The sequence below is a fragment of the Planctomyces sp. SH-PL14 genome (assembly GCF_001610835.1).
In the GTDB taxonomy this organism is placed as follows: Bacteria; Planctomycetota; Planctomycetia; order Planctomycetales; family Planctomycetaceae; genus Planctomyces_A.
The window spans coordinates 5,620,951-5,677,097 of sequence record NZ_CP011270.1; the positions used below are offsets into that span (position 1 = coordinate 5,620,951).

At 66.9% G+C, this 56,147-nt stretch carries 58 protein-coding genes (1 of these 58 running past the window's edge); 25 read left to right on the plus strand and 33 right to left on the minus strand.

Annotated elements, in window-relative coordinates:
* The 7 genes from VT03_RS21420 to VT03_RS21450 form a co-directional block, all read left to right on the plus strand.
* Window positions 1-1,559, plus strand: the 3' portion of a protein-coding gene (locus VT03_RS21420; RefSeq protein ID WP_075094880.1) for a vWA domain-containing protein. 592 nt of this gene lie to the left of the window's left edge; the window shows 1,559 of its 2,151 coding nt (coding positions 593-2,151); its start codon lies off the left edge, out of view; it ends in the stop codon at window positions 1,557-1,559.
* Between the two features lie 458 nt (window positions 1,560-2,017).
* The gene (locus VT03_RS21425; RefSeq protein WP_075094881.1) at window positions 2,018-4,372 is read left to right on the plus strand and encodes a vWA domain-containing protein; all 2,355 of its coding nucleotides are present in this window, start codon (window positions 2,018-2,020) and stop codon (window positions 4,370-4,372) included.
* A 269-nt stretch (window positions 4,373-4,641) separates the two neighbouring features.
* Window positions 4,642-7,503, plus strand: a complete 2,862-nt coding sequence (locus VT03_RS21430) for a DUF4175 family protein (RefSeq protein ID WP_075094882.1) — start codon at window positions 4,642-4,644, stop codon at window positions 7,501-7,503.
* A gap of 165 nt (window positions 7,504-7,668) precedes the next feature.
* A complete protein-coding gene (locus tag VT03_RS21435) occupies window positions 7,669-8,406 on the plus strand; it encodes a DUF4159 domain-containing protein (protein WP_075094883.1) in 738 nt (245 codons plus the stop codon).
* Between the two features lie 234 nt (window positions 8,407-8,640).
* The gene (locus tag VT03_RS21440; protein WP_075094884.1) at window positions 8,641-9,897 is read left to right on the plus strand and encodes a multiheme c-type cytochrome; all 1,257 of its coding nucleotides are present in this window, start codon (window positions 8,641-8,643) and stop codon (window positions 9,895-9,897) included.
* 1 nt (window position 9,898) lies between these two features.
* On the plus strand, window positions 9,899-13,435 hold the full coding sequence (locus VT03_RS21445; protein WP_075094885.1) for a HEAT repeat domain-containing protein: 3,537 nt from the start codon (window positions 9,899-9,901) through the stop codon (window positions 13,433-13,435).
* Window positions 13,436-13,499: 64 nt separating this feature from the next.
* Window positions 13,500-14,432 (plus strand): SIMPL domain-containing protein, encoded by a 933-nt coding sequence (locus tag VT03_RS21450; protein ID WP_075094886.1) that lies wholly within the window; start codon window positions 13,500-13,502, stop codon window positions 14,430-14,432.
* Between the two features lie 326 nt (window positions 14,433-14,758).
* Here the strand turns inward: VT03_RS21450 and VT03_RS21455 are convergent, their stop codons facing one another.
* Window positions 14,759-15,076 (minus strand): hypothetical protein, encoded by a 318-nt coding sequence (locus VT03_RS21455; protein WP_156514675.1) that lies wholly within the window; start codon window positions 15,074-15,076, stop codon window positions 14,759-14,761.
* 342 nt (window positions 15,077-15,418) lie between these two features.
* Window positions 15,419-15,544, minus strand: a complete 126-nt coding sequence (locus VT03_RS35000; RefSeq protein WP_255378407.1) for a hypothetical protein — start codon at window positions 15,542-15,544, stop codon at window positions 15,419-15,421.
* A gap of 480 nt (window positions 15,545-16,024) precedes the next feature.
* Here VT03_RS35000 and VT03_RS21460 point away from each other — a divergent pair, with 480 nt between their 5' ends.
* The 9 genes from VT03_RS21460 (at window position 16,025) to VT03_RS21500 (ending at window position 20,953) form a co-directional block, all read left to right on the plus strand.
* A complete protein-coding gene (locus VT03_RS21460; protein ID WP_075094888.1) occupies window positions 16,025-16,780 on the plus strand; it encodes a class I SAM-dependent methyltransferase in 756 nt (251 codons plus the stop codon).
* A gap of 248 nt (window positions 16,781-17,028) precedes the next feature.
* Window positions 17,029-17,352 (plus strand): hypothetical protein, encoded by a 324-nt coding sequence (locus VT03_RS21465; protein WP_075094889.1) that lies wholly within the window; start codon window positions 17,029-17,031, stop codon window positions 17,350-17,352.
* A 10-nt stretch (window positions 17,353-17,362) separates the two neighbouring features.
* Window positions 17,363-17,644, plus strand: coding sequence for a hypothetical protein (locus VT03_RS21470; RefSeq protein ID WP_075094890.1), 282 nt, complete (start codon window positions 17,363-17,365; stop codon window positions 17,642-17,644).
* A 69-nt stretch (window positions 17,645-17,713) separates the two neighbouring features.
* Window positions 17,714-18,007: a hypothetical protein gene (locus tag VT03_RS21475; protein ID WP_075094891.1), complete on the plus strand. Its 294-nt coding sequence runs from the start codon at window positions 17,714-17,716 to the stop codon at window positions 18,005-18,007.
* 13 nt (window positions 18,008-18,020) lie between these two features.
* The gene (locus VT03_RS21480; protein ID WP_075094892.1) at window positions 18,021-18,338 is read left to right on the plus strand and encodes a hypothetical protein; all 318 of its coding nucleotides are present in this window, start codon (window positions 18,021-18,023) and stop codon (window positions 18,336-18,338) included.
* A gap of 114 nt (window positions 18,339-18,452) precedes the next feature.
* Window positions 18,453-18,842 (plus strand): hypothetical protein, encoded by a 390-nt coding sequence (locus VT03_RS21485; RefSeq protein WP_075094893.1) that lies wholly within the window; start codon window positions 18,453-18,455, stop codon window positions 18,840-18,842.
* A 138-nt stretch (window positions 18,843-18,980) separates the two neighbouring features.
* On the plus strand, window positions 18,981-19,910 hold the full coding sequence (locus VT03_RS21490) for a hypothetical protein (protein WP_075094894.1): 930 nt from the start codon (window positions 18,981-18,983) through the stop codon (window positions 19,908-19,910).
* Window positions 19,911-20,059: 149 nt separating this feature from the next.
* Window positions 20,060-20,341: a hypothetical protein gene (locus VT03_RS21495; RefSeq protein WP_075094895.1), complete on the plus strand. Its 282-nt coding sequence runs from the start codon at window positions 20,060-20,062 to the stop codon at window positions 20,339-20,341.
* A 135-nt stretch (window positions 20,342-20,476) separates the two neighbouring features.
* On the plus strand, window positions 20,477-20,953 hold the full coding sequence (locus VT03_RS21500) for a hypothetical protein (protein WP_075094896.1): 477 nt from the start codon (window positions 20,477-20,479) through the stop codon (window positions 20,951-20,953).
* A 38-nt stretch (window positions 20,954-20,991) separates the two neighbouring features.
* Here the strand turns inward: VT03_RS21500 and VT03_RS32855 are convergent, their stop codons facing one another.
* Window positions 20,992-22,089 carry a WD40 repeat domain-containing protein gene (locus VT03_RS32855; protein WP_197489036.1) on the minus strand — a complete coding sequence of 366 codons (1,098 nt, stop codon included), beginning with the start codon at window positions 22,087-22,089 and terminating at the stop codon, window positions 20,992-20,994.
* A gap of 198 nt (window positions 22,090-22,287) precedes the next feature.
* Here VT03_RS32855 and VT03_RS34320 point away from each other — a divergent pair, with 198 nt between their 5' ends.
* From VT03_RS34320 to VT03_RS21540, 7 genes are all read left to right on the plus strand, one after another.
* Window positions 22,288-22,635 (plus strand): hypothetical protein, encoded by a 348-nt coding sequence (locus tag VT03_RS34320; protein WP_197489037.1) that lies wholly within the window; start codon window positions 22,288-22,290, stop codon window positions 22,633-22,635.
* 441 nt (window positions 22,636-23,076) lie between these two features.
* Complete coding sequence (locus VT03_RS21515) at window positions 23,077-23,757, plus strand: hypothetical protein (protein ID WP_075094899.1); 681 nt, start codon at window positions 23,077-23,079, stop codon at window positions 23,755-23,757.
* A gap of 20 nt (window positions 23,758-23,777) precedes the next feature.
* On the plus strand, window positions 23,778-24,104 hold the full coding sequence (locus VT03_RS21520) for a low molecular weight protein tyrosine phosphatase family protein (RefSeq protein ID WP_082846414.1): 327 nt from the start codon (window positions 23,778-23,780) through the stop codon (window positions 24,102-24,104).
* A gap of 543 nt (window positions 24,105-24,647) precedes the next feature.
* On the plus strand, window positions 24,648-25,091 hold the full coding sequence (locus VT03_RS21525) for an AAA family ATPase (RefSeq protein WP_075094901.1): 444 nt from the start codon (window positions 24,648-24,650) through the stop codon (window positions 25,089-25,091).
* Window positions 25,078-25,860 (plus strand): tRNA(His) guanylyltransferase Thg1 family protein, encoded by a 783-nt coding sequence (locus tag VT03_RS21530; RefSeq protein WP_075094902.1) that lies wholly within the window; start codon window positions 25,078-25,080, stop codon window positions 25,858-25,860. The genes VT03_RS21525 and VT03_RS21530 overlap by 14 nt, the downstream gene beginning before the upstream one ends.
* A complete protein-coding gene (locus VT03_RS21535) occupies window positions 25,860-26,600 on the plus strand; it encodes an RNA ligase family protein (protein WP_075094903.1) in 741 nt (246 codons plus the stop codon). The genes VT03_RS21530 and VT03_RS21535 overlap by 1 nt, the downstream gene beginning before the upstream one ends.
* Window positions 26,597-27,706, plus strand: a complete 1,110-nt coding sequence (locus tag VT03_RS21540) for an AAA family ATPase (protein WP_075094904.1) — start codon at window positions 26,597-26,599, stop codon at window positions 27,704-27,706. Before VT03_RS21535 ends, VT03_RS21540 begins: the two co-directional genes overlap by 4 nt.
* Before the next feature lie 332 nt (window positions 27,707-28,038).
* On the opposite strand, the gene VT03_RS21545 is transcribed toward VT03_RS21540, so the two are convergent.
* From VT03_RS21545 to VT03_RS21555, 3 genes are all read right to left on the minus strand, one after another.
* Window positions 28,039-28,362, minus strand: coding sequence for an OB-fold protein (locus VT03_RS21545; protein WP_075094905.1), 324 nt, complete (start codon window positions 28,360-28,362; stop codon window positions 28,039-28,041).
* A complete protein-coding gene (locus VT03_RS21550; RefSeq protein ID WP_075094906.1) occupies window positions 28,362-28,835 on the minus strand; it encodes a DUF4339 domain-containing protein in 474 nt (157 codons plus the stop codon). The genes VT03_RS21545 and VT03_RS21550 overlap by 1 nt, the downstream gene beginning before the upstream one ends.
* Window positions 28,836-28,969: 134 nt before the next feature.
* Window positions 28,970-29,911, minus strand: coding sequence for an SUKH-3 domain-containing protein (locus tag VT03_RS21555; RefSeq protein WP_197489038.1), 942 nt, complete (start codon window positions 29,909-29,911; stop codon window positions 28,970-28,972).
* Between the two features lie 189 nt (window positions 29,912-30,100).
* On the opposite strand from VT03_RS21555, the gene VT03_RS21560 reads away from it, so the two are divergent.
* Entirely contained in the window at window positions 30,101-30,352 is a 252-nt protein-coding gene (locus VT03_RS21560) for a hypothetical protein (RefSeq protein WP_075094908.1), read from the plus strand.
* Between the two features lie 57 nt (window positions 30,353-30,409).
* Here VT03_RS21560 and VT03_RS21565 read toward each other — a convergent pair whose 3' ends face one another.
* The 27 genes from VT03_RS21565 to VT03_RS21700 form a co-directional block, all read right to left on the minus strand.
* Complete coding sequence (locus VT03_RS21565) at window positions 30,410-31,954, minus strand: hypothetical protein (protein ID WP_156514676.1); 1,545 nt, start codon at window positions 31,952-31,954, stop codon at window positions 30,410-30,412.
* Window positions 31,955-32,193: 239 nt separating this feature from the next.
* Complete coding sequence (locus tag VT03_RS21575) at window positions 32,194-32,808, minus strand: hypothetical protein (protein ID WP_075094911.1); 615 nt, start codon at window positions 32,806-32,808, stop codon at window positions 32,194-32,196.
* Window positions 32,805-34,394 (minus strand): hypothetical protein, encoded by a 1,590-nt coding sequence (locus tag VT03_RS21580; RefSeq protein WP_075094912.1) that lies wholly within the window; start codon window positions 34,392-34,394, stop codon window positions 32,805-32,807. The genes VT03_RS21575 and VT03_RS21580 overlap by 4 nt, the downstream gene beginning before the upstream one ends.
* Before the next feature lie 112 nt (window positions 34,395-34,506).
* Window positions 34,507-35,304: a hypothetical protein gene (locus VT03_RS21585; protein ID WP_075094913.1), complete on the minus strand. Its 798-nt coding sequence runs from the start codon at window positions 35,302-35,304 to the stop codon at window positions 34,507-34,509.
* Window positions 35,305-35,676, minus strand: a complete 372-nt coding sequence (locus VT03_RS21590) for a hypothetical protein (protein WP_075094914.1) — start codon at window positions 35,674-35,676, stop codon at window positions 35,305-35,307.
* Window positions 35,673-36,032 (minus strand): hypothetical protein, encoded by a 360-nt coding sequence (locus tag VT03_RS21595; RefSeq protein ID WP_075094915.1) that lies wholly within the window; start codon window positions 36,030-36,032, stop codon window positions 35,673-35,675. The genes VT03_RS21590 and VT03_RS21595 overlap by 4 nt, the downstream gene beginning before the upstream one ends.
* 447 nt (window positions 36,033-36,479) lie before the next feature.
* Window positions 36,480-37,298, minus strand: coding sequence for a hypothetical protein (locus VT03_RS35080; RefSeq protein WP_156514677.1), 819 nt, complete (start codon window positions 37,296-37,298; stop codon window positions 36,480-36,482).
* 214 nt (window positions 37,299-37,512) lie between these two features.
* On the minus strand, window positions 37,513-38,385 hold the full coding sequence (locus tag VT03_RS34790) for a hypothetical protein (protein WP_231870492.1): 873 nt from the start codon (window positions 38,383-38,385) through the stop codon (window positions 37,513-37,515).
* Between the two features lie 50 nt (window positions 38,386-38,435).
* On the minus strand, window positions 38,436-39,596 hold the full coding sequence (locus tag VT03_RS21610) for an Hsp70 family protein (protein ID WP_075094918.1): 1,161 nt from the start codon (window positions 39,594-39,596) through the stop codon (window positions 38,436-38,438).
* A 459-nt stretch (window positions 39,597-40,055) separates the two neighbouring features.
* Entirely contained in the window at window positions 40,056-40,829 is a 774-nt protein-coding gene (locus tag VT03_RS21615; protein ID WP_156514678.1) for a hypothetical protein, read from the minus strand.
* Between the two features lie 245 nt (window positions 40,830-41,074).
* Complete coding sequence (locus VT03_RS21620) at window positions 41,075-41,446, minus strand: hypothetical protein (RefSeq protein WP_156514679.1); 372 nt, start codon at window positions 41,444-41,446, stop codon at window positions 41,075-41,077.
* A gap of 372 nt (window positions 41,447-41,818) precedes the next feature.
* A complete protein-coding gene (locus tag VT03_RS21625) occupies window positions 41,819-43,030 on the minus strand; it encodes a hypothetical protein (RefSeq protein ID WP_156514680.1) in 1,212 nt (403 codons plus the stop codon).
* Between the two features lie 263 nt (window positions 43,031-43,293).
* Window positions 43,294-43,656: a hypothetical protein gene (locus tag VT03_RS21630; protein WP_156514681.1), complete on the minus strand. Its 363-nt coding sequence runs from the start codon at window positions 43,654-43,656 to the stop codon at window positions 43,294-43,296.
* Between the two features lie 595 nt (window positions 43,657-44,251).
* The gene (locus VT03_RS21635; protein ID WP_075094923.1) at window positions 44,252-46,018 is read right to left on the minus strand and encodes a tape measure protein; all 1,767 of its coding nucleotides are present in this window, start codon (window positions 46,016-46,018) and stop codon (window positions 44,252-44,254) included.
* Window positions 46,019-46,078: 60 nt separating this feature from the next.
* Window positions 46,079-46,780 (minus strand): hypothetical protein, encoded by a 702-nt coding sequence (locus VT03_RS21640; protein WP_075094924.1) that lies wholly within the window; start codon window positions 46,778-46,780, stop codon window positions 46,079-46,081.
* A gap of 213 nt (window positions 46,781-46,993) precedes the next feature.
* Window positions 46,994-47,398, minus strand: coding sequence for a hypothetical protein (locus VT03_RS21645; RefSeq protein WP_075094925.1), 405 nt, complete (start codon window positions 47,396-47,398; stop codon window positions 46,994-46,996).
* A complete protein-coding gene (locus VT03_RS21650; RefSeq protein ID WP_075094926.1) occupies window positions 47,395-47,790 on the minus strand; it encodes a hypothetical protein in 396 nt (131 codons plus the stop codon). The genes VT03_RS21645 and VT03_RS21650 overlap by 4 nt, the downstream gene beginning before the upstream one ends.
* Window positions 47,791-47,813: 23 nt before the next feature.
* On the minus strand, window positions 47,814-48,335 hold the full coding sequence (locus VT03_RS21655) for a hypothetical protein (RefSeq protein ID WP_075094927.1): 522 nt from the start codon (window positions 48,333-48,335) through the stop codon (window positions 47,814-47,816).
* A gap of 284 nt (window positions 48,336-48,619) precedes the next feature.
* Entirely contained in the window at window positions 48,620-49,015 is a 396-nt protein-coding gene (locus VT03_RS21660) for a hypothetical protein (RefSeq protein ID WP_075094928.1), read from the minus strand.
* A complete protein-coding gene (locus tag VT03_RS21665; RefSeq protein WP_075094929.1) occupies window positions 49,012-49,326 on the minus strand; it encodes a hypothetical protein in 315 nt (104 codons plus the stop codon). The genes VT03_RS21660 and VT03_RS21665 overlap by 4 nt, the downstream gene beginning before the upstream one ends.
* Window positions 49,327-49,858: 532 nt before the next feature.
* Window positions 49,859-50,224, minus strand: coding sequence for a hypothetical protein (locus VT03_RS21670; protein WP_075094930.1), 366 nt, complete (start codon window positions 50,222-50,224; stop codon window positions 49,859-49,861).
* A gap of 60 nt (window positions 50,225-50,284) precedes the next feature.
* A complete protein-coding gene (locus VT03_RS21675) occupies window positions 50,285-50,473 on the minus strand; it encodes a hypothetical protein (RefSeq protein WP_075094931.1) in 189 nt (62 codons plus the stop codon).
* A 158-nt stretch (window positions 50,474-50,631) separates the two neighbouring features.
* Entirely contained in the window at window positions 50,632-51,639 is a 1,008-nt protein-coding gene (locus VT03_RS21680; protein WP_075094932.1) for a hypothetical protein, read from the minus strand.
* Entirely contained in the window at window positions 51,636-52,763 is a 1,128-nt protein-coding gene (locus tag VT03_RS21685) for a DUF3419 family protein (protein WP_075094933.1), read from the minus strand. Before VT03_RS21685 ends, VT03_RS21680 begins: the two co-directional genes overlap by 4 nt.
* Entirely contained in the window at window positions 52,753-53,577 is an 825-nt protein-coding gene (locus VT03_RS21690) for a phosphatase PAP2 family protein (RefSeq protein ID WP_075094934.1), read from the minus strand. The genes VT03_RS21685 and VT03_RS21690 overlap by 11 nt, the downstream gene beginning before the upstream one ends.
* A gap of 109 nt (window positions 53,578-53,686) precedes the next feature.
* Window positions 53,687-54,703, minus strand: a complete 1,017-nt coding sequence (locus VT03_RS21695) for a fatty acid desaturase family protein (protein ID WP_197489039.1) — start codon at window positions 54,701-54,703, stop codon at window positions 53,687-53,689.
* Entirely contained in the window at window positions 54,700-55,455 is a 756-nt protein-coding gene (locus VT03_RS21700) for a TenA family transcriptional regulator (RefSeq protein WP_075097225.1), read from the minus strand. The genes VT03_RS21695 and VT03_RS21700 overlap by 4 nt, the downstream gene beginning before the upstream one ends.
* 272 nt (window positions 55,456-55,727) lie before the next feature.
* On the opposite strand from VT03_RS21700, the gene VT03_RS21705 reads away from it, so the two are divergent.
* The gene (locus tag VT03_RS21705; protein ID WP_075094935.1) at window positions 55,728-56,141 is read left to right on the plus strand and encodes a hypothetical protein; all 414 of its coding nucleotides are present in this window, start codon (window positions 55,728-55,730) and stop codon (window positions 56,139-56,141) included.
* Window positions 56,142-56,147: the final 6 nt, after the last annotated feature.

Here is a 56,147-nt window from a genome sequence, read left to right on the forward strand (position 1 = left end):
TGGTCATCAGCGACTTCCAGCGGAACAACTGGGCCACCGCCGACTTCTCCGTGCTGCCGCTGAAGACCGAGATCCGCCTGGAGTCGGTCGCGCCCGAGAAGTCCGAGCCGAACCTGGGGCTCGTCGGCGTCCGGCCGCAGGGAAGGGTCGAGCGGGGCCGCCCCTTCCGGCTGGAGGTCGAGATCGAGAACAGCGGCACCGCGGCCCGGCCGGTCAGCGTCGATGCCCGGATCGGCGAGAAGACGGTCCGCCTCCAGGGCTCGGCCGCCGCGAACGGTCGTTCGATCCTCGTGGCCGAGACCGACCTTCCGACCGACGGCTGGGCGCTCGGCGAAGCGAAGCTCGTCGGCATCGAGGACGCCCTCGCCGAGGACAACAGCCGCCCGTTCGTCGTCCACGTCCACGCCCCGCCGGGGATGCTGCTCCTGACGCGGCAGCCCGCCGGATCGAAGTCGCTGTCGAGCTACTTCGTCGAGCGGGCGATCCTTTCGAAGTCCGGCTCCGGCGAGCGGGACTCGGCCTATGAGGCGGTCGTCCGGATGGACCCCGCCCGCGTCGACCGCGAGACGCTCCAGGCGGCCGACCTGATTCTCCTCGATCATCCGGGGAAGCTGCCGGAGCCGACGGTCGACCTGATTGCCGCGCTCCTCCATCGCGGCCGCGGCCTCCTCTACGTCTCGGCCGAGCCGGCGGACGCGGTCAACCTCAAGCGGCTCGAAGCGGCCGCGGGCTCGGGGCTCCAGATGCCGGTCGAGTTCTCGCCGCCCCCCGCGGGCGCCCAGCGCCGCAACCTGTTCCTCAGCGACATCCGCCGCCGGCAGCCGCCGTTCACGATCTTTGGGGACGAGGCGACGGCGCTCTTCTCCTCGCTCCGGTTCGATGGCGGACTCGCCACCCGGCCGGTCGCCGGAGCGCTCGCCGAGGACGTGCCGGCCAGGTTCAACGACCAGTCGGCGGGCCTCGTCGTCACCGCCTGCGGCGCGGGGGCCCTCGCGATCCTGAACGCCGAGCTGAAGAACTCGACCCTCCCGGCCTCCCCCGCCTTCGTCCCGCTCATGGGAGAACTCGTGACCCATCTCCTCGGTCGGGACCGGGCCGAGGAGTCGGTCCAGAGCGGCGAACCGCTCGCCGCCGCCTTGCCGCCATCGGCCAGTCCCCTCGCCGGGCTGCGGATCGAGCCGGTACGGGTCGATCCAGCGCGGGTCGGGGGAGCCGCCCCGGGAGCGGACCTCGAAGTCGGATCGCTCGGCGAACTGCGGGAAGATGTCGCCGGGATCCTCTGGCAGTCCCCCGCTGCGGGGGTCCCCGGGGTCTACGCCGTGAAGCGGGCCGACGCGACGGTCTTCGCCCTCGCCAGCGCCCTCCCGGCCGAAGAGTCCGACCTCGAGACCCTCGCCTCCGATGTCCTGACAACCCGCCTCGCCGGCGGCCGCGACGTGACGTTCCACTCCGGCCTCCCCGACGACGAACCCCGCGACCGGATCTGGTCCTGGCTCGCCGTCGCCTGCGTCGGCTTCCTCCTGGCGGAGATGGGGAGTTTGATTGTGTTTCGGAGTTAGAAAGTTGTCAGTCGTCAGTTATCAGTGGGTAGTGGGTGGTTGGTTGTGGGTAGTGGGTAGGTCGTGCGGAGTCAGCGAGGATTCGGTGTGTCCAACAGGAACCGTGGGATGCGTCTCTTTACTCCGAAGGAGTTATGCCCAATAGCCCAGGGTTGCCCGCGCCGCGGGCTACCCTGGGGGCGGGGACGTTGCTCCAGTTCTACCCCGAAGGGGTTGCGCCAAGACCGCTCGCTGACGGAACCCCGTTGGGGTTCGGAAACTCTTTCGCACGAACCCAGGGTAGCCCGCTTCGCGGGCAACCCTGGGCTATTGGCCGTAACCCCTTCGGGGTATCGAGCGTGACGTCGACCATGAACCGCGATTGCCTGCCGCTCCAACGGACGACCGATCGCCGACAAAAACGCACGAACGGCCTCTGACTGAAAACTGAAAACTGACGACTGAAAACTTCCCCCCCCATGCTCCTCGTCTTCGAACCGCTGATCTCCTCCGCCCTCTGGCTGACGCTGGCGGTCGGGGTCGGTGCGCTTCTGGCGTGGTACGCGTGGCGGCGGCCGTGGGGCGTGGCGCCGGGGCGGTGGGCCGCGATCATCACGCTCATGGCGGGGAGCGCGGCGCTGGTGCTGGGGATCCTCCTCAACCCGACGTGGCAGGAGCGGATTCCGCCGCCGGCCGGCAAACCGCGGCTCACGATCCTGATCGACGACTCCGCCAGCATGGCGGCCACCGACATGCCCGGCGGCCGGACCCGCTTCGCCGCCGCCGCCGAGATCACCCGCGAGACCGCGGCCCGGCTGGCCGACCGGTTCGATGTCTCGGCCGCGACCTTCTCGAACGAACTCCGTCCGGTCGCTATCACGGGCCTGAATGAACTGGGCGGCCACGCTCCGGCCGGAATGGAAACGGATCTCGCCGGCGCCCTCCAGAGCGGCGTCGACGTCCAGCGGCCCGCGGGACAGGCGGTCCTGCTCCTGAGCGACGGCAACCACAACGCGGGGGGCGGAGCGCCGCGGGTCCTCTCGGCCCTCAGCGTCGTCCGGGCGGCGGACGCGCCGGTCTTCACGAAGACCTTCGGAACCGATGCCGAGATCCACGACCTCTCGGTCCGGCTCTACGCCCCGCAGCAACTGTCGTTCATCGAACAGACTGTGCCGGTGACCGCTCTCCTGCGCCGCCGGGGTCGGGCTCCGGAGGCGGTCTCCGTCTCGCTGCTGCTCGACGACAAGGAGATTGCCCGCCAGTCGGCCTACATCGCCGGCGACGCCGAGACGGAGATCCGCTTCGACGTCACGCAGAAGGAGAAGGGGCTCTACCGCTACGAAGTCCGGATCGATCCGTTCCCCGGCGAGGCGACGCAGGTCAACAACTACGGCACGTTCCTGCTCCGTGTCGTCGACGAGCCGATCCGCGTGCTCTTGGTCGAGGGCAAACCGTACTGGGACTCGAAGTTCCTGGCCCGGACGCTGTCGTCCGATCCGTCGGTCGAACTCGTGAGCGTCGTCCGGATGTCGGAGGGGCGGTACCTCGAACGGACGCTGAAGCGTGAGCGGCCCGCCAAGCCCGGCGACGCGGCACCGGAGCCGATGACGGATGCCACGACGACCACGGAAGCAACGACCCCGAATGCCGCGAACCGCCCCGCCGGACCCGGACCCGTAACGGAGTCGTGGCGGGTCCTGACCGGCACCGAGGACATCCTGTTGGGGGCCCTGGCGAGCGGCTCGTATCAGGTCGTGGTCCTCGGGCGGGAGTCGGAGCCGTTCCTCTCCGAAGCGGCCGTCGAGTCGCTGCGGGAATGGGTCAGCACGGAGAGCGGGGCGCTCGTCTGCTTCCGCGGCCAGCCGACCGCCCAGGTCGGCGAGCGGCTGGAACGCCTGATGCCCGTCCAGTGGAATGCCTTCGGCGAGTCCCGCTTCCGGATGACCCTCACCGACCGCGGCCGCGACATGCGGTGGTTCGGCGCGATCGGGGGCGGTGGCGGGACCGGCGGCGGCGACATCCTGCCGCACCTTCCGACCCTCGCGACCTCGACCCGCTCGGATGGCACGAAGCCTCTCGCCACGGTCCTGGCGAGCGCCGTCGACGCCGCGGGAAATGAAAAGCCGGTCGTCACGTTCCAGCCCTACGGCGGCGGGCGGGTGGTGGTCGTCGAAGGGGCGGGGATGTGGCGGTGGGCCTTCCTCCCTCCCGCCTACGCCGAACACGATTCGACCTACGGGACTCTCTGGCAGAGCCTCCTGCGGTGGCTCGTCTCGGGGGCCGCGCTCCTGCCGAACCAGGAGATGGCCCTCCGGACCGATCAGGTGACGTTCGGCACGAGCGAGACCGCCTCGGCGACGCTCGTGATGCGGAAGACCGCCAGCCAGTCGCAGGTCCCGGGCATCGAGCTGACCGGCGAGGCGATCGAAGGGACCCGGTCGCTCACGCCGACTCCGGCGGGCGAAGGGCTCGGGACGTTCCGGGTTCTCTTCGGCGAACTCCCCGAAGGTCGCTACCGGGCCCGCATCGCCGGCCGCAAGCCGGGGGAGTCCGGGAGCGAGACGGTCTTCGACGTCCGGAGCCTGATGGAAGAACAGCTCGACCTGCGGGCCCGCCCGGACCTCATGGCCCGTATCGCCGCCAGCACGGGCGGGATCGAACTCACCGCCGACTCCCCCGCCGAGATCACCCGGACCTTCACGGCCCACCTCGACAAGGGGAAGGTGGACCGGATCCGCAAGACCCCCGCCTGGGACCGCTGGTGGGTCCTCGTCGGGGCCTTCGGGCTGTGGGTGACGACGTGGGGCGTCCGGAGGAACTCGGGGCTCGTGTGAGTCCGGGAGAGAGAAGAAGTGAGCCACAGATCAACACGGATGGACGCAGATCGGAGAGGGAGAAGGGAAACACAGAGACGCAGAGAGCACAGAGGCCATACGGAGGGGATGGGAAGGGGAAGTGGTGAAAGGCGAGCCGACGACTCTCCCTGGCCTCCTCTGTGTCCTCCGTTTCTCTGTGTTTCACCTTCCTCCTCCCATCCGCAGAAAATCGTAGACAGCCAGACCGGCCGCGGGGAAAATCCCCGAACACGTGTGACGAGGGGCAGATGACGTCGACCCGCTTTCAAGAGACGTTCCGGACGCTCAAGGCGCGGATCCTGTCGGTCACCGGACTGGCAGGACTGGGCTGGGGGGCGGTCGTGGGCATTTGCGTCCTGCTCGTCGCCGTGTGGCTCGACCTCGTGTGGGAACTCACTTCTGCGTCGCGGATCCTGTTCATCGCGCTGGCGGTCGTGGCCGGTGCGGCGCTCGTCGGAGCCTTTGTCGCGCGGGCGTTCCGGGCGATGCGCGACGCGCTTCTCGTCCGCCGGCTCGACCGCGCCGGCGAGACCGGCGGCGAGATCCTCAGCGGCTACGAGCTCCAGGCGGGCGACAGCGGCGGACCGACGGACCTGACGCGAGGGCTCGCGGAGCTCGCGTCGCAGCGGGCGGAGCAGATCGCCGGACAGGTCCCGACCGAGACCGTCGTCCCCTGGCGTCCGGTCGGCCGGGCCATCGGGGCGGCGGCGGGGCTCGCCGCGGCGGTCGTGCTGGGAGTGATCGTCGTGCCGCGGCTCGCGGCGACGGAGTGGCTGCGGTTCGCCGATCCCTATGGCGATCATCCGCCGTACTCGCGGACCGCCTTCCTAGTCGAGCCGGGGAACACGAGCGTCCGCTACGGCGACGGACTCGATGTCGTCGTGAAGACCGAAGGCCCGCCGGTCGAAGACCTCCAGCTCGTGTGGCGCCGCGCCGCTCCGGAGACCGGCGGGGCCCCCGAGGAAGAGATCCTCCCGATGTTCGCCGAGGCCGAAGGGCAGTGGCGGGCGTCGCTGGCGTCCGTGACGGTCCCGGGGGACTACTTCGTCCGCGCGGCGCACAGCCGCAGCTATCGCTATCGGCTCGACCTCATCACGGTGCCGGAGATCACGCAGGTTCGGTTCCGGATCACGCCCCCGGCCTACACCCGCGACCCGGTCTACGAAGGGGAGCTGCCGCGAAACGGCATCGTCGCCCTCCCGGGGACCGTCGTCGAAGTCACCGCGACCAGCAACCGCCCCCTCGGTTCGGGGACTGCAACCGTTCCCGGCAAGGAGGGCCCGGCGACGGTCGCGCTCGCTCCCGTGACCGGCGGCGATCCCGCGGAGGCCCAGGCCACGGAAGTCCGCGGGACGTGGACGATCGACGCCGCGGGTTCATTCACGGTCGACGTCACCGACCGGGCGGGACAGTCGTCGCGGCAGCCGTTCGGCGGGACGATCACGCTTCTCAAGGACCTCAGCCCGCTCGTCCGCGTCGCGAGTCCGCCCTCGCAGTCGCTCGCGACCCCCTCGGCCATGCTGCCGGTGACGGTCGCCGGCGAGGACGACTACGGGATCACGAAGCTCCAGCTCTACCGCAGCCTCAACGACACGCGGGCCACGCCGGTCTCGTTCGCCACCGGCGATCCCGCGGTCCGGCGGCAGGAGGATCCGGCGGAACTGCCGCTGGCGGACTACGGGGTCCAGCCGGGGGACGTCATCAAGCTCTTCGCCCGGGCGGAGGACAACGACCCCGCCGGAGCCAAGGGGACCGAGAGCCCCGTCGCCGTGATCCAGATCGTTTCGCAGGAGGAGCTCGACCGCCTCATGCAGGCCCTCGAAGGGGCGGACTCCCTGATGTCGAAGTATCAGTCCGCCCAGCGGCGGCTGGAGTCGCTCCAGGAACAGATGGAGACGCTGCAGAAGAAGCTCGAGCAGCAGGCGGCGAAGAACCCGGCGTCCGAGCTGTCGAAGGAAGACGAGGAGCAGCTCGAGACGCTCCGGAAGCAGGTCGAAGAGGCGGCCAAGGAAGTCCGGAAGTCGGCCGAGGAGGCGCTCCCCTACGACCTCGACAAGGCATTGAACGGCGAGCTGGAGACGCTCGCCAAGGAGCTCGACGAAGCGGCCCGCGAAACCGAGGCGATGAAGTCCGGCAAGGAGGGAGCGAAGCCGAACGTTGCCGAGACGCTCCAGAAGCTCAGGAAGACCCGCGAGCGGCTCAAGAAGCAGCAGGAGCAGTACGAGGAGGGGGTGACCGATCCGCTCGAGCAGTTCTCGCAGATCTACCCGCTGTTCGAGGACCAGGCCCGTTTTGAGGAGCTGGCGGAGCGGCAGCGGGATCTCGCGGAGCGGCTGGCGTCGCTCAAGAACGAGGAGAAGGCCGAGGACGCGCAGGTTCGGGCCCGGATGCGGGAGCTGGAGGCCGAGCAGCGGCGGGTGCGGGAGGATCTCGACGATCTCCTCCGGGACATCGAGTCCCACGCCACGCAGCTGCCGACCGACGCCGACCCCAAGATCGCCGAGCTGGCGGAGTCGGCCCGGGAGTTCGTCGAGAAGGTCCGCGGGGCCGGCGCGAACGAGGCGATGACGGGGGCCGAGACGGAACTGTCCGAGTTCTCGGGGAGCAAAGGTCACGCCCAGGCCGAGGCGGCGGCGAAGATCCTGGAATCGTTCCTCTCCAGGTGCAAATCGACTGGCGAGAAGTGCGAGGGGGCGTGCGACAACCTCAAGTTCCGGCCGGGTGCCGGGGCGGCGGGGAACTCGCTGCAGCAGCTGCTGGAGGCGGCGGGGTTCCGGAGGGGAAACACTCCCGGGATGGGGACGGGCCGCGGCGGGGGCTTCAGCGCCCGGCGGGACTCGCTCTCCAACATGGGGCTCTTCGGGATGAAGCAGACGAAGGGGAACCCGCAGCAGTCCCGCAGCGGCCAGGGGAAGCAGTCGGCCTCGGCGGGCGGGAGTTACCGCACGGACGACGCCCGGACCGCCGCCAGCCGGATCGATCCGCACGGGACGCTCAAGTCCTCCGGAGCGAGCGAGGCCGCGATCCCGCTCCGCTACCGCAAGCAGGTCGAACGGTATTTCCAGCAGATCGCCGAAGAGGCGGGCAGCAGCCCGGCCAAACGTCCATGACATGATCCACACCAGCCCGAAGCGCCAGCGAGGGAAGCCCCCCTCGTCCCTCGCCGGCGCTTCGGCCTAGTGTGAGGCGCCCCACCGATCCTGAATCCTAGATCCTAATTCCTAAATCCTGACTCCTCCTCCTCCTCCTCCCTCCCCCCCCCCTCCGAGGCTTCCATGAAACCGAAAACGAGCCTGATGCTGGTTGCCCTCGCGTCGGCGGGGATGCTGCTTCCCCTGGCTTATGCCGAGACGAAGGGACTGCTCGCCAAGGCGACCCAGACGGCGCCGATGTCAATGGTGCCGGAGCCCGCGCAGTCCGGCGGAGAGACGGAGAGCATCGTGCAGGTGGCGAACCTCGTGTACGCCCACACGAAGAGCAGCAAGTGCTTTTCGGACCACTTCCTCTCGAAGGCCGAGAGCGATTCGGCGATCTCGACGAGCCGGCGGTTTCATGCGGTGAAGCTGGCGTCGGATGAGCTGTATTCGTTTCCGCTCGTGATCATGACGGGCGAAGGGGCGTTCGAGCTGCCGACGCAGGAGCGGGAGAACCTGCGGCGGTTTGTGGAGCGGGGCGGGATGGTGCTGGCTTCGGCGGGGTGTTCTTCGGCGGACTGGGACCGGTCTTTCAGGAAGGAGATGGCGGTCATCTTTCCCGATGCGAAGCTGGCGGCGCTGGGGATGGATCATGCGGTGTTTCATACCGCGTATGACATCGCGCAGCTGCAGGCGAAGCATGGGGAGCCCAAGCCCCTGGAGGGGGTGTCGCTCAACGGGCGGCTGGGGGTGATTTATTCGCAGGACGGGCTCAATGACACGCAGCACAGCCAGGGGTGTTGCTGTTGCGGGGGGAATGAGATTACGAACTGCATTGATGTGAACGTGAATATTCTGGCGTACGCGCTGACTTATTAGAGGGCGGGAGGGCAGCCCCGCTGGCCGCCGGAGGCGCTTCTGTGAGGAACGGTCCGAACCACCAAGGACGTTGAAGTGGCATTGAGCATCGGAAGCGTGAGCCACCGACGCGGCTCGGCAGGAGCCTCGCCCTCCCGGGGGGCTTTTGCGCTGTTGTGCTTCCTCGTTGCCGGCTGCGGTTCGTCGTGTCAGCAGGGGAGCGGTCCTCAGAAGTCTGAGACCGCGGCGCGGCCGATGACCATTCTGGTGAGCTGCGACACGGCGGGGTGGATTGTGCCGTGCGGGTGTTCGACGAAGCAGGCGGGGGGACTGCTCAGGCGGGCGAGTTATGCCGAGGGGCTACGGACCGATCGGGAAGTGGTGCTGCTCGATGCGGGCGGGGCGCCGGGGGGGAAGTCGCCTTATGACCGGACGAAGTTCGAGGCGGTGCTGCGGGGGGAAGTGCTGATGGGGGTGGCGGCGCACAACATCGGCGCGGCGGAGGCGGAGCTGGGGTGGGATGCGCTCCAGAAGCTTGCGGCGGGGACGCGGGCACCGTTTGTCGCCAGCAATGTCGCGGGCCCGGCGCCGGGGCGGGGGAAGGGGGCGGAGATTCCGCGGACGCGGGTCGTCGCCCTGGGAGGACTGCGGCTGGGAGTGCTGGGGGTTCTCTCGCCGTCGCTCGCGCCGTCCGACTGGACGCTCACCGAGCCGCGGGAGGCGATCCTGCAGCAGCTTCCGGCGCTCAAGGCGGAGAAGGTCGATCAGATCGTGGTCCTCGCGTATCTGCCGGAGGAGGAGCTGGCGGCGCTTGCGGGGCAGGTGCCCGAGGTCGATCTCGTGATCGGCGGGCCGACGCAGCAGAGCATCGCGCCGAAAAAAACGGGGCCGACCGTCTGGGGCTCGACGACGAACAAGGGAAAATTCCTCGTGCGGCTCGATCGCGAGACGGCGGCCGCGGGATGGGAGGGGCGGATCGTCGAGCTCGATGAGTCGATCCCCGATGAGAAGCAGCAGACCGCGAACCTGCAGACCTTCCGCGACGAGCTGCTGCGGGTCGACTTCACCGCCGACCAGACGAGCTTCGTCCCGCCGCTGGGGGGGAATCTGCCGAAAGACTTTCGCGTGGTCGGGACGGAGCAGTGCCGCGCGTGCCATGAGGCGGACTGCCGGGTGTGGGAGGAGTCGGGGCACGCCCGGGGGTGGGAGACGCTCGTCGGGAAGGGGGCCCAGATGGACCCGTACTGCCAGCAGTGCCACACGACGGGTTACGGGCTGCCGGGCGGGTTTGCTTCGCTCAAGTCGCCCGCGGCGCTGACGAACATTGGCTGCGAGAGCTGCCACGGTCCGGGACAGGCGCATGCCAGCCGGCCGGCGACGCGGACGCTGTACCGGGCTCAGGACCGGTGCACGGCGTGCCACGACCACGACAACAGTCCTGAGTTCCAGTTCGAAGCCTACTGGGCCCGGATCGAACATGGCCGGTCCGCCGCGACCGGCGAGGGGAAGTGACATGCCTTTGAGACATACTCCGCCGCCGCCGTCACTCGTTCTTGCCGCCGCGCTCGGTCTCGCCGCGGCCGGCCTGGGACCGGTGCGGCCCGTGATCGCCGATGACGCGGACGCTGCGCCGCTGGTCCCGCCGCCGCCCCCCGTCGCGGCGGTGGAGTCGGGCCAGGAGGGCGAAGCGGCCGCCGAGATGAAGCGGGCGCCGCGGTCGTGGCATGCGCGGCTGGCGGAGGGGATCGAGGAATCGCGGAAGGTGCAGAAGCCGATCCTCGTCCGCGTCGGGGCCGAGTGGTGCGGGTGGTGCAAACGGCTCGACCGGGAGATCGTCGACCCCGCGGTGCAGGCGGAGCTCGCCAAGTGGGTCCTGGTTGAGATCGACGTCGACGAAGCCCCCGAGGATGCCGAGCGGCTCGCCATCGGCCCGATCCCGGCGCTGCGGGTCCTTGACGCCTCAGGACGGACAGTCCGGTCGACCGAAGGCTTCCTCCCGGCCGAGGAACTGGTGAAATGGCTGCAGGGGAAGGAGTCAGGCGACGCCGCGATGAGTGACGCGGTCGCCGAGATCCCCCCGCTCAGCGCGGAGACGCTGCCGGAGCTCGTGCGGCTGCTCGGGCACCGGGACGTCCGGGTGCGGGAGGCGGTCTCGCGGTCGCTCGCGGCCGATCCCCAGGAGGCAGGCGGGGCGGTCGTCGCCGGGTTCATCAAGGGGACGCTCGTGACCCGGCTGACGGCGCTCGAGATCCTCTCGGGCTGGAAAGCCCCCGTCGCCGACCTCGACCCCTGGCAGCCGCGGACCGTCACCTCCGAGCGGCTGGAGGCCCTCGAAGAGTGGGCCGAGTCGCTCCCGGCTTCCCCCGCTCCCAATGCCGATGGCGCTCCGGATGCCGGCGAAGGCGCACCCAAGGCCGCGATGCTGACACCGGCCGACCTCGACGAGGCCCGCCGCGAGATCGCGAAGCTCGAAGCGGCTGACCCGATCGAGCTGGAAGCGATCGGCGCGCGGCTGGCCCATCGCGGCCCGCTCCTGCTGCCGGAAGTCCAGGCGCAGCGGGAGCGGGCGGCGTCGCAGACGCTGCGGGAGCGGCTGGACTGGCTGCGGTACCGGCTCGTCTCGTCGGACACGCTCGCCCTCAAGTGGCCGGCGGGGCTGTTTGGCCTCGCCTCCGCGGACGCATCGCGCCGGCACGCCGCCGCCGCGGAGCTCAAGGAGATCGTGACCCCCGGTGACGAAGCCCTCCTGATTGAACTGCTGCGTCATCCCGACCCGCTCGTCCGCGAACTGAGCCTCAAGGCTCTGGGCGGCATCGAGGGGACCCGGTCCCGCCAGGAGCTGGCGAAACTGCTCTCGGACCCGGACGCCAACGTCCGCGCCACGGTCCTCAAGGAGATGGCGGCCCGTCCCGACCCCGCCCTCGTGCCGGAGGTCCTGGCCTATCTGGAGCGGGAGCAGGACGCGGACCTCATTGTCTCCGCGGTCCGGATGCTTCAGGAGGCCGAGACCTCCGAGGCCCGCGAAGGGCTCATGAAGCTGCTGAAGCACGCCAGCTGGCAGGTCCGGGCGGAAGTGGTGGAGGGGCTCGCCAAGACGTTCCCGCATTCCTACGAGCGGAGCAATCTGGACCCGGCTGAACAGAAGCAGGTCGTCAAAGTCTACACCGCGGTCCTGGAGCGGCTGGAGGACGAGGACGGCTTCGTCGTGAGCCGCGCGGTGCTGGCGCTAAAGGAATGCGACATGGCGGCCGCCGCGGCTCCGCTCGCCCGGACTGCCGAGCGTCGTCCCGAACTCGCGACTGCCGTTGCCGAGGCGCTCTCCGGCGGGGACACCATCGGCGCCAAGGCAGAGGACATCCTTCGCGGCTGGCTCAAGCACGCGCATGAAAACCTGCGGGCGGCGGCGATCACGGGCCTCCAGGCCCGCTCGACTCTCGACGGCGAGGGGGAGCTTGTCCCGGCCCTGTCGGACGCTCACGAGTCGGTCCGCCTCGCGGCGACCCGGGCGCTGCTGGAGCAACTCGGCCACCTGCGGACCAGCGCCGATGCGGATGTGAACGGGGGGGAAGCCTTCGGGATGGAGGTTTCGCCGTCCTCCTCCGGTGGGCTCGGCGGACTGCTGAATCTCGTGTTCGGGACGAAGATCGAAGCCACCGTCCCCGATCCTCCGTTGCCCCCGCCTCCCGCCGCTCCGGATGCTCCGTCCGCCCCCGCTGCCCCGGTTCCCGCTCCCGATGTGGACGTCCAGTCGGGGACGATCGTTGTCCCGGGCGCGGCCGAAGGGGGACTCGATCCGTCGGCGGTGGAAGCGTGGCTGACGGCTGTCCGAAGCGGTGAGGGGCGTCCGGAGTGGATGAGCCAGGCGCTCGCGCCGCTTCGTGCTCAACTCGCTTCGATGTCGACCGCCGAGCGGGTCTCCGCGGGGGTCGCGCTCACGGCCCTCGGCGACGACGGGGCGCTCGAGCCGCTCCTCGCGATCGCCCGTCAGGACGGAAGCCAGGTCATTCCAGTGGGGGACGTGCTGGGCTGGCTTCCGCGGCCCGCGCGGCTGACGACGTTCCGGACGCTCCGCGGGCTGGTGCACGGCCGCGATGAGCTGCTGCACCTGTGCTACCTGCTGGGAGAACTGCAGGACCCGGGGTTGTCCGAGCTCCTGTGGGAAGTGCTGCGGGAACCGGAGACCGACGGTGCGGTGGCGGAGGTCGCCCTGGAGCGGCTGCTGCATCTGAACGGCTCCGCGTTCTACGACTACAGCGGGCCGTCCGCGTCACGAAAGTCCTCGTCCCTCGGACTCGAGGCACTTCGGCCGCATGTCGAGAGCCGGCATGAGTGGGAGTGCCGCACGGCGCTCGCCGCCCTGATCCGGACCGAGCCCGCGCAGGCCCTGGGAGCCGCTCTCGGCGTCGCGGGGGATGCGACGCGGTCCGAGGCCCTGCGGGCCGATGCGTTTGCGATCGGGCTCTACGCGCTCGATCCGCGGGACGCCCGCGAGGCGGCGGTGGCGGCGCTCGTCTCCGGAGACCGGATCCGTTCCGGCCCGGCGCTCATTCTCCTGGCGTTCGATCACGCGGCGCTGCCGCAGTCGGCGATCCAGGATTTTCCCCTGCCGATGAACTCACGCTGGAACTCCGGGATGGCCGCGCAGGAACGAGTCGGTGTCCGTCCGCCGCTGCCGGCGGAGCTGACACCCGATCATGTCCGTCCGCTCCTCGATTCCGACAACGAGACCGTCTCGCTCCTGGCCCGCTATGTCCTGGCAGTGCTGGGTGAGCCGGTCGACGTGGGGCCGCTCATCGCCCGGTGGCGGAAGGAAGGGAGTCCGCGGTACGGCAGTCTGCGATGGGACCGTCCGGTGTTCGAGGCGCTGGCGGAGCGGAACCGGGCGGCCGACGTGCCGGTGCTGGAGGAGATCTACGAGTTCCTCCGCAAGGAGTACGACACCGACGCGGTCCGGGAGTTTTACTGGACGATTCGAACGATGACCGGGCCGGAGGTGCTGGCGCTGCGGAAGCGGATCCGGGCCGAGGTGGGGATGGAGGCTCTTCAGTAGTGCGACGGAGTCGCCATGCATCCCCTGGCGAAACTCGCACGCAGACACCTGGGATTTCACTGCCGTGAAACAGATCCTGTGGCCGCTCGTCACTCTGCTTGGACTCACGCTCGTTGCGCCACCGCTTCGCTCGCAGACGCCTCCTCTGGCGGGGCTCCATGGGACCGGCCGGGCCGAACTCGCGGTCCGGCCGGAGCGGATGCTGGTGACCATGGACCTGACGGCCAAGGGGACGGATGTGGCTGACGCGCTTGAGAAGTCGAAGGGGATCCGCGCCAAAGCGGAGGCGGAGTTCACAAAGCTTGGGGCGATGAAGGGGGCTTTGACGTTCGGCGAACCACAGGTCGATCCGTTCGACAAGCAGCGGCGAGAGCAGATGGAGGAACTGCTTCGTTCGCGGCTCTCGGCAAGACGGACGGGTGGGAAGGCGCCGCCGATCGTGTCGTCGGTGACTGTCCTCCTTCCTGTGCAGGCGGTTTTCGTTCTGACGACGGCCGACCCGGCAGCGCAGCTTGTGGAAGTCGCCGGTCTGCAGGCTAGGATCAAGGGGATCGATCTGACGGCAGCGAAGGCCGCGGCGGAGCTGACGCCCGAGGAGCAGGAACTGGCGGAGGAGCTGGCCGAAGCGAAGCTGAGTTACGAACGGGGGGGAGGCCGGAAACGCGGAGAGCCGGCTTTCGCCTTTACGGCGACGGTTGGCCCGGAGCAGCGGCAGAAAGTGATGAAGGAGGCGTTCGAGGCGGCCCGTGCGGAGGTGGACGCGCTGGCGCGGGCCTCGGGAACGGCAGTTGGTCCGCTTCGTGGGGCTCGCGTGGAGGTCACGCCGGGTCGGGAGGGCCGGGAGACCTACGACGATGAGTATGTCGGCCGCCGGGAACTGGCTGCGATTCTTCGCCGTCGGGGGCTGGCGGGTGAGAACGATGTTGTTGGGATGACGTTCGAACAGCTCGCGTTAGTAGTCGAAGTCGAGGCTGTATTCAGCATCACCCCGAACTAGGCAGTTCACCGGGGTCCAGGGGGTAACCCCTGGTGGGGAGTGCAGAGGGGCAACGCCCCTTTGCCCGCCGGAGGCCTGGCCGTCGAGAGATGTCTGAAGGAGGGCGTATCCAAGCGCGGACGACGTGCCGTATGTCCCCTCACCAATTCGCGGGGACTCCAGAGCGAGCGGACAGTCCTCAACGCCACCTCCACAAAGGGGACGTCCGTTGTGTCCCACGGTTCCTCATGGAAGTGCCTCCGGCGGCAAGGGGGCGTGGCCCCCTTGACCCCAGGCTGCCGTGGCACGTTGGGTTTGAGCTATCGACGTCGTGCCGGCATGGACGGCTATTCGTCGTCGTCCCCCTCCTCCGGCATACGCCGCACCGGCCGCACATACCGCCCGTTGTGATGCCTGAAGTAAGCCGCACTGAGCGGCATGTTCTTCAAGATATGCGTGTGCGACCAACCCACCGCCGCCGCAATCGTCCGGATCGGCGGCAACGGCTTCTCCAGCTTCGTCATGTAGTAGAGCACCTCCGCATCCGTCGGCCGCGTCGCCGGCACCGTCTCGCCAGCCATGCTTCTGAGCGCCTCGATCAACCGCTCCACCGCCACCCGCATATGCTTGTGCTCCGTCGCAATCACCCGCAGCTGACTGACCACGTCCTCCGGTTCTTGACACGGCGCATCGATACCTGTAATTTTGTTCACAAGTTGACCTTTCACAGGGGAGACTCATGACCGGGACGGCCCGCCAGCCGCCCCGGTCTTTTTGTTGTCTGCCGGTCTTTTGTTGTTTGAAAGAAGAGCGGAGCCCACGCTCCGTCGTCATCTCACGCGCGCCCGGCGCGATCGAACGAATCGTCCGCGCAGTGACCGGCGCCGGTGAGCATGGATTGATCTGGGGACAGCGCAGCCCCCTCGCGGCCAAAAGATCCGCCGCGAAGCAGCCCCGCCATCGGACAAGGAGAGGCCACGCCAGCAGCGCGGCCGGAGCGAAAACTCCTACGCGGTCGGCAACAGCCGGTGCGCAAGCAGCATCACGGCATGGGCCCGGAGGAAGGCGAGACCGCGGCAATACCGCGGGTTCGTTCTCCAGTCGGTGATGACCTTGTCGGGAATTCCGGCCACAATTTCCCCTACCCCTTCACACACAGCGGCCTGATCGTCGCAGGCCCCGGCGAGCGTCCTTCGCTCTGTCCTGTTTCGTTCGCCGATTTATGCCACACAGGGGTAGTGAACGCAAGTTCATTACGTGCGGATTTCGGGGAGCGAGGGTTTTGCCTGAGACCGGGGCATTCTGTTGTGTGAAGAACGCGTCGGGGGACGCTGTTGGGAGTCGCTGGCGGCGGGATCCGCCCGGGGGGGAAGATGAAACACAGAGGTATGGAGAGGCACAGAGAAAGGCAGGAGAGAGAGGACCGGTCGGGGACGCGAACTCCCGCCTCCGCTGCCTTAGATCTGTGTCTATCTGTGTTCATCTGTGGCCTGATTCTCTGCCTCTGTCGTGCGTCGACGCCCTCGAATCCCGGAACCTGGACAGCCACCGGGAAGGATCGCGGCGCCCGGTGCGAAACACACAAGCAGCCTGTGGCTGAGTAACATGCCCGCATGAAATCGACCGAACGGTTCTCGACCCGCGTCGCCAACTACGTCGCCTACCGGCCTCGTTATCCCGAGTCAGTCTGCGACTGCCTCCGGCGGCGCTGCGGCTGGTCGGACTCGACCGTCGTGGCGGACATCGGCTCGGGGACCGGGATCCTCAGCGAACTGCTTCTGCGGCATGGCAACCGGGTCTACGGCGTCGAGCCGAACCGCGAGATGCGCGAGGCGGGCGAAGAGGAGCTTCGGCCGTATCCGGAGTTCCACAGCGTGGCCGGGACCGCGGAGGAGACGACGCTGCCGGGGTCGAGCGTGGACTTTGTGACGGCCGGGCAGGCGTTCCACTGGTTTGACCGCGCGGCCGCGGCGGCGGAGTTTCGGCGGATCCTGCGGCCCGGCGGATGGGTCGTGCTGATCTGGAACGATCGCCGCCGGGACGGGTCTCCCTTTGCGGAGGCGTATGAGCGGCTGCTGCAGGAGTTCTCGAGCGACTATGAGAAGGTCGACCACAAGAACGTGACCGATGCGGTGCTGGACGGGTTCTTTGGCGGAGGGTATTCGCGGGACGTCTGTGAGAACCGGCAGACGTTCGACCTAGCGGGGCTGGAGGGGCGGCTGCTCTCGTCGTCGTACGCGCCGGAGGCGGGACACCCGCAGCATGCCGGGATGATGCAGGAGCTTCGCCGGATCTTCGCGACGCATCAGGTCGAAGGCCGGGTGCCGTTCGACTACGAGACGAAGGTGTACTGCGGTCGTCTCGATTGATGCGGTGACCGCGCCGGCACGATGTCCATCGCCGGCTTTGCAACCCCCGCGTGTTGCCGCGGCCCCGCACCCTGAATATTCCCTGAATCCCGGTAAATCACGCCAGCACCACCTCGTATGGACTCGTAACGCGAGTCAACGCGAAATCTTCGGCCACCCCCCGTTCTCCCCAGAGGACGTGATCCCGCGCTCGGCAGGTCACGCAGGGACGCCGCGCGTTTTCCGTGGGCCATTCAGGAATCCGTGCGATGAAGGAATTCATCATCGTGCTGGGGATGTGCGTTGCCAGCCTGCTCTTCGTCGACTCGCTCGACTACGCCGCGCTTCGGGCACAACATCCCTGGGCCACCGCTGACCAATTGAACCACATGAGCGAGTTCGATGCGTCCCACTTCGGTTCCCGGCAAGCCGCCCACGCCCCCGCTCGCGGTCACGGGTGCGGCCGGCCGCACCCCTCCGGCTGGGCCCGATGGCTGAAGTCCACCGAGGCGGCCAGCCAGCTCGAAATCGACGCGCGACAGCGCCTCGCCTGCCATCGTTCCGAACCGGCCCTCCCCGGATCGAGAGAGTGACCCCGGACGCATGACACCGCTGTCGACCTTCGCCCCTCTGCTGTGGCTCGCCCTGCTCGTCGCGGCGCTCCACCTGCGGCAGCCCCGGCCCGTCCGGTCGTGGTGGCAGACCGGATCGGCAACGGTCCAGTTCCTCGTCCTGCTGAGTCTGACCGCCTCGGCGATCGTGCCGCCGGCGCCGACGCCGTGGGGCCGAACGGTCCTGAGCGTCATCGGCCTGCTGCCGCTGCTCCTTCTGGTCGAGACCTTCTGGCAAGCCCGCTGCGGACCCGGGCGACGAAGCCCGTCTTGACCGGCGGTCCTCTCGCACCGGACACTTCCAAGGCAAAGACCGCTTCCACGCGCCGCCGTACCCACGCTCATGGCCGAGTCCCTCGTCTGGTCCGTCACGCTCTTCGCGATCCTTTCGATCGGGCTCTTCGGGATCGCGCAGTTCGTGACGCGCGCTCCAGACCGCCGCTGGTGGTCCGGGATCGGTCTCGTTTCGCTGGCCGGCTGGGAACTGTTGCGAACGAGTCGGCCGATTCCCTTCGACTCGCCGCTTCACTCAACGATCGCCGGTCTCGTGCTGTTCGGCGGGCTCATGACCCTGTCGATGGTCGTGGCGGGGCTCGCTCTCTGGCTGTGGCCCGGCGCGGCGAGAGAACCGTCCTGATCCGAGATCAGCCATGCGTCCCGCCACTCGCATCACTCTCGTTGTCGCGGTCCTGCTGGTCCTCTACGTCGGCTCGTTCCTGACCTTCCGCGCGTTTCCGGAAGAGTTCACGCTGGCTCCACCTGACCATCCGGAACGCTGGTTGGTCGTCTTCAGCAGGCACCCCGAAGTGCACGGGATGGTCCGGTGGTTCTACTGGCCTCTGACTCAGTGGGCTCCCGGACATCGCGGCTATCCGACAGACACGCAGCTCCGCAACGCGATCGAATTCAGCAATGCGTTGCGAGAACCGAGGCCAGTCCGACCGGAGACACCCGGGCGAGCTCCGTGACGCGCTCAGATCGGACCGCCGAACCCCGGACCGGGCTTCCGTGTCGTTCTCGGATGGCGTGGCCGTGCGTCGGCTCCGACTCCCGTTCGTGACTCCGTTTGTCCGGGCCGCTCGATGTACGTCCGCTTTGTCGTCGCGACACCCCAGCAGAACCCGTGGTGGGCGACGGGCGTCATTACGTCGGCCCGGATCCTCGGGGATGACGGCGTCCTGGAACCTTACGAAGTCGACGTCGTGGAAGCGGCGTTCGACTGGTTCAACACCCATCTCCCCTGTCCGCCGTTTCAGCAGAACCTCAACTCGGGCCGCTGGACGCTGGACGCCGTCGCCTGGTTCCTTCCGTACGCCCGGGAACCGATCGCCCGGATGTGGGACCTGGTCGCGGTCCTGAAGCAACACGGTGTGGCGACGCGGATGCTCCGGAGTCACTTCCCCGGCCGGATCGTGTACATCGACGACTTCCAGATCGTGGCCGAAACGCCCCATCAGCCGCCGTCGCGGTAGGGCTTCGTCGAAGCGTCCGCGCGGTGCCGGCGGGCGGCGCCCCCCTCGGTCTGGTCCTGATCTTTGGACGTCCGGTATAAAACACTTGTGGCCGTCGATCGCTCGTCGACATGCACCGGCTCATTGGAGGAGATTCCCGTGCTGACCTCGCGCTGCCTGTCGCCTCTCCTGCTCTTCGCCCTCCTGACAGGAGGGCTCGTTGCCGCGTCTCTCCCGGCCGCCGAGACAGCGCGGCCGGCCGAGACGTCCTTCGCTGAGACTTCTCTCACCGGGCAACTGCGGCGGGGGGCCGCCTTCGCCAAAGCCCGGGGGCTGACCGGGGTCGCCGCCTGGCTGGAGGCCCGGGGGAATGACCTGGATGCGGTCGTGTCGCGGCAGATCCAGTCGATCGCGGAAGAGTCACGACGGCTCCGGGCTCAGGCGGACGCTCTCAGCCGCCTGACCGGTGCCCCAACGCAGGTCGAAGTCGAAGTTCGGACGGTCGAGTTCGACCTGCTGAAGCTCGACACCCCGGAGGGAGCGGCGTTCCTCAAAGAACAGAAGATCCCGGTCCCTGCCCATGCGGAACTCCTGGGAGAGGAAGTCACGCGGGTGGCCGTCGCCTCCCGGTCCTTCCTGTTTGCGGCCGCCCGGAAGGGCTTCGCCCGGCAGGTTGGCTGTCCGAGCGTGGTGACCCGCCTCGGCGAGGAGAGCACGGTTCACGTGGACGCGCTTCCGTCCCCCGCGGCGGTGGAGCAGAACATGCGGGTCGGTCTCGCGCTGTCGGCCAAGCTGGTCCGGGCTGAGAAAGACCGCGTGGCGGTGGAAGTCAAGCACAGCATTTCCAGCGAGAACGGGAGCACGGTTCCGCTGGCAGGCGGCGGCGTGTCGCCCGTCTTGGATATCTCCAGCGCCCGATCGACGCTGACAATGGTTCCGGGGACGCCCTTGATCCTCGGGGGAATGGGGACGTCGTCCACGAGTCGGTTCCGCCCTCCCGGTTCCGATCCGAACGATCCGGCCGCGGAGCAGGTCTTCGAGTCGAAAACGTTGACGATCATGATCCTCAACGTCACTCGCGCGGAGTGACGGGGGACCGTTTCGCCCCGCGGTCGGACCCTGAGGCCGCGCAGCGGGCCGTTCTGTCCGCAAGCTGGGCGGGGGGCTCCAGCCGTGTGCGGCTCGCGCTGGACTGGTGAGGCCTCCGGACGGGCCTGTATCGTCTTGAGAGGCTGTCGATGCGCTCCGCCCCCTTCTTCATCCCTGAGGCCCAGGTCATGTCGCAGATCCGCAGATTCATTGAGGGCGGCTACGGACGGCTGACTCAGTCCGACGGGTACGAGGACGCCGCGCGGACGGTCCGCGTTTCGATCTGGCTCCTCTACGCCGGAGAACTCGACCGCGCCGGCTTTCTGCGGCGGATGCTGATCGAGATCCGGATGCATCGGGCGATCCGCCGGTCGTTGCGACGCCTCGCATCGCCGTGGGCCATGTACAGCATGGGGTTCGCCGGCCAATGAGTGTCCGCTCCGCGGCAACGGGGTGGCTCTCGGAATGCGTCACCGCTTCGGTCGGCGGCGGATCGCATGAGCGGGCACGCGGATTGCGACTCCTCCGGGATAGTTCGAACAGGAAATCCGGAGGAGGAAAGTCCGATGAACATGCTTCAGGAACTTGCGACCGACACGCTTTGCACGGGGGCGGTCGCGACCGCCGCGACGACGGCCGCCGTCAGTGCCCTCGGCCAGTGGGAGGAGGGAGAGCCGATCGCGCCGATCAATGCCGTCAGCCACATTGCCTGGGGCGATGAGGCGGCCGCGCACAACGAGGCCTCGGTCGAGTACACCGCCACCGGCGCGGCACTGAATGCCATGGCCGTCACCGGGTGGGCGGCGATCCACGAACTGGTGATGCGCCGCATGGGACCACGCACGATGGCGAATTCGATGGCTGTCGGAGCCCTCGTCGCGGCCGCCGCCTACGTCACGGACTACTACGTCGTGCCGCGACGGTTCACGCCCGGGTTCGAGAAGCGTCTCTCCGGCCCAGCGCTCGCCGGCGTCTACGCAGTCCTGGCCGCGTCGCTCGGTGTGGGGAGCCTGCTTCGCTCGCGCCGCGCTCTGGGTTCGTAGCCGCCGCGTCGGAATGGTCCGGAGTCAACACTCACCGGCTACTTCAGCGGCGGGTTGACCTCGATGGTCTCTCGACCTTCTCCGGTCGCGGCATCGAGGAGGTGGATTCCGTCGTCATCACACCAGCCCACCCGTTTGCCATCCGGGGAAATCTGTAACCCGTAGGGATCGCCGCCGAAAAGTTCCCGCGCCTTGGCCGTGGACCAGCGGACGGTCCCGTTGGCCTCGGACAGCGTGACGTGTGTTCCCTGCTGATCGTAATAGGCCGTGACGAACTGCTGTCCATCCGGGGAAGCGTCCACGGAACGGATGTAGTTGGGACGGGGCTCTTCGTCCAAACGGGCCTGCCCCTCGAAATCGATCAACCACAGGAGTCCGGTGGTATTGCAGCCCATCTTGTTGCGAAGACCGGCACAGATCCCGCCCCCGACGACGAGATGGTTCTCATCATGGAGGAACGTTGCCGACAGGGCGAAGGCTCCATCGTCCTCGTGGAACCCGCCCGTGGGGAGCTTGACCGTTCCGACCCCCTCCCAGGGGCTGCGGTCGAAGACTTCCAGATCCGGGCCGCAGCAGAACGCGAGCCGCCCGCCGTCTCGTGAGAAGGCCACGCCGCTGATCTTGTTCTCCTCGCGGGTGACGGAGTGGACCAGTTTGCCGGTCTCGACGTCGTGGATCCGCAGTTGGCCATCGACGAAGCTTCCCTCGGCGAGCTTCGAGAACGCGACGGCCAGCAGCCTTCCGTCGGGCGAGAAGACGACATCGTGGCAGGCGGAACCCCGGACCGCCTCCTCCACGGGGATCTCCAGAACCGGCTCGGCCTGTCCCAGTCGCAGCAGGGTGACGTGCCCGGTGTCCCTGGCCACCGCCAGGAGGGTGGCATCGCCGGGTGAGAAGGCTGCCCGCCGCGACCATCCGAACGCCTTCCAGGGCTGTTTGAGCGGAGTTCGGGGCGCCGGTTCCCGCAGGTCGAAGACGCGAAGCTGGTCGCCGCAGGTCAGGAGGTGGCGGCTGTCCCTGGAGAAGCTCAGGTCCCACAAGGTCGGCCGGTTGGGTGGGGCGGCGGAGGTCGATGCGGGCAGGCCGAGCACAAGCAGAGCGAGCGCAAGCGTTTTGACGAGGCGTAGAGAACACACGGCGGAAGGTCCCTCGATGCAGGACGAAGCGTGGCCAGCGACGATTATCTTGCCGGGCCCGACGGACCGGGTCCAGCGATCGTTGCGGGCGGCTTGACCGGCGGTCTGGACGCGGCTCACACTGATCGGTTGATTGGCGGGTGGGGCGGATTCAAAGGGGTTGAGGCCGGGGGCCGGGGGCGGGGGGGCGGGGACACCATGGGATCTGTGACGGGCCGTCTGTTGGTCGTGGGGGTTGTGTCGGGGCTGGCGGTCGGGTGTGAGCCGGTGATGCGGAGTGAGAAGGCCGAGAGGGATGCGGAGAAGTCGGTGTGGGAGCGGGAGCTTGATGAGTATCAGGCGCGGATCCGGCAGACCCAGACGCAGTTGGACCAGACGGACGAGCAGATCAAGCGTCGCGCGGCTTCGCTGAGCAAGATGGAGGAGCAGGATCAGCGGATGGATCGTCTTCTGGACAAGTGGGAGGAGCAGGCGCGGCGGGTGGATCTTCTGATTGATCGGGCGGAGAAGGGGAGCCCGTCTGTCTCACCGGCGGCATCGAATTGACTGTTCGAACGACGTCCTTGCCGGCACGACGCCCATAGCTCAAACCCAACGTGCTACGGCCGCTGGGGTCAAGGGGGCGACCCCTTGCCGCCGGAGGCGCTTCCATGAGGAACCGTGGTACGCAACGGACGACCGCTTTGTGGAAGCGGCGTTGAGGACTCACCGCTCGCTGTGGAATCCCCGCGGGTTGGTAAGGGGGGCATACGGCACGGTGTCCGCACTTGGATACTCACTCCTTCAGACATCTCCCGACGGCCAGGCCTCCGGCGGGCAAAGGGCCAATAAAACAACGCAGGCCCCTCTGCACTCCCCACCAGGGTGCCCCTGGACCCGGTGTTGTACTCACACCGATTCGCCGCTTGACCGACGACTCGCGCGAGGGCCACACTGCTGTCCCCCCCTCTTCACCCGCCTTGCCGAACCCGGGCCCACACTCAACTCATGCCGAAGTTCCGTTTCACCGTCGTCGACGCGACCGGGCAGGAAAGAAGCGGCACCATCGAGGCCGCCAGCGAAGCCGACGTCGCCACCACCATGGCACAGCGCGGCCTCCGCGTGCTCCGGATCGCCCCCGCCTACGACAGCTCGCCCGGCATGGCCATCCCCCGCGGTCGGGACGAACCGGCATGGGCTCCCGCCGCCGCCCCAGCCCGCTCCCCGGGACGCTTCGCGATCCCGCCCGTCCTCCCCCTCGCCTTCTCCTGCGCCGCGGTGCTGTTCTCGTTCGCAGCGCTCCTCATCAACCTGTCGTCAGGCGACCCGCTGGGAAAGGGGATCGCCGCCTATGACTTCTCGACTCCCGAGACGGCCGCCCGGTCCATCCTGCAGATCGACGCCAACGGCGACGTCCGGGCCAAGATCGAGCTGGGACACTTGAGCGACGGAGGAGACCCGCACGGCGCCGCAAAGACGATGGAGGTGGTCCGCGTCGTGGACTACCAGGGGACGAAGGTGGTCTTTGCGAGATATGCCCGGGGAGGCAAAACTCGACGGCGCGTGTTCACGTTTGAGAAGGATCTCGCGACAAAGCTGTGGCGGCCCAACTACCTCAGCAGCTACCGGGTACGGGATACGGACGAGCAGTTGGCGAAGGAGATGAGTGACTGGACGGACCCCGACTGATCGCAGGAGAGCGCCACGTCGTGAACGTCCTGTTTATCTGCGGCCGGAACCGTCTGCGGAGTCCGACCGCCGAGCAGGTCTTTGCGGACTGGCCCGGTGTCGAGACTGCGTCGGCCGGTCTCAATCCGGAGGCCGAGAGTCCCGTGACAGCGGAGGTTCTCGAGTGGGCTGAGATCATTTTTGTGATGGATCCGGCGCAGCGGTCCAAGCTTTCGAGTCGCTTCCAACCATACCTCCGGGACAAGCGGGTAATCTGCCTGGGCATTCCGGACCGGTACGATTTTATGGAGCCCGAGCTGATCCGGATTCTGCAGGAGAAGGTCCCCCGACACCTCCCGCACGCCTGAGCGGTTCTCGTCCTTGCCGGCACGACGCTCGTTGCTGAAGCCCAACATGCGACGGCCGCTGGGGTCAAGGGGGTCTCACCCCCTTGCCGCCGTAGGCGCTTCCATGAGGAACCTTTGTAAGCAACGGACGTCCGCTTTGTGGCACCGGCGTTGACGACTCCCTCACCCTACACCGCTTGCTTCGTAAGCCCTGCGTGTTGGTGAGGGGGTATCCGACACTGTGTCCGCGCTTGGAAACGCTCTCCTTCAGACATCTCTCGACGAGACGGCCTCCGGCGGGCAAGTGGGCGTGGCCCCCCTGCACGCCCCACCAGGGTGCCCCTGGACCCGGTGATAGTGAACCTTTTCTCCGACGTTGTGTCCGCATCACATCGCCCCGACGCCGGAGGTCCGCCATGACATCTTCTCATCCGCTGAACCCCGTCCTGCACTCAACCCATCAGGGATGAGCCGCGGCATCGGACGCTTTCTGTTCAACGGTCGGTCTGCCCGCGCCACCCATTCCCCGGCTCAGCACTGACCCTTCCAGCGGCCTCGGACATCATGCAGGCGGTCCTGTTCATCGGCCTTCAGGCCTCGGGCAAATCGTCCTTCTATAAGGACCGGTTCTTCTCCACGCACGTCCGGATCAACCTCGATCAACTGCGGACACGCCACCGCGAGCAGAAACTTCTCTCGGTCTGCCTGGAGACAGACCTCCCGTTCGTGATCGACAACACCAACCCCACCCGTCGAATCCGGTCGGCCTATATCGCCGCGGCCCGAGCCGCCCGCTACTCGGTCATCGGCTACTACTTTCAATCGCGCGTCGAGCAGTGTCTCACTCGCAATCGGCTCCGGCCGAAACCCGTTCCGGACGTCGGCATCCTGTCGACCGCCCGGACTCTTGAACGTCCCGCCTTCGACGAAGGTTTCGACGCCCTGCGGTACGTCCGGCTGACCGACTCGGGCTTCATCGATGAGGAGTGGTGCGATGCAGTTCAATGAACTCGACAAGACGATGCGGGTCTACGAAACCGCCGCGGACCTCTCCGTCCTTCCAGACCTGTTCATGGTCGCCCGTCTCGACGGCCGCAGCTTCACCCGGCTGACGAAGGGACTGTGTTCCTTTGAGGCCCCGTTCGATGTCCGGTTCCGGGACCTGATGGTGGAGACCGCCCGGTCGCTCATGACGTGCGGCTTCCGGGTGCAGTACGCCGCGACCGCCAGCGACGAGATCTCCCTCCTCCTCGATCCCGCGGAGCAGCAGTTTGGCCGCAAGCTCCGAAAATACACCTCCACGCTGGCCGGCGAAGCGAGCGCTCAGTTCTCCGTCAAGCTGGGCCGCGCCGCCTCCTTCGACTGCCGGATCTCGCAACTGCCGACACCAGGGCGGGTCGTCGACTACTTTCGTTGGCGAAGCGAAGACGCCGCGCGGAACGCGCTCAGTGCATGGTGCTACTGGACGCTCCGCAAGGAGGGAGTCGAAGCCCGGGAAGCGGACCGATGCCTCCTCGGACTCTCCGTGGGGCAGAAGAACGAACTGCTCTTCCGCCGCGGGATCAACTTCAACGACCTCCCGAGCTGGCAGAAACGGGGCGTCGGACTCTTCTGGGAGGAGTACGACAAACCGTCGACCAATCCGAAAACGGGCCAACCGGTCACGACCCGCCGGAAGCGGATTCGCACGGAGTTCGAACTCCCCATGCGTGACGGCTACAACGACTACGTCCGCGCATTCGTCTCCTCCACCCAATCCGTTCCGGGAGCACTCTGATGGGCGCCTCGCACGGTGACTTCACCAAGTATCCCCGCACACCGCACCTCTTCGGTTCGAAAGGGACTGACGACGACAAGCACCTCGGCGAGGCGGAATCGTGGCGGTTCATCGCGGACCGGTCGCTCATCGTCGAAGAGAAGATCGACGGCACGAACGTCGGCATCCACTTCACCGCCGATGGCGAGATGGTCCTGCAGTGCCGCGGCCACCTCATCGGCGAAGGGATGCATCCGCAGTACGACCTGTTCAAACAGTGGGTCGCCGTTCGCCGCGACATTCTCGAGCCGATGCTGGAGGACCGCTACATCCTGTTCGGCGAGTGGGTCTACGCGCGGCATTCGATCCACTACCGCGGCCTCCCGCACTACTTCTTCGAGTTCGACATCTACGACAAATCGGCCGAACTCTTCCTCGACCTGCAGCGGCGGCTCGCACTCCTGGACGGCACGGGACTTCAGACGGTCCCGGTCCTTCACACCGGACCGGCGACGCGGGACGACCTCCCGGGGCTGATCGGGCCGTCGCGATTCGACAGTCACTTTGAGAACCCGGCCACCGGCCAGCCCGACAACCTGATGGAGGGGCTGTACCTGCGGACCGAGGCGGACGGACGGGTGACCGGACGGGCCAAGTTCGTCCGTCCGGAGTTCGTCGAGAAGATCCGCCAGAGCACGCACTGGCAGCATCAGGCGATGGTGCCCAACCGGCTGGCCGAAGGGGCGGAGATTTGGTCATGACGTGGGAGCAACTCAAGGGAGCCCCGATTGAAGAGGTCGTGGCCTGGGCCGAGAGCCAGCCCTGGTGTCGGGCGATGTCGGCGTGCGCGCAGGACCCAGAGTGGCATTCCGAAGGGGATGTGTGGACGCACACGCAGATGGTGCTGCGCCAGCTTCTCGAACTGGACGAGTGGCCGACGCTCGCGCCGCACGAGCGGGCGGTCCTGACCTTCACGGCGCTGTTTCACGATGTCGCCAAGCCGCTGACGACGGAGGTCGATCCGGAGACCGGGCGCGTCCGGTCGCCGCGGCATGCGGTGAAAGGGGAGCAGGTCGCTCGGTCGGTTCTCCGCGAGCTCGGGTGCGACCTGGCGACCCGGGAGGAGATTGCCCGTCTGGTTCGCTATCACGGTCGGCCGGCATTTCTGCTGGAGCGCGAGGAGCCGGTTCACGAGGTCGTGCGGTTGTCGTGGCTGGTGAGCAACCGGCTTCTGTTCCTGTTCGCCATCGCCGACACGCGGGGCCGCGATACCGACTCAATGTCGCGGCCGGAGGAGAACCTGCACTTCTGGAAGATGACCGCGGAGGAGGCGGGCTGTTTTGAGGGACCGTATCCATTTGCGAGCGACCATGCGCGGTTCACCTTCTTCCGGAAGGCCCGGCCGAGCCTGCACTATGTGCCGCATGATGCTCCGTCGTGCCGGGTGACGGTGATGTCGGGAGTGCCGGGGAGTGGGAAGGATACTTGGCTGGCGCGGCATCGGCCGGAGCTGCCTGTGGTATCGCTGGATGGGATACGGGGTGAGCTGGATGTCGATCCGACGGACGACCAGGGGACGGTGGCACAGGAGGCGCGGGAGCGGTGTCGGGAGTGGTTGCGGGCGGGGAGGGCGTTTGCGTTCAACGCGACGAACACGATGCGGCTGACGCGGGGGCGGTGGCTGGATCTGTTTGCGGACTATGGGGCCCGGATCGAGATTGTGTATCTGGAGCCGCCGCTGTCGCGGATCCTGGGACAGAATCGGGGACGTCGGAGTGTGGTGCCGGAGGCGGTGGTTCGAAGGTTGCTGGAGAAGTGTGAGCCGCCCACGTGGCTGGAGTGCCACGAGTTGATCGTGGTTGAGTAACCGTCCGTGCCGGCACAGCTCCCATAGCTCAAACCCAACGTGCTACGGCCGCCTGGGGTCAAGGGGGCGACCCCTTGCCGCCGGAGGCGCTTCCATGAGGAACCGTGGTACGCAACGGACGACCGCTTTGTGGAAGCGGCGTTGAGGACTCACCGCTCGCTGAGGAATCTCCGCAGGTTGGTGAGGGGGCATTCGGCACGGGGTCCGTGCTTGGCCCCTCGCTCCATCCGACATCTCTCGACGAGACGGGCCTCCGGCGGGCAAAGGGCCACTAAAACAACACAGGCCCCTCTGCACTCCCCACCAGGGTGCCCCTGGACCCGGTTTTGTGGTCACTTCACGATCGCGCAGTCCTTCAACATCACATTGCCGAACTTCCCGTCACACCGCCCCCGAATCGTCAGCGATTGCCCCGAACTCAACTTCGCCACCGCCTCCTCAGAGCCATCATCAAAGAAACACTGGATGCGGAAGAACGTCGTATTCCCCGCCTTCAACGTCACATAGATCGTGTCCAGAATGTCCCGGCTGATGTTGTCCACCGTCCCCGTCATCTGCAGCACCTTCCCCTTGTACTTCCGGTCGGCGGCAATGTCGTTCGCCTCATACTCCGCAAACAGCTGCGCGGGAGTGACCTGAATCGCCGGCTCGGTCATCACATTGACTGCCCCGCATCGGGCTCAGGATCAAGGAACCCCCGCGCAGGTGGCTCATCCACCACAGCCCTCGGAGCCGGCCGCTGCGGTGCAACGTTCACCGGATCGAACAGCGCCGCGATTCCGCAGCAGGCCAGCACCGTCAGCGCAATCCCGCCGGCGAGCGCCCCGATCACAATCCCCATCGTGCTCGGCGGGCGACGGCCGTCGGCCTCCTCCGCGTCGTCCCGCGGCGGAGCAGAACCCTTCCCCGCTCGCGGCGGCAGCGGAGGGGGCCCCGACTGCGCGCCGGCCGCGGACCCCATCAGTCCCGGGACCGTCGCCACCGCCCGCCAGTCGGGCCACTGGTCCGTCCAGATCAGGTCCCTCGGCCCCAGCTTCCCCGACCGGACCAGCGACTGAAGCTCGGCCGCGGAGACCGGGCCGTACTTCTGCTGGTTCTTGACGTAATACCACTGTTGACCCGCAGCCAAAGGAACATCTCCTGAAACGATTCGACCGTGCAGGCGAATCTGGCCTCAGCAATCGGGACCGATGCTACCGGATGGCGATGGGAACAGGGAATCCGGTTCTTCGCTCCCAAGCCGCGACCAACTGTGAGGTGTGGTTATCGGATCCAGATCCCCGCCAGACAGACAAGCCACGCGAGGCAAAAGACCGCGATGATGATGGAGACCAGTCCGGATCGAGGTTGCCTGCGTACTTCGGCCTCGTCTGTGGCTGCAGCAAGGCAGGCGAACGAGAGAGCTCCAAAGGGAATCAGTGTCGCGGTTGCCGAGATTCGCAAAGCGAGCGTGGCGCTGGTCAACAGGAAGCAGAAGAAAGAGGCCGCGCCAACCACAACACAGGGGATCAGAAACCGCAACGAAAGCGGATGAAACCGGCGCCGGTTCTGCTCGTCCTGCCACTCCACCAGTCGCTCGATCGCGCCGGGCGTCCTCGGAGGCGGTTTCGTCGGAAACACGGGAGCCGCTCCCTGGAGTCCTTGCCCTCGTTCGATCCGAAAGGGCTCAAGGACGGACATCTGCTGTTGAAGCTCCAACGGGTCGAGATGGAGCTGCCACGGAACGTCCGGATCACCCCAGACCACCGGGAGCCTGCGCTGTCCCGTCAGGATCCGCCACGCGGCGTCACTGAAGGACGTGCCCATCAGATAGCAACCGGTTCCAGAGAAGGACAACGTAAAGATCCAGCCGTTATCCGCAACGAGAAGATAGGCGTGACACCCGCCGCCGTAGGCGACCGGGCACAGCGACACCCCCAAGAGCTCTGGCAGCAGACGCCGATGATCAGCGTCGTCGAACTCGCGCTCCGCCTCATGCGATGAGATCCGGAATTCGAGCGATGTCGGGATCAGCGGCCCGCTTTGGGGAAGCGCCTCGACGACCAGCCCGGAAAGCTCATCCAGGAGCGTCGATGCCCTCGGGAATTCCTCGGAAAAGAGGTCGCGCTCGCGGCGGACACGGGGCCGCCAGCCCGCCCGGACGAAAGCCTCGGCGACGACGTCGGGAAGCTGCAGCAGATCGTCGGTGTCGTCTCTCGCAGACACGGCGGAGGCATCCTCCAAGACGAGGCCCGGTCGATCAGAAAGCGGCACATTCGTGGCTCTCACTGTAGGGCAGATCGGAGAAGCCGACAGGGGAACGCTTCAAAGAATTCGTCCGACAGAGTCCGACCGCGTAGAATTGTAGCTCGACCTGGCACCGCGGTCGGGATCTCTTCGTGCGAGGCAACCATCATGTCCATTCGATTTCTGAGAAGGGCGGAACTTGAGCCCGGGAAGTACTACGTCACCAACATCAACCCCTCGGCCAACGACGCCCGGGCCCTGGGCGTCACGAACGGCCGCAAGGCGTGGGACTACGTCGTCGGTGGTCCCTTCGACAGCCGCGAGCAGGCCCAGGGATGGCTCCAGCGGTACCCGGAAGCGGGCGGTCCGTACGTGAGCATCGAGCTCCGCGACTCGGACCGGATGCGGGGCGAAGACTGACTCCCCCGGACACGGGATGGTCTGTCGTGGTCGCCCTGTGACCTCGCGGAACGCGGGTCAGGGGAGGGAGATCTCGATCGGGACCGACGTCCAGGTCTGTTCGTCCACTGTTCCCTCGGCTGTGACCCGCCACATTCCCGCGTTGACGGCTTCCAGGGAGACGGCCAGAACGAGATTGCCGCGGTCGCGGGTCCACGCGCCTTGGGAAAAGAAGTCCGCCGGGTCAGATGCGATGGCTTCGATTCGCCGGACCTCTCCCGCCGGGCCATTTGCATCCAGACGTTCGAGGAGAAATGTCGGAGCGGTGGGAAGCTTCACGCCAGCCGTCTCCAGCCCCATCCAGAGGCCAAGGCGGTCCTGAACACTCGACACACGGTACACCGTGACCAGGATCCCGTGCGGATTTCCCGTCAGGTCCTTCCAGAAGCGGTCGTCCGCCACCTTCAGGATCGATTCGGCACAACGGATCCGCACATCGTTATCTCGTTCGACGCGATACCGCGCCGCCAGCAGTTCCGCGACTCGCGCGCTCGGTTGAGCGGAGTCCTCTCCATTTCGTCGCCGCCCGATGGTCTCCAGGCAGTGAACGGCCCTCGACCGGAGAGAGGGGTCGTTGGCGGCGAGTAGCGGAGCGATCTGCTCGATCAGTTGCGTCCGTTCCTCCGGCGTCAGCGCCTTTCGATTGGTGGAGGCATTGTTCTCCCTCCAGAAGTTCTGGCTGTCGTGAAGTTCCGCGAGGGCCGCCTCTCGGATGTTGACGGGGAGAGTCGCGTCGAGGGCCTTCCGCAGGACGAGCTGGCGGCCTTCCGGAGAGCAGAACGGGCCGTCGTGGCTGTGGCCGTAGCTTCCCTGAACGGTGAAAAGCTCCAGCGTGGTCCAGCAGGCTTCCGGGTGACCGCTCTCCATCACCCGATCGTACAGCGTCCACTGAAAAGGCCCCCAGTCCTTCCTGTCACTTCCCCTGAGGTTTTTCTGATCCAACTCGTGCTGATGCTCCGTCAGCCAGGCCAGGATTGCCCGGTTGCGCTTCGCAGGTTCCGGAATGCTCATCGCGGCGCGGGCCCGCTCCACGGGTGGCAGGTCCGCTTGAACCTGCTTCAGGATCGCCTCCCATGACGGGGGCTGTTCGCCGGAAGGGTATCGAGCGTGAAGGTAGTAGGGGCCCGGATTCGAGGTCTGATCAGGAATCAGAACATCGCCGTTCTCGCAAAGAATCCGGAGACCGGACATGACGATCTGGTACGTCTCCTTCGCCTTCGGATCGTTCGACGCTTTCAGGAAGACCAACGCCGTCCTGACGTGGATGGGCGGTCGAGGTTCCTTAAAAAGCCGAGCGTACATATCACCGAGATTGTACAGCTGAGGATCCGGGCGGAGTTGATGGCCGATGAGATCCTTGGGCCCCTGCAGGACCTGGGTCACCGTAATGGTCATGGCAAGATCATCCCCCGCAACCGCACTGCCGAGGACCACGGCGTCCGCCAATCCGGCCAGATGCCGCAGTGGGTGTCTTGGAAGGATCTCCGCGCGTAGCTTGCCCGCTGACATCGGAACCAGCAGTCCTAAGACCACCGCGATCCACCGCGTACGCTGACGACTCATCGCCCACCTCACCGTTCTGCATCGGCGCGAGATGGATTGTGTCACGTCCGGGGATCGGCTGGCGAGATGAGATTCGCGCGGGACGTCGGTTGTGGCCGGGACGGTTCCTTTTCGGGACGTGCCTCCGGTGGGAAGGGACCTCTCGATCACAAGACTGTCCCTCTCGCCCGTGGTTGGCCGGCGGCTTCGAGCTGCGCGATGGAGGCTGTTGGTCAGGGGTGAACGGATCGGACCGCGGCTCACTTCGTCGCGGCGAGGCGGAACAGGTCGTCCACCTGCGGGTCCGTCAGCCCGAATTTCCCGGCGATCTCGTTGAGCTCGCGACTGGTCCGGGACCAGTTGCTCGCGTCCCACACGACCCGGTAGCGAAAGCCGTCCTGTTCTGCCTCCGCCCCGGTGATCCAGACGTCCACCGCCTCATACAGTCCGGCGTCGATCAGCGCCAGCTTCGCCTGCGTCGCGGTCACCTGGGCCGGGACCGGCGGCGCGTCCCAGTCCCAGGCGTCGAACAGGGCCGTGGCGGTTGCCCGCTGCGGCTCGGTCGCTTCCGCCCCAAAGTCGATCCGGTCGCGGGCGACGCCGATCGCGGGGATCCCCATCAGGGAGAGCCGGTTGTGCAGCGTGAGGACCCGCTCCGGCGACGTGACCGGCACGGGGGGCGGCTCCGGTTCTGGCTCCGGCGGTTGTCCAGGCTCAGGCGGTGCGGGCCACGCGGCGAAGATGCGGTCCGCGCGGCCGCGCTGGACCGTGGTCGCTTCCGTCCCGTATTCGACCCCCTCCGCCGTGACCGCGATCACCGGGATGGAGAACGCCGCCAGCAGTTCGGCGATCGCCAGGAAATCCGCGGCCGTCATACCCACACCTGTGCGTGAACGGTAAAGGTGAAGAAGGTCGTGTTTCCGCTCCCGGTGGCCGACTCGGTGACGTAGACAACGCGATAGCCGTTCGAGGGATCGGTCGGCAATGCCGTTCCCATTCCAATCGGATTCGCCAGCCCGAAGTCGATCGCCACGAACTGCGTCGTCGTCGAACCGCCGAGTGAGATCCGGGCCCCCTGCGTCCCCGCTCCGGTCGGCGAGAACGCTCCATTGAGCTGCAGGATGGTCGAATACAGCGGGACAGGAGAGACCCACTCCACCGTGTGGTTCCCGCCGTTCCAGCCGCGGACCGTAGTGGAACTGTACGTGTGGATCGTCGAGTCCGTTCGGTACAGGAGCTTCGCAACCGGATGGAGGAGGTTCGCGCAGAACCGCCTCACATAGCTGTCCTCCGTCGTCGCCGTCCCCGTCGCCCGGATCGTCCCCAGCAGGAGGCCCCGGGACGCCGCGACGGTGTCGCCGTTGATGACGGTCGTGAGCGGGGCGCCGTTGACCCACTGTCCCGCCAGCAGACCGACCGCGGCCGAGCGGGTCGTGTCGTTCGTCCAGGCAGGAGCGAGATCGATCCGCGTGACATCGGCTCCCGGCGGCTCGGTCGGGATCGACACGGTCCACGCGGCCGGCCAGTTCCCGCCGCCGCTGGCGTAGGCATTGGTTCCCGTCGACGTCGCCGAGGAAGGTCCGTTGATGGTGTCGAACTTGAAGAAGTAGTTCGCCGACTGTGACCCCTCTTCGTAGGACCCGGCGAACAGGGAGGTCGTTCCCGATGGCGGGGTTCCAATGACGTCGTGGGCCATGCAGCACAGCAGCAGCTTCGTGTTGGCTTCCGGTGCTGTGACGGACGGGCATGTGCGGCCGCTGGCTGAGCCGAACACGGGATCGACAGTCGAGCTGGCCCCCTTCCATGCAACGGCCACGGCGATCTTCTCGCCGGTTCCCACGTTCAGGGTATAGGTGCCGGGCTCGCTGCTGCCGGCCCGCTTCCAGTAGCAGTAATGCCGGCTGGTCCACGTGCTGAAGGTGACCGCCGGGCCGTCCACCTTCGTGAACCCGCTGGTTGCGGAGCCGGTCGGCCCGTTCGCCGTCTTCACGAAGATCAGGATCAGGTCACCGGACACGACGCCGGCCGGCCGGTTGACCGTGATCGTCGTTCCCGACAGCGAGCTCGCCCGATCGAACGACCGGAACGCGTTCGGCGGAGTCGAGGATGTCCGGTAGGCGAAGACATCGTAGTTCTTCCCGCTGGTCAGCCCCGTCAGCGCGACGTTGAGCTCCGAGAAGCTGTAAGGCTGGTAGTCCGCCCCGTCATAGAGGCTGACGACGTTCCCTCGCCAGGGGGTGAAATAGACCGTCGACTGCGCGGTCAGGTCTGCGGTCGTGATTGGTGTGCCGCCCAGCAGCGTCAGCCTGCCGCACTGTAGCGGCGAAGCCTCCGCGAGGGCGGCTGGTCGGAGCCCCAGGTTGCTGCGGGCCGTGGCCGCGGTCCCGGCGCCGGTGCCGCCATTGCTCACCGCCAGCGGCGTGGCGAGGGGGCTGAGCGCGGAACGGACTTCGATGGGCATGGGGGGAGTTCTTGGTTGGCAGTCGCCGGTGATCGGTCGAAGGCGGGCGGGGAAGGCGAGCTGCCGCGGCCTCCCGGCTCGGGTCCCTGAGGCCTCATCCCTTGTTCCGGTCTCACCCCGTCACGACGACGCGGAACTGGTTCGACGACGGCGCCGCGGCGAAGACGATGACCGCGGTGTTGGTGGTGTCGTGGCGGGTCTCGACAAGGATCTCGTCGTAGTTGCCGGAGTTGCGGAAGACGGCGACCGTCACATCCCTCGAGCCCAGGTTGTGGGTCACGGTGTAGCTCGTGTTCGAGCCGTCGCCGATGCTGGTGGAGTACTTCCTGGTGAAGCCGGTGTAGCCCGAGAGAGTCGCCGGCGTGACCGCCCGCTCGGTATCGCTTCCGGCGTTGACCTCCGCCTGCGTGGCGAGCTCGATCTTGCCGGCGGAGGTCTCGGTGGCCTGACCGACGGTCGCCCCGAAGGAGGTCCACAGGAGATCGTCGGACCCGACGGTGCCGTTGACCTCGGTCTGCCGCCAGGTGGAGCCCTCGTTGGCGGTCCCTTCGTCGACGGTGACGACGGCCGACTCGAGCGAATCGAAGTCGGCGGCGTCGTCAGCGCGGGTCAGGGCGGTTGAGGCCCCGTTGAAGATGTAGATTCCGTTCTGGCTGGCGTCCGTCTGGTCCTTGAGGAGGATGCGGTCGTTTGTCGCGAGCGTGACCCCGTCCATCGTGGAGCCGGGGGAGCTGGTGTTGACGTTGGCCGTGGAAGCGGTCCGGACGTTGTCCTTCCAGGCGAGCCCTTCCGAGACGGCGCTGAGCTGCGCGACGGTCGCGGGGTGCTGCGGGTCGGTGCCGTCCGGGAGGTTGATGATCCGGGCGACGCTGTTGAAGTCGAGGTCGGCGCCGACGAGACGAGTTGCCATTTAGAGAAGCCTTGCGGAACCGGCGAGCGCGTAGGCGAACGCCACGGTGATGAGGTTGTCGGAAACGTGTGTGACCTGGCCGTCCATGAGGACACCGCCGACGGTCCGCAGCTCGACGCTGGGGCGGTAGGCGAGGTTGTGGGCGATGGTCCAGTTCGTCGACGGGGATGGCTGCTGGTGGAGGTAGCCTTCGGCGGTGCCTGGTCGTCCGCGGGGACCCTGGCGTCCGGTGGTGATCCGGAGTTCGCGGGGGGCGCGGATCGCGAGGGCGGGGCGGCGGTCGAGGACGGCGGTGCGTGTTGCCGCGCGGACGACGATGGCCGGTTGGTGTTCGACGGTGATGCGGGTACGGGGGATGTCGAGGGTGGTCATGCCGAGCCCTCCGGGGCGGGGGGAACGGGATGGCAGAGGACGGTCCCTGTGGCCCAGGGGTCGATGGTCAGGTCGTCGCCGGTCCCTTCGAGGAGATCGAGGATCCAGCCGAGGATGGTGTTCTCGGGGAAGGTGAAGGCGTCGAGGGGGTGGACGAATTCGATGTTGCCGGAGTTGGTGCCGTCGGAGAGTTCGTGTTCGAAGACGAACTGTTGTGTTTCGGCGATCCAGTAGCGGAGGCGGAGTGTTTTGTTGGTGAGGTCGACGGGTGAGCCGGAGTCCGTGCGGAATTCGAGGGGGACGCGGTTGGTGCGTCCGGCGGTGAAGGTCGGGAGTGTGGTGGAGGTGTCGCACATGCTGAGTGTTGATCGGCACGGGTAGCCGAGGGCGCGACACGCCACATCAAGAACCGGGTCCAGGGATCCCCTGGTGGGGAGTGCAGAGGGGCAACGCCCCTTTGCCCGCCGGAGGCCCGTCTCGTCTCGATCTCTCTGAAGGAGCGAGTGTCCAAGCGCGGACACAGCGCCGTATGCCCCCTCACCAACCCGCGGGGATTGAAACGCGAGCGGTGTGGTGTGAAGGAGTCCTCAACGCGGGGACCACAAAGGGACATCCGTTGTGTCCCACGGTTCCTCACAGGAGTGCCTCCGGCGGCAAGGGGGCGAGGCCCCCTTGACCCCGGCTGCCGTCGCACATTGGGTTTGAGCTTTGGGAGCTGCGCCGGCAAGGACGCGGTGCGCAAAAAAATCGCCCTGCCACACTGGCGACAGGGCGATCACTCAGGTTCGATCAACGTCAGCGTTCTACGGACGCGGAGGCGTCGGCGGAGCCGGAGGCGTCACCGGCTCCTTCGGCTCGGCAGGCGTCTTCGGCCGGGCCGGAGTCCGAGGCTCGGTGGGAGTGGCCGGCGTCTTCGGCCGGTTCTCCGCCGCATCGCGAGGCGCCGCCGGTTCCCGCGGAGTACGCGGATTGGCCGCGTCCCGATCCGTCGACGGAGTCTCCGTCCGCGGCATCGGCGCATTGTCCCGAGCCGGGTCCCGCGGCCGTGCACCATCACGCTCCTGACCAGGAGCCCGATCGTCATTGTCCCGCGGCTGATTCCGGTTCCGGTCGGGCTGGTTGCTGTCATCCCGGTTCCGATCGGTCCGGTTGTCATCCCGATCGCGGTTCCCCGCGTCACGCGGACGATCCCCCGCCGGCCGCGGAGCCGCACCACCCCGGACACCACGGTCTTCCACGCGGACGTTGAACGTGGAGTTCACCTGCTCACGGAACTGGGCCGAAGCAAAGTCCGGCCACCGGTCCTGCGTGAAGAACTGAATCTGCTTGAACCGGGCCGGCGCGATGTCGACAAACACGACGCTGTCCGTGTACCGGACATCGACCGCCTGGTACGGCAGCGCGTAGTACTGGTCGTCATGCGAAGCGATGAAGTACTCAACGCATCCACCGTCGCTCAGGACGACGTCCACGATCTGCCCGGCGGGCTCATCCTCACGAATGAGGACCTTCGACTTCATCACGACGCTCAGCTTGTGGATCTGGGCCCCGCTCGTCGCGGTCTCCACGCGGCGAACGGTGCGCTCCTGTGCTGGAGCCTGACCGGCCAGGCACAGAGCCACGGCCGACATCAAAACAGTGTGGCGTAACATTTCTCCTCCCCAGGAAACGAACGAGACGGACAGTTGTCCCCGTCTCTCAGGACGTCCGGAGTGGAAAGCAAGTCGCATACCCCGACAGGCCCTTCATCGGGATGGCCGTCGCATCGCCCCATCGATAGCGCACGACCGTTTCTCTTGAGAGAGACGTGAGCCGGTCACGGCAAGCTGGCCACGCTCATCCGACTTTCCAGAATGCCAGCACCCCCTCGGTCACTGCGAACAACGCCACGTCGTTCCGCAGAGCATCGCACAGCGGCTCGAACTGCGGCACCCCCTTCACCGTCACCCCCGCCGCCGTGTCGAGAACGTGACCCAGACGGATCCCCTCGCGAAGACAGAATGAGAGGAGCAGCAACCGCACGTCGCTGACGTACTCCTCTCCCCGCGCCCGCACGCTCGCACGCCCCAGCGCCGTCGCCAGCTCGTCCTCCCCCTCCAGCCGCGCCAGGACCCAGTCGGTCCCCGGATGCGCCTCCTCCAACCCTCGCTCCGCCGCGTACCGAGACACCTGCCTGCCCAGCAGCCAGGGAAAGACGAGATCCCGCTCCCCGAGCGCGTCGAGCTGCGCCAGTCCCGCCAGCGGCCCCCGGGCCCACACCGCGATCTCCCCCTCCAGTTCGTCCCGCGTCTCGACCGTGCTGCAGAACAGGCCGCGCATTCCCAGCCGCATCAGGGCCTCGTAGTGACGCCCCGGAATACCCATCAGATGCCGCGACAGGAACCGCGTCAGGTCCAGCTTCTCCAGCATCGTGGAGTGAGCGAACTGGAGGTCCGCCAGCTCGCGCAGCACCGTCTCCAGCCGCTGACGACACCGCTCCGCTTCGGGGTGGCAACTGGTCCAGCTCAGCCCGATTCCCATCACCACAAGGTCGAACCAGCTGTTCCGTTCATCTCGGAGAAACCACCGCCCCCGGTCGACATCCCCCTCGATGAGCCGGAAGGCATCGACCCGCGCCGCGACTGTCCACCGGGCCCGCAGGAACTCGACCCGCTCCGACCGCGAGAGCGGCGCCCGCCACCACGCGTCCGCCTTCAGCGAGTAGGCCACCTCCGGACTCCGCCGCATCTCGTCGAGGAAGATCCTCCGCAGGGCCTCCGTCACCGGGACCGTGTGAGGCCCGTCCTCGCGGGGAGCGGGCGGAGGGGGATTGGGGTCGGCCAGCTCCGGCCGCAGGATCTGGAGCCAGTGGACCCGGTCGGCGACCTCGGGTGACCACCGGTCGAGGCCACCCAGCTGCCGCCATGCCTCCTCCCAGTTTCCACCCGCCGCCACCTTCCACGCCCCCCGGGCGGCGTCACCCACATCGGGTTCCGGTCGACCCGGCGGCGACTCGAACGGGCGGGCCGGAGGCGCGGACTTCTGTTCGGGCGATGACTCGCCTCCATCGGAAAAGTCCTTCTGCCAGGCGCCCGCGTCACCGTGACCTGCGGTGCTCCGTCGCCGATCTCGCCGGTCTTCCCCGGCACCGCGATGACGTACGTGGACTGCCGCGAGAGCTGCCGCTTGGCGATCTCGCATTCCCTGCGGAGCCGCGAGACCAGCAGCGGCGACTCCATCTCGGCCCGCTCGAGCGCGATCCCCCGCTGCTGGAGGACTCGGGTCGCCAGGACCCCCGTGATGTCCTCGCCCCCCAGGAAGGTCTCCCCGGAGGAGGCCCGGATCTCCAGCGTCCCTTCGAAGAACTGGACGACCGAGACGTCGAAGGTGCCGCCGCCGAGATCGACGACGAGGACCGTCTTGTCGTCGCCGGACTCATGCAGGCCGTAGGCGATGGCGGCCGCGGTCGGCTCGTTGAGGATGCGGGCGACGTCGAGGCCGATGAGGCGGGCCGCCTCGATGGTGGCGTTCCGCTGGTTGTCGTTGAAGTAGGCGGGGACGGTGATGACCGCCCGTTCGACGGGAGTTCCGAGGAACGCTTCGGCGTCCTGCTTGAGGGAGCGGAGGACGAGGCTGGAGAGCTCGACGGGGGTGAGGGTTTTGCCGGCGAGCTTGAGGGTGCGGTCGGTCCCCATGTGGCGTTTGAAGACGGCGGCGCAGCGGTCGGGGCGGGTGACCTGCAGTTCCTGGGCGGTGCGGCCGACGTGGAGCCGGTCCTGTTCGTCGAAGCCGATGATGGAGGGGGTGAGGACTTCGCCGAGGGCGTTGCGGATGAGCGCGGGGCCGTGGGCGGTCATGACGGCGGCGAGGGAGTGGGTGGTTCCCAGGTCGATGCCGATGAGAGCGGGCGTGGGGCCGGGATCGGGGAGGGGGGGAGACATGCACGTGGCCCTGGCGGGAGAGGGGAGCGGTGGAGTCGAGACATCGCAAGCCGCGCCGAAGTTCGTGCCCGATCCGCGTAGTCAGCATGAACGCCCGTTCGGTGGCAATCAAGGCAGCGCCAGCAAGAGAACCGCGTCCTCGCCGGCGCAGCGCCCATAGCTCAAACCCAATGTGCCCGGCAGCCTGGGGTCAAGGGGGCCACGCCCCCTTGCCGCCGGAGGCACTTCCATGAGGAACCGTGGTACACAACGGACGTCCCCTTTGTGGTCCCCGCGCTGAGGACTGCTTCACACAACACCGCTCGCTTTCCAACCCCCGCGTCTCGGTGAGGGGGCATACGGCACGGTGTCCGCGCTTGGACACGATCTCCTTCAGACAGTGTCCGGCGAGACAAGCCTCCGGCGGGCAAGGGGGTGTGCCCCCCTTGCATCCCCCACCAGGGTGCCCCTGGACCCGGCTTAAGAACGGGCCTCTCCTAATGTGACGCGTTCCACCGTGAAGGAACGATCCGCCCCCCGACCCGTGTTCGTGGCCCGCTTCGGAAAATAAGCCTTCCGCCCCTCATCCCCCACTTCCACCTCCTGGAACTCCTGAACCTCATAAAGATCGACCATCTTCGGCAGCGTCGGGGCGATGGCGATCGTCGACCGGATCCGCCGGGGAATCCAACCGACCTGCCGCGACAGCCAGACCTCGCAGTCCGCCATCCCTCCCCCCCGCACCACGATCTGCTGAACCCGCAGATGCAGGCACTCCTCACCCGCGATCTTCTCCCAACCCAGCACCTCAAGATTCGGCTTCTCAAGATACGACGGGAGCGACTCGTTCAGCTCAAAAAGCCGCAGACCCAGGAAGTGAGCCGGGGAGAACTGCCGGTCGAATTCTTCGTAGAGCGCCGACTTGTTGACGCCCAGGATCTTGTTCGGATCGTCCGATGAGAAGTCGGCCCGCGCCACCCGGTCTCCGTCGAGTGCCATCCGGACGCGATGCCAGCGCTTCCCGTCCGACGTCTTCCGGGCCGCCATCTCAATCAGTTCGATCTTCCCGGCCCTGGCCCACTTCCAGCGCCCCGGTCCCTCGAAGATCGCCAGCTTGTCGGTGCTGTCAGCCGGAGTCGTCTCCAAGAGCGTGAACTCGCAGTTAACCGACTCATAGTCGCGGAGGGCCTTCGCGACTCGTTCCCGAATCTCGGCGACTTTCGGGAGGTTCTCCGCTCGCAGATGCGTCGCCAAGAGACCCATTCCCAAGAGCAACATTCCGACGAACCGGGCGATCACTCGACGTCGACCAAGACCGAGTCGACCCGTCCCCCATTCCTGAGCAGCCATGACGAATCCTCACGAGGCCCCGAGACTCCATGACATGCGATCATCGAATCCGATTGGATTCGCCTCGGCAAGTGAAGAGCCGGTCCAGATGAGGACCTCCTCCGAGCGGCGGCACCCGGTTCCACCTCGCTCCCGGTCTGGGGGCATCACTACGGGAGGGGCTGACCCGCGGGGGCCGGACCCCGGGGAGCAGATCCACCCCCTTTGTCGACGGACGTTCCGACTGGCATCGGTCGCCCCGAGACGTTCTCCACCAGATAGCCCCAGAAGTAGGCATTCATCGGAAGCGTGACGATCGGAAACAGCGATGGGTCGCTGATAGGAGACCCATCAAACAACCAACCGCAGGGAAACCCCAGTAGGAGCAGCAACACCACCGCAAGTAAGGCCAGCCATTCCGGCAGAAATCCCCAGTGCTGTCGCTCCAGCAGCACCAGCGCACAGACCTCAATACAGCCCATGATCGCGATCGCAATCCGTCCCGCCCGATCCGGTCTCCTCAGCCAATCAGATCGACTCACGGCATCACCCCGACCGGCGCAAACCGACAATCCTCACCCTGAAGGGAACGTCCCCTCGACGAATGCTCCTACAGATACGCAGAAACGCCGCGTCGGTTTTCAAGCTCCTCATCGGCGGGATGGGGCCTCCTTCGGTTTTGAGCGCAGATCACTTTTCCTGGAACCCGCGTTGAGGACTCGCCCAACCTGCACCGCTCGCTTTGCATCCTCGCGGGTTGGTGACGGGGGCATCCGGCACGTTGTCCTCGCTTGGACACTTGCTCCTTCAGACATCTCTCGACGGGCAGGCCTCCGGCGGGCAAGGGGCATTCTGCCCCCTGCACCCCCTGACCAGGGGCCCCCTGGACCCGGCTCTTGGGGCAGCGCCATCACTCAGCGCGACGCCTGCACAACCCCCGGCGGAAGGTTCGGCAGGAACGGAAGCACAAACACCTGCAGATCCGCCGGCTCTCCCGTCATCTCACGCCACGTCTCACGCTGCTCCTCCGTCAACACCTCCTCCGCCAGGATGTCGTCCACCCGCCGGCGATACTCCCGGAACTGCCCCTGCAGATCCCCCGGATCGTCCGTCGGCCGGGGCGGCCGCGGCAACGTCCCACTCTGGAACAGCAGCGCGATCTCCTGCAACTGCTGCGGCGTGAGCGCAATGCCGCGCGCAATCTCCGGATCGGCCCGCAGACCCGGCAACAACCCCTGATTCTGTCGCAGAATCTCCGACAGCCGTCGCTCGACCGGCTTCGACAGCGCCTTGGCGATCGACTCGCGGACCGCCGTGCGACGCTCTTCCGCCATCTTGACCAGCTCCGCCGCCTCGACCTCCGCCGGATGCTGCGAAGCGATCTCCCGATCCCCCTCCTTGAGCTCCCCGGCCAGCCGGTCCGCCCGCGTGCGGTCCCCGGCCGAGAGCTTGAGATGCTCCTGCACCGCCGGATCGACCAGCAGGGCCGCGTACGACGCGCCGCTCAGATACGGAGGAACCCGCAGCCGATGCGGCTGACTCTGCACGGCCAGGAGCAACGGCAGCCGATCCTCATAGTGCGGGCCGCGGCGGGCGACCCACTTCTCGCGCTGCGTGTCATCCAGGATCGCGAGCTCCTTCTCCTGGACTTCTTTGGAATCCCCCCCGCCAAGCCGCGGCGGAAGACCGCCGATCGGCAAGGCGTCGATCCGCGTCCGCTGGTCCTCAGACACCTTCAGCTCCTGAGCCAGCCCCGGATCGGCCCGCAGGGCGAACTTCAGCCCGAGCGACTGATATCTCAGCTCCTCCAGCCGCCGGGCGGCTTCCTTTCCGAGTCGCTCCTCGATCCTCTCCGCCAGCCGCTTGCTGCTGCTCTCATCCGGCCGCTCCGAGGGGACTCGGTCGGGTTCCTTGGAAGCCGAACCATCCTTCCGCGCGACGTCGTCCTTTGCGCCGAGTTCCTGGAGGAGCTCCGTCGGGATCTCCTCCACGCCGATTGCCCGTCGGACGCTCGGAATCGACAGGAGCCGCGTGTACTGCTGAGCCGGCGGAATCAACTCCCACGCAATCGTCGGCAACGCCGGGCGCGGAGCCTCCTGGGCGCTCGCGACAAGACACAGCGTCATGGCCAGCGGAACGAGCCAGATGGGCCGCGGCCAACGGCTTCGACGAAGAACGGGAGCAGGGGCGGGGGCGGGGGCCGGGGCAGAGGGCGGCATCGATCGCCTTTCACAGGGGGACAGGAGCGGAGCACGTCGCCGTGGCCGAGGTCTCCACGGTGTCGCCGCGTCGGGGCAGAGCCTCCGCGCGGTGGTTTGAACGAATGAAGGGGCAAAGCGGTCGACGGAAGCTTGGCTCTCCCGTCGACCGGCATCCTCAGCGAAGGACGTCAGAGTCCATACGGACTGAACTGGTACGAGGCATAGCAGAGGTCCGACGCGTACTCATCGAACAGCGCCGCGAAGTACCACCACGATGACCGGGCGTCGGTGAAATATGCTTGATACCCGTAGTAGGACGCGTAGTAGCAGTAGAGGTAGGCGTCGTCCTGCAAGCTGTAGTCGCCCGAGTTGTAGGCATAGTCGGCGTAGATATACCCGTAGTACGAGTAGTAGTAGGCCGCGCTCTCATTGGCAGTCGGAACGTTCGTCGAGACGTACCCGTAGTACGCGTAGATGTACGCGTCCGTCGCCAACGCATCGGCGTAGAAGGCGAGCGAGTAGGCGTCCGCCTGCTTGGGGGGCGCCCCCATCAGACAGACTGCGGTGACCAATGCTGTGAGCGATGCCCTGAGATGTGACATAGTTCCTCCCCATTCCCGCCGCGCAAGGTTCGAAAAGAATCATCCTGATGAGCCCGCGACACGCCCGATCCGATGAGGTAACGCAATCCATGACTTCTTCCGTGAACTGAATGGGGTGAGAGACGATACGGCCGCGAAGTGAGCGTTCAAGACTCTTCCTTGTCATGACCCTGTCCCGGGGCCATTCGAGCCCAGAACCCGAGATATCCTGGTGTGCTCATGTGAGCGCGCGAGACTGCGTTGGTCGTTTTTGACTGCCGTTGAACCACGTTGAGTTCCGGTCGATCACCAACGCCCCAACTGTCCAAGCTTTGCTCACGAAGAATGCAGCTTGGCGGCGATGGGCTCGTCGCAACGATGGGAAAAGAATCACTTCAACGAGCCGCGCAGGCGCGGTTCCTGCTTTGCGTCGACGCCTCACGAGGCTGTCGCTGGCGGACCCAATACACAAGGACGTTCCGCTCTTTGAGTGCGGTGGAGAGGTCGATGCCGGATGCGATACGGAGAGACAATGCCGGGGCAAGGATGACTTTGTCGGCAAGCCTCAGGCGATCTTCTCCGCGTGCGGAACCATACCGATCCGCGGCGGGAGCGAGAGGGGAGCCGCGCCCAGCATCTCCCATGTTTCCACAGACAGCACCGGTCGTCCCGTTCGCTCGTGGATCTCCGCCGCCTGCTGCCGGTTCGACTCGACGAAGCACAACGCTCCCCCGAGTGACCCGTAGGCGTCTGCCTTGAACTCGGCATGTTTTCGTTCTCCCGGGTTCATCAGCAGCGTCCCGTACTCGACCCCATGCCGCCGCAGCCACGCTTCAGTCTGCGGACGGAACCGTTCAAGCCGTCCGGTGACAATCGCCATCACCGGAACCCGCGGGAGATGGAGCGGCCGGGCGTTCTCCAGGAACTCGGCATACCGCTCGGCGTCCTTCTCCCGCCAGTCGCCCGACCAGTCCTCGCAGATGACGCCGTCCATATCGAGAACAAACCGCCGGGCGTGAACACACGCGAGCCACTGCCAGTGAAAGCAGTGCGGGTTGCCGAGCGCCGCCCCCCAGAAGTCGACACGGCTCTTGCCAACCTCGGTGACGATCGCCGCGGCACGGTAGTGCGGAACGCGGATCCGGCTCCCGATCTCGTCGCAGGTCTTTCCGCTGTTGACCGAGTCGTCGATGACGAGGACTCTCCCGCGGCCGGTTTCCCGCAACTTCCTGGAGACGGAGGGACGATAGGGCCGCGCGATCATCCCCAGGCAAGTCTCGATGGGGACCATCGGGATGTGCAGGTGCTTCGCCACGCCGTTCGCTCGCAGGAAGGAATCGAGTGCGGCCGCCACACGGGCAATGACTGCCTGGAGTCTCCCGGTGATTCCGTCGAGGTTGATGCCGTTTTCGCCCTGGGCCCAGATCAGGAAGTTCGTTGCGGCGCCATAGAGCGGCTGAAAGATGGTCGCGGCCTCACCCTGGAACGTCTTGGCCAGGTTCCCGATCATCCCGCCGAGGGTCTGGGACTGTTTGTCCATCAACCCGGCAAACCTGTTCCCCAGGGCGGCGACAAAGGCATCGAAGACGAGATCGGTCTTTACGACTCCCTGTTCGGTGAGCCGTTGCGTCTCCTGGACCGACCGTCCGATCACCTGCGCCAGCGTTTCCCAGGCGGGAACGCCCGTCTCCTGCAGGGCCTGCATCTGATCGGTTGTGACCTGGCCTGCCGCCTTCATGGCTCCCAGCGCGGCCACCATGCGGTCCACCTGCTCGGGAGAACCTCCGACTCCGACGGCCGCATTTCCAAGCGACCTCAGAATGGGGATGACCTCCTCAGCCTTCACGCCGAACCCGATCGACTTCTGAGCTGAGGCGACCAGTCCCGGCAGCTCAAAGGGGGTGCTGGCCGCGAAGGATTCCAGGTCGCGCAAGAGGATCTTGGCCCGCTCGGCGCTTCCCGTCAGAGCAGTGAAGCTCAGAAGGGCGTTGTCCCGGAGCTTGAGGAGTTCGAACCCCATTTTTCCAACGCTGACAGCGGTGTCGAACATGAACCGCCCAACGGTGGTGCTCATTCCCACCACAGCCGGGTCCACGGCACGAACGGCGGCCGTAAACCCTTCGGCGGCCTTCTTCACGGCCTCGCGCATCTTCTTCGACGATTCTTCAACTCCGTCGCTCGCCTTGTCAGCCGCGACATCGATCGCCCGAAACGCCGCGCTCGCCTGAACCTTCAGTCTCTCAACGCTGTAGCCCGCCTCAGTCAGACCTCGTTTGAACGAGTCGATCTGAATGCTGAGGACGCCGGTCATCGCGCGGAAAGAAGTGCTCATGCCCGCTCAATCGGTCGCGCCAGAGAAACTGGTGCCTGCGAGCGGTCGCCGCCTTGTGATTCAACGGTCCACGTGGCTGGTCTCGAGAACCCAGGGGTCCAACCACTCCCGGGCGGCGGCGGCCGACTCGGTGATCGACAGAAACGGCTGCAGAGCCATCGGATCGTCCGGGGTCCGTATCCGCAGCAGCGTTCCGTCGGCGAACGCCAGCCAGAATGCCGAGCCGATCCGAGTCGAGTTCGGACCGACTTCGCCCTTCAGCAGCGCCGGGACTTCGTCACGAGAAATGTCGCCCGGCTGCATCCAGTGGCACTGGGAACTGACGCCGAGAACGAAGACCACATAGCTCGGAGGCAACTCCTCGAAGGTCCGCTTCTCCCCCTCGGTCCACCAGGTGTCCGGACCGGTGATCGCCATGACCGACGTCCGGTTGGATCCCTGCGGGCAAAAGAAGTCCGGTCCGGATGGCTCGTCCCGCAGCCATCGGTTCTCCGCGGATGTCCACCTTTCGTCCAGGTCATAGGGAGTCATGTGGACGTCTTCGATGAACCGCTGGATCTGGAACCGCCAGCTGGTGCCGGGCGGATCCTTCAGGACGTCCCGAGGGTTGCGATACAGCAACGCCTGGTACGTCACGAGTCCACCGTAAACATGGCGGCAGTCCCACACGACGTGCTCGGAATCGTTGCGGCAGAACCAGAAGACCGCCGCCGTGATCGGCATCCCGAAGATGATTCCATACGCGATCAGGATCCACTTCACGTCCGCCTCTCCCCTCAATTCGGCTTGCGGTTGTCTTACGCGGGAATGCTCCTCGGCGTGAATGGAATCCGTGAGGGGAGGCTGTGTTCGGCTTGGGCCGTTCGACAGCGAAAATGCCTCGGGCGGCCAGCGTCCCGCTGGACCGGGATGCCGTGGAACAATGGGATTGAGCTATCGGAGCTGTGCCGGCGGGCGCGTCGTTCGAGCCAACGGTCAGGTGCTCACGGCGCTCGATGGGACGAAGCCGCCCGCGTCGTCCACCTCCAGCGTGACCCCCAGTGACCACTGGTTCGGACCCACCCGCTGGAACGGCAGGCTCGTGTTCACAAACCGGCACGGGCGCTCCACGCCGTCCGTATGCGTGTACGTGAACTGGGCCGACGGGCCCGCCACCTCGTTGTCGAAAAAGTCCTGCAGGTTGAGCTGGTCCGCGTCCGTCAGGAACGGAAACTCCAGCGACCAGTTCCGCAGGTTCGTATCGCTCGTCTGATACGCATAGGTGTGCCCCGCCTGGCTCTGTCCCCGCACAAAGCGAGGGACCGGCGTGTAGGACTGGTCCCCCCGCGGACCGTTCACCTCCACCTCCGCGTCGCCGTGGGCAAACAGGACCGTCGTCATCGCTTCCGTCTCCTTCGCTGAGCTCCACCAAGCGGGGTCGAGACCGTCTCGCCCAGCATCGCCATCCGCCCGGTCATCCACTCCCGGTATCGCCGCGCCGCCCCTTCCAGGCTCACGCCGCGCTCCGTCAGCCACACCACCTGGCCGGGATGGCTCGTCGCCCACTCCCGTCCGCCGACGCTGTAACAGTTCCCCAGGGCCACAATCCGCTCGGCGTCCGGCATCGACTCATAGACGCTGGGCGGCGGCTCCCACGACCAGGCGGTCAATTTCCGGGCCCGGTCCAGGACCGCCTTCTGGCCCCGTTTGTCCATGTCGGCGATCGACGACACGCTGATCGCGTCGAGGAGTTCGTAGCCTCGCTGGCGCTGGACCTCCTGGAAGAGGGCCATGACGTCGGCATAGGGCGTGTCGTTCAGGTCGCGGGCGGCGAAGCCCCATCGAACAAGTCCAATGTCGACGAACTGACCCCAGCGGAGCCGGTGCCAGTCGGAGGCGTGGTCGGGGAGGGAGTGGCGGGAGCGAGACGGCTCATCAGGCTTTTCGCGAGCCGTCCCGCCACGGCGTTTCCCTCGGCGAGGACCAGTTGTTCGATGTCGTTGAGTTCGGAGGCGGCGGTGCTGAGGGCGAGGACGTCGGCGTAGGCGAGGGTGGCGAAGTCGACGGGCGGGCTGTCACTGGTGGTGCCGAGGCAGCCGCGGACGAGGACTTCGGTGAGGTCATCGATGGCGGAGACGAGGAAGCGGCCGAGCTGCTGGAGGGCGTCGTGGGAGGGGAGCTGGCCGGAGCGGACGAGGTCGAGGAGGGGCAGGAGTCGTTGGGCGTCCTGGGCGAGGAGGTCGATGAGGGCGTTTTTGATTTGTTTAGCGGCGCGCCAGGAGAGCGGACCGACGAGGATTTCGCGGCCGTCGGATAGTGGGATGGTTCTGGAGGGCATGGAGGTCTCTGGTGAGAAAGGGAACGTGTCCGTTTATCGGCCAGAGGGAACGAGGGAGCGGCGCGCTCGAGTTTGGCGTCCCAAGAACCGGGTCCAGGGGCACCCTGGTGGGGGATGCAAGGGGGCAACGCCCCTTTGCCCGCCGGAGGCCCGGTCGTCGAGAGATGTCTGAAGGAGATCGTGTCCAAGCGCGGACAACGTGCCGTATGCCCCCACACGGAATCCGCAGGGTCGCAGGGCGGGCGACAAGTCCTCGACGCCGGTTCCACAAGGCGGTCTGGGCCTCATCGTGACGCCTGGTCAATGGCGCGCCGATGATCGAGCCGGGCGCGGCCTGCTGCCATCAAGAGCAGCGGGGCGGACATTCCCGCCAGGGCCATGAGCTGACCGCGTCCGACCTCAAAGTAGGCCGTCATCGCGAAGAACTCATCGCTTCGATAGCAGTCGCACATCTTCCTCGCGAGATCGCCCGTACCGACGATTCCGGGATCGCTCAACATCGAGAGCAGGTCCGGTGCCACGGCCGCGGTCCCGCAGAGCGCCATCAGCGCGGCGGAGATCGGAACGGATAGCCTCAGCCGGGCACCGCATCCGCACAGCACAACGTATGCAAACCCAATCAACAGCAGGGACTGGTCCAGGGAGTCCGGCTTGGGGTAGTACACGCCGAGGAGCGTCATGTCCGGCTCGAGAACGAGGGCGGTCGCGAAGCCTCCAGCACTCCTCCGGCGGTCGTCCTGGGACCGAGTCCGCTCAGTCCGAAGAGTGGTTCCGCTGCTGGCTCCCGACCGGTTCCCAGCCACCGGTCGAGGACCTGAACGGGCCGGAAGACGAGCACGCAGGTCCGGTTCAAGAACCGGCAGCCGTCCGTGTCCCGCGGCGCGACATAATAGAACCCCGACGCCTGTACGCGGTCCGCCTCGGCGAACCCTCGGCGCGAGAGGACCAGGTATGCGGTGAGGTAGAAGCCGAAGGCAACGAACAACCACATCAGGCGTCGGTTTGTGCGACTTCGAAGTGGCATGGCCCCATGGTCTTGGGTCACAGGACGTCGCATTCCAGATCGAGGTTGGCGAGATTGAGTTCGGAGAGCGGGAGGCCGAAGACCTTCGCCTGCTGGGTCATCCGACTCAGCACTTCGTACTACGCCATTCGGCGGCCAGCCTCGAACGCCAAATCGGCGGAATCACCCGCCGGGAGTCGGTTGTCGTTCCGGAACGCGAGCCATCATTCCTGAACGAGTTCCGCCGTCCCGGTGGCGACGTCGACGTCGATCGAACCCGGGCCATCCAGTAGAGCGCCGTCGTCGCGGAACCATCGAACCCCGACGATCCATCGCTGCGGAACTTTTCGTCCGTGATCCTGCGGGTCAAGAGGATGGGGCTTCGCTCCACCGCATTCCCAACTCCAGCCGCGAGTGTCGAGTTGAGACAGGTGCTGCCGTGCCAACTCGACAGCTCGTCGTTCGGCTTCGGCCCTGGAAAGGCGAAACGTGGCGATGCTCGACTTCCCGACGCTCCGCCTCACGGGCCCATGTAGTAGACGTTCCGCTGGACGTCCGCGACTTTGTGATCGGGGGTCAGGATCACAGCAAACGAGTGATCCGACGTGACCCACCCGCTGACATCCCTTCGCGTGAACAGCAGGTAGTTGATGTTCTGCAGTTCGCGCTCCGTGGTCGAGCCGTCGTCCCGGTGATGGAGACACTTGAAGTTGCCGAGCTCGACCAGCTCACGATAGTGGAATCCCTCATGGACGAGGATCGCCGTCGCCTGCTCCGAGTCCATTCCCGGCTGGACCTGCCCGACAATCTCGGTGGGGTTCGTGGGTGGTGCGGCGCAGCCAGGAAGGAGGGCGGCGATCGCGACCAGGCATCGTGCCCGGGACATGCTGGCCTCCTTCGGCAGCGTGATGGAAAGCGAGGAAGACACCAACGTACGACGGACGGTTCAGCTCTGCGGATCGAACGGCTGTCCGTCGAGGTAGCCAAAGCCGTCGGTGGGGCTGAAGACGGGTTCGCCGGTGCCCCAGTTGAACGGGTCGAAGTCCATGCCGGGACCGCCGTGTTCGCCGTCGATTGTGCAGCCTGTTGCGAGAGCCGTACTCGCGACGCAGAGGAAGAGGACGAGAGCTTTCATGGGGGACCTGCCCAAGGACACAGCGCGCGGCTCGCTATAGACCAGATCCACGCGCCGCCGCCATCGCATCCCACTTCGCGGCGCCCAGGCTGGCAGGAAATGCCGGACGTTCGGCTCGTCGCATGGTCTGTCCGTGCGGTCGCGGGATCCGCCGCCGCTCAGATCTCCGCGGTGTCGATCCACCAGTCGGCGTTGTCCGGGACCTGGTATCCGTAGACGCGGGCGGGGGCTTCGATGCAGTCCACTTGTTCCAGATGTGGACGGAGCTCGGCGAGGCAGTCCTCGGGGATCGCGGCGAAGACGGCGGGGTAGCCTTGCTCCGCCATCCGGATGGCGACGCTCTCCAGGAACCGGGCTCCTTCCGCGCCGCGGCCCGGTTGCCACCAGAACCGCGAGAGATGGGCCGAGACCAGTTCGTCGCTGTCGCCGACGAGCAGCCGCTTCCCGAGGAGGGTGTCCTCCACTACGCCGCCGGCCGATCTGGTTTCGTTGCACCAGCGGAGCGGGGCCAGCCGCGACCGGAGCGATGAGCCGCTCTTGAGTGCGTCGCGTGGGAAGATCGCAACGCCGGGAGGAGACATCGAGACTGCCTGTTGACGGAGGGCCGTGAACTCGTGTTCGTCGACCGATCGCAGGTCCGCGGAAGAAAGACCGCCGGCCCTGGGCGTCAGTCGCAGAACGACGATCCGGCCCACCTGTTCGAAGGGGGGGACGCCGAGCCGGCCGGTGTATTCGACCGGGAGCCGTCCCGTTCCCTCCATGACGACGGCGTAGCAGGCGTGCGTCCCGGAGGCCCGGACGATCTGGCCCGCCTGTCGAAAGAGCGCGGCGAGGACCACGCCGCCGCGGGACTCGGGCGAGACCTTCAGGTCGCACAGGTAGTGCACCGGCCGGTCGGCGGGCTGGTCCGGGGCAGGAGAGGTCGTGCCCCCTTCGGCCAGCAGTCGCCGCGTCACAATCGCGAGCGTTCCCAGGACCGCGCCGTGCTGAGTCGCCACGAGGACCCGCGCGTCCCCCATCGCCTGGAAGAACGGGAGGTAGTCCCGCCCGTGCGAGATGCGGAACGTTCGCCCCGGACCGAGGGGGTACACGAACTGCCGCTCGAACCGGTCGAGGGCCTCGGCCAGATCCGCGGCGGGCGGGGCAGTGAGCGTGAGAATCGTCACACCGCTCTCCCGACATGGATCGAGGGATAGAAGAAGCTCCGGTCCCGCAGCTCCATCGCCTGGCCCCATTCCCGGTCCCAGGCGATCCCGCACTCGAGCGACGTCGGGTCGAGCGTCGAGTTGAGCTGGCGGAGGAGCACCATCCCGCCGGGCCGCAGCGCCCGGCGGACGCTGCAGAGAGTCGCCTCGGCCTCCGCGGGACGGAGCCAGTCGAGGATGTTCGAGAGGTGCACAAAGTCCGCCGAACCCGCCGGCCGGTCTTCGAGGACATCGCGCATCCGGCCGCGGTGCCAGACGGGGGTGACGAGCCGTTCGTCCGGCCAGCCGGGGAGGAACCAGTCATACGGCTGCCCCGGCGGAAAGTCGCCGGCGAAGATCTGCCACAGGAACGGGTTCCCGGCGGCGGGGAACCGGGCGAGGGCGACCCGCGTCCTCTCCGCAAAGTGCCGCGCGAACGGCTGCCGCGGGTTCTGCGTCGCCTCGGTCCCGAACAGGGCGACGAGGTTCGGCAGCGACATGACCTCGTCGAAGGCCGCGTCCAGCGCTGCCCCGAGTGTCGTGCCAGGCGCCGCCATGCGGGAGGCTGCGGCCGTGTCGGTCGAGTTCAGAAGCTGATGGAGTTCCATCGCGACGGGAGACACTGTCAGACGGAGGTGGGCGAACGTCTTTTCGTAACGCCCGGCATAGTCCGGGCCAGTCGCCGCGACGAGTTTCGGCGGGCCGAATGTTTCAACGGGCAGATCGAACGCTCTCAGCGATTCTTCGATGCGGACAAGCCGCTCGTCGAGATCCATCGGCGTGTGACCGAGGATCGCCTGGGCCTCGGACGGGTTCGACTGCGCGAGATGGAATTTGAGTCGCGTGAGCGCGAGCTGCGCCGGGTTCGTGTCGACGAGGTGCAGCTCGCCGAGCGGCAGCCGCGCCAGTTCGACCGCGGTCTCGCCCCCCGACGCGATCATGACGACCGTCGAGCCCCGCGGCAGCCGGGCGAGGACTTCGACATCGAGCCGGGGATCTTCCCGGACCTGCGCGAACGCCAGCGGCAGGCGCGCGGCCTGGATGGCCCACCCGTCGGGAGCGGCTTGCGTTCCGGAGGCCATCGAGGAAGGAACGTCACGCGGCATCGTCGGACTCCTTCGGAAGGGGCAGCCACAGCGCGGGGCCCAGCAGGAGGGCACCCGCCAGGAGGTCGACGGCAAAGTGGAGCCGCAGCGGCAGCGTGGCGAACATGAGCCCCAGCCCCGGCAGGAGCATGATCCGGAACCGCGTCCGGCACCAGCGCCAGTCGCACGCCAGGAGCGCGGCGGTCACCAGGACGTGCAGGCTCGGGAAGGCGTCGTACCGCGAGGCGAGCCGGGCCACGATCTCCGTGTTCAGCCGCGTCAGCGCTCCCCCGTGCAGCGGCGACGCGAACAGCTCGGGGAACGCGACCTCCGGCCCCCGCGCCGGAAACAGGAAGTAACCGGCCAGCCCGATCGCGAACACCGAAAAGACGACGCGTCCGTACCGCCGCCGCCAGCGACCGGAGCGGAGCAGGGCGTCGATCAGCGCGACATGCAGGTAAACGTGGTAGCCGAGATACAGCCCGCTCCACAGGTCGTTCATCATCGGCGAAAAGAATCCGCTCAGAGCGACGCTCGGCGTCTCACCGAACCACAGCCGGTCGAGCCGGAGAAGCGTCCCTTCGTGGCTGGGGAGCCGCAGCGCGTCGACCAGGGACGTCGATCCGCCATACAGCCCGAAGACGGTGACGTAGTGAACGAGCATCCGCCCCCGCCCCTCGGGCCGCGTGAGCCGGATTGCGATGAGGTAGACGAGCGTCGCCACTGTCGTGCCGATCGCGATCTCCATCGACGCCCCTCGTAGCCACAGCGCGACCGCGATGCTTCCGGCCAGGATTCCCAGGAGCGAGGAAGGGAGGTCGAAACGACTCTTCACAGGAACAACGTCCGTTGTGGTGTGCACAGTTCCCTGAACGAAAAATGCCTCCGGCGGCAAGGGGGTGAGACCCCCTTGACCCCAGTAGCCGTGGAACGTTGGGTTTGAACTATGGGAGTCGTGCCGGCGGGCGCGCTGACCTTCGGCCCCACGGGCTGCGGGCAATACTCCCTTTGATGAACTCCACCACGAACGCCGTGTACGACGGAATGTACGGAGCCCCCCTTCGCTCCAGCTCCGGCTTCAACCACGCATGCACCTCCGGCAGCCGATGCCACGGCACCCCCGGATACAGGTGATGCTCCAGATGAAAATTCTCGTTGCACATGAAGTAGCGGACAACCGGCCCCGTCAGGATCGACCGCGTCCCCCGGACCTCATCGCTCGCCTCCTCCAGCAACGTGTGCTGACTCATCCCCCGGATATTCACGAGCGTATTGATCACCAGCATCGGCACCAGCCATCCCCACACCAGCCACATCCGCGGCACAGGACTCCACCAGATCGCCGCCGCCAGCACGCCCAGAGCCACAACCTCCGCCACGATCCCGACCCGCTGCGCCCTCGAGCCGTGCCGAAACCCCAGAATCGGAATCGCCACGATGTAGACCGGATACCCGATCAGCAGCCGCAGCCAGTTCATCAGGAACACCATCCACGACCAGCGGGTGTAGTTCTCATAGTGATCGGGGTCCCCGTCTTCCCCCAAATGCCGGTGATGCCGCAGGTGTAGCACCCGGTACGCCGACCCGTTCTGCAGCACGGGCAGCGCACACGCCGCCCCGAGCACATCGTTGAGCACGCGATTGCGGCAGAGCGTCCCGTGCACCGCCTCGTGCGTGAACAGACTGATCCCATGCAGCGCCGCGGCCGACAGCAGGCAGAGGGGCGCCAGCAGGAACCATCCGAACGGCCCCGGCAGCCGCTCCGCCAGCACGATCGCCAGCGCCGCACTCGCGACATAGATCGCCAGGAACTCCACGAGCCGCCGGAGATGTCGTGCCGTGTGCGGCTCGTGGCACGCCTCCAGGAACTCCGGAGGGATCGTCGGCGCGGACCGACCGGGCGGTCGGGTCGGCGGCTCCCGGGTGATCGCCGGAAGAGGGAGAGGGGCGGGCGCGGTCATGGGGCCCTCCGGGTATCCCGCTCGAGGTCCGCGTACAGCCGGTCGAAGAGGTGCAGTCCCAGCCGCAGGCCGCTGAGGACATTCTCCCGGCCGGGGCCGCCGGCGTTCCAGGCCTCAGAGACGGCGTCAAAGAACTCCGCGGCGTGGCGGCGGTCGATCTCCGCGTGGAGCGTGTAGTGGACCAGATCGTTCGGCGCGACCCATTCCCGCTCGACGACGGTCCGGCCGATCTCGGCGGAGATCTCGGCGAAGGCGTACTCGATGATTCCCAGGCAGGCGAAGGCCAGCTCGACCGGTTCGGCCGCGCAGGCTCCGAACAGTCCCAGGTTGAACGCGCGGACCGCGGAACCCTCGGGGATCTCGCGGACCCGCTGCGGCGTCACGTCGAGCGAGTTCAGGAAGGCCAGAAAGGTCCGGTCGTGGGCGCGGAGCGGATCGAACAGGGGAGTGCCGGCGGGGAGGCGGCTGGGAGTTTCGTCGGCGTCGGCTCCGTGTTCTTCCGCGAGGTTGTGGATCAGCGGCATCCGGCGGCCGGAGTCGGGGAGCCGGGCCATGAGGGCGGCCATCGGGCGGGGGAAGAAGCGGACCGCGTGAAAGAACTGGATCTGCGTCTGGAGGAAGGCCTCGCGGGACATCGCCCCGGAGGCGAGGGCGGAGAAGTAGGTGTTGCGGAGGATGGGGGCCTCGGCGATGAGGCGGTCGGCGGAGCGGACGGGGTCGATCCCCGCCGGGGTCTCGATGAAGGCCAGCATCGGCATACCCGTAGAGAGAGGAGGGGCGGGAAACCGTGAGACAGCAGGGGCTGCAGTCCCACATACGGAGTGAGACGAAGCGGCGCGGTCGATATCACGCAAGATTCCGGGGAATTCCCGAAGAATTGTCAGGAAGCCCCGGTTGCGGTCCGCGGATAGTGTTGAGGGGCGGCGGGGTGATAGGATTCCGCTGGAGCCATCACATTGCTTTTTCCATCCCGGGCCGCGCCAACCGGGAGGGCTGCCAGACATTGCCTGCGAGAGGAGCGGTCATGAACCTGCCGGTCAGTCCGTGTTCGATTGCGTTTGAGCGGTATCAGAATCTGGCCCGTTGGCGGAACCTGTGGACGATTCTGTTGTTTGTGTTCGGGGCGACGGTGATTGTGTTCCTGGTGGGGACGATCTTTCTGTTCATCCGTCAGGACTGGGTGGTGGGTGTGGTGTCGACGCTGGGGACGATTGTGAACGGGTTTGGTGTGAGCTGGGTGGTAGCGCGGAGGAATGAGGCGGTGGTGGAGGAGTCAGCGGCGTATGAGGATGTGAAGGTCGTGTGCGGGAGTGGAGGGGGTGGGGGTCCTGGTCTGGAGATGGCGGGAGGTCCGCGTGAGGGGAGTCCGGAGCGGCCGACGATTCTGCATGATCTGGAGGCCGTGCGTCGCAGTCATCGAGTGTTCGGCAGGTTCTAAGGGGGC

Coding starts and splice junctions, on each gene's coding strand:
- VT03_RS21495 (WP_075094895.1), top strand. CDS start 20,060: ATGCGCTCCGCCCCCTTCTTCATCCCTGAGGCCCAGGTCATGTCGCAG.
- VT03_RS21675 (WP_075094931.1), bottom strand. CDS start 50,473: ATGAAAGCTCTCGTCCTCTTCCTCTGCGTCGCGAGTACGGCTCTCGCA.
- VT03_RS21470 (WP_075094890.1), top strand. CDS start 17,363: ATGACACCGCTGTCGACCTTCGCCCCTCTGCTGTGGCTCGCCCTGCTC.
- VT03_RS21540 (WP_075094904.1), top strand. CDS start 26,597: ATGACGTGGGAGCAACTCAAGGGAGCCCCGATTGAAGAGGTCGTGGCC.
- VT03_RS21645 (WP_075094925.1), bottom strand. CDS start 47,398: ATGACGACGGTCCTGTTTGCCCACGGCGACGCGGAGGTGGAGGTGAAC.
- VT03_RS21660 (WP_075094928.1), bottom strand. CDS start 49,015: ATGACGCTCCTCGGCGTGTACTACCCCAAGCCGGACTCCCTGGACCAG.
- VT03_RS21585 (WP_075094913.1), bottom strand. CDS start 35,304: ATGGCAACTCGTCTCGTCGGCGCCGACCTCGACTTCAACAGCGTCGCC.
- VT03_RS21435 (WP_075094883.1), top strand. CDS start 7,669: ATGAAACCGAAAACGAGCCTGATGCTGGTTGCCCTCGCGTCGGCGGGG.
- VT03_RS21575 (WP_075094911.1), bottom strand. CDS start 32,808: ATGACGGCCGCGGATTTCCTGGCGATCGCCGAACTGCTGGCGGCGTTC.
- VT03_RS21545 (WP_075094905.1), bottom strand. CDS start 28,362: ATGACCGAGCCGGCGATTCAGGTCACTCCCGCGCAGCTGTTTGCGGAG.
- VT03_RS21440 (WP_075094884.1), top strand. CDS start 8,641: ATGACCATTCTGGTGAGCTGCGACACGGCGGGGTGGATTGTGCCGTGC.
- VT03_RS21635 (WP_075094923.1), bottom strand. CDS start 46,018: ATGAGCACTTCTTTCCGCGCGATGACCGGCGTCCTCAGCATTCAGATC.
- VT03_RS21625 (WP_156514680.1), bottom strand. CDS start 43,030: ATGACGCTGTGTCTTGTCGCGAGCGCCCAGGAGGCTCCGCGCCCGGCG.
- VT03_RS21485 (WP_075094893.1), top strand. CDS start 18,453: ATGTACGTCCGCTTTGTCGTCGCGACACCCCAGCAGAACCCGTGGTGG.
- VT03_RS21665 (WP_075094929.1), bottom strand. CDS start 49,326: ATGTGGTTGTTCGTTGCCTTCGGCTTCTACCTCACCGCATACCTGGTC.
- VT03_RS21535 (WP_075094903.1), top strand. CDS start 25,860: ATGGGCGCCTCGCACGGTGACTTCACCAAGTATCCCCGCACACCGCAC.
- VT03_RS21610 (WP_075094918.1), bottom strand. CDS start 39,596: ATGTCTCCCCCCCTCCCCGATCCCGGCCCCACGCCCGCTCTCATCGGC.
- VT03_RS21530 (WP_075094902.1), top strand. CDS start 25,078: ATGCAGTTCAATGAACTCGACAAGACGATGCGGGTCTACGAAACCGCC.
- VT03_RS21650 (WP_075094926.1), bottom strand. CDS start 47,790: ATGGCCCTCTTCCAGGAGGTCCAGCGCCAGCGAGGCTACGAACTCCTC.
- VT03_RS21565 (WP_156514676.1), bottom strand. CDS start 31,954: ATGAGTCGTCAGCGTACGCGGTGGATCGCGGTGGTCTTAGGACTGCTG.
- VT03_RS21595 (WP_075094915.1), bottom strand. CDS start 36,032: ATGTGCGACACCTCCACCACACTCCCGACCTTCACCGCCGGACGCACC.
- VT03_RS21670 (WP_075094930.1), bottom strand. CDS start 50,224: ATGTCCCGGGCACGATGCCTGGTCGCGATCGCCGCCCTCCTTCCTGGC.
- VT03_RS34320 (WP_197489037.1), top strand. CDS start 22,288: ATGGGATCTGTGACGGGCCGTCTGTTGGTCGTGGGGGTTGTGTCGGGG.
- VT03_RS21590 (WP_075094914.1), bottom strand. CDS start 35,676: ATGACCACCCTCGACATCCCCCGTACCCGCATCACCGTCGAACACCAA.
- VT03_RS21445 (WP_075094885.1), top strand. CDS start 9,899: ATGCCTTTGAGACATACTCCGCCGCCGCCGTCACTCGTTCTTGCCGCC.
- VT03_RS21695 (WP_197489039.1), bottom strand. CDS start 54,703: ATGACCGCGCCCGCCCCTCTCCCTCTTCCGGCGATCACCCGGGAGCCG.
- VT03_RS21685 (WP_075094933.1), bottom strand. CDS start 52,763: ATGCCGCGTGACGTTCCTTCCTCGATGGCCTCCGGAACGCAAGCCGCT.
- VT03_RS21500 (WP_075094896.1), top strand. CDS start 20,477: ATGAACATGCTTCAGGAACTTGCGACCGACACGCTTTGCACGGGGGCG.
- VT03_RS21460 (WP_075094888.1), top strand. CDS start 16,025: ATGAAATCGACCGAACGGTTCTCGACCCGCGTCGCCAACTACGTCGCC.
- VT03_RS21630 (WP_156514681.1), bottom strand. CDS start 43,656: ATGGGGGCGCCCCCCAAGCAGGCGGACGCCTACTCGCTCGCCTTCTAC.
- VT03_RS21705 (WP_075094935.1), top strand. CDS start 55,728: ATGAACCTGCCGGTCAGTCCGTGTTCGATTGCGTTTGAGCGGTATCAG.
- VT03_RS21465 (WP_075094889.1), top strand. CDS start 17,029: ATGAAGGAATTCATCATCGTGCTGGGGATGTGCGTTGCCAGCCTGCTC.
- VT03_RS21700 (WP_075097225.1), bottom strand. CDS start 55,455: ATGCTGGCCTTCATCGAGACCCCGGCGGGGATCGACCCCGTCCGCTCC.
- VT03_RS21525 (WP_075094901.1), top strand. CDS start 24,648: ATGCAGGCGGTCCTGTTCATCGGCCTTCAGGCCTCGGGCAAATCGTCC.
- VT03_RS21480 (WP_075094892.1), top strand. CDS start 18,021: ATGCGTCCCGCCACTCGCATCACTCTCGTTGTCGCGGTCCTGCTGGTC.
- VT03_RS21515 (WP_075094899.1), top strand. CDS start 23,077: ATGCCGAAGTTCCGTTTCACCGTCGTCGACGCGACCGGGCAGGAAAGA.
- VT03_RS21560 (WP_075094908.1), top strand. CDS start 30,101: ATGTCCATTCGATTTCTGAGAAGGGCGGAACTTGAGCCCGGGAAGTAC.
- VT03_RS21425 (WP_075094881.1), top strand. CDS start 2,018: ATGCTCCTCGTCTTCGAACCGCTGATCTCCTCCGCCCTCTGGCTGACG.
- VT03_RS21430 (WP_075094882.1), top strand. CDS start 4,642: ATGACGTCGACCCGCTTTCAAGAGACGTTCCGGACGCTCAAGGCGCGG.
- VT03_RS21655 (WP_075094927.1), bottom strand. CDS start 48,335: ATGCCCTCCAGAACCATCCCACTATCCGACGGCCGCGAAATCCTCGTC.
- VT03_RS21475 (WP_075094891.1), top strand. CDS start 17,714: ATGGCCGAGTCCCTCGTCTGGTCCGTCACGCTCTTCGCGATCCTTTCG.
- VT03_RS21580 (WP_075094912.1), bottom strand. CDS start 34,394: ATGCCCATCGAAGTCCGTTCCGCGCTCAGCCCCCTCGCCACGCCGCTG.